The 57,671-nt window shown below is 37.2% G+C and carries 54 protein-coding genes (2 of these 54 cut by a window edge); 5 read left to right on the plus strand and 49 right to left on the minus strand.

What is annotated here, in order from left to right; genetic code table 11:
- The 8 genes from MHH98_RS18930 to MHH98_RS18965 all read right to left on the minus strand — a co-directional run.
- Nucleotides 1-1,719 carry the 5' portion of an S-layer homology domain-containing protein gene (locus MHH98_RS18930; RefSeq protein WP_340709326.1) on the minus strand. The gene continues 1,455 nt to the left of window position 1, outside the view, so the window shows 1,719 of its 3,174 coding nt (coding positions 1-1,719); it begins with the start codon at nucleotides 1,717-1,719; its stop codon lies beyond the left edge, outside the window.
- A gap of 605 nt (nucleotides 1,720-2,324) precedes the next feature.
- Nucleotides 2,325-3,149: a hypothetical protein gene (locus tag MHH98_RS18935; RefSeq protein ID WP_038179932.1), complete on the minus strand. Its 825-nt coding sequence runs from the start codon at nucleotides 3,147-3,149 to the stop codon at nucleotides 2,325-2,327.
- Between the two features lie 536 nt (nucleotides 3,150-3,685).
- On the minus strand, nucleotides 3,686-6,247 hold the full coding sequence (locus MHH98_RS18940; RefSeq protein WP_340713397.1) for a GW dipeptide domain-containing protein: 2,562 nt from the start codon (nucleotides 6,245-6,247) through the stop codon (nucleotides 3,686-3,688).
- A gap of 529 nt (nucleotides 6,248-6,776) precedes the next feature.
- The gene (locus MHH98_RS18945) at nucleotides 6,777-8,330 is read right to left on the minus strand and encodes a glycosyltransferase (protein ID WP_340713399.1); all 1,554 of its coding nucleotides are present in this window, start codon (nucleotides 8,328-8,330) and stop codon (nucleotides 6,777-6,779) included.
- Between the two features lie 31 nt (nucleotides 8,331-8,361).
- Nucleotides 8,362-9,168 carry a teichoic acids export ABC transporter ATP-binding subunit TagH gene (tagH, locus tag MHH98_RS18950; protein WP_038179937.1) on the minus strand — a complete coding sequence of 269 codons (807 nt, stop codon included), beginning with the start codon at nucleotides 9,166-9,168 and terminating at the stop codon, nucleotides 8,362-8,364.
- 23 nt (nucleotides 9,169-9,191) lie between these two features.
- The gene (locus MHH98_RS18955; RefSeq protein WP_038179939.1) at nucleotides 9,192-10,001 is read right to left on the minus strand and encodes an ABC transporter permease; all 810 of its coding nucleotides are present in this window, start codon (nucleotides 9,999-10,001) and stop codon (nucleotides 9,192-9,194) included.
- Between the two features lie 854 nt (nucleotides 10,002-10,855).
- Nucleotides 10,856-12,034: a CDP-glycerol glycerophosphotransferase family protein gene (locus MHH98_RS18960; protein ID WP_038179947.1), complete on the minus strand. Its 1,179-nt coding sequence runs from the start codon at nucleotides 12,032-12,034 to the stop codon at nucleotides 10,856-10,858.
- A 176-nt stretch (nucleotides 12,035-12,210) separates the two neighbouring features.
- Complete coding sequence (locus MHH98_RS18965) at nucleotides 12,211-14,343, minus strand: bifunctional glycosyltransferase/CDP-glycerol:glycerophosphate glycerophosphotransferase (protein WP_038179950.1); 2,133 nt, start codon at nucleotides 14,341-14,343, stop codon at nucleotides 12,211-12,213.
- Nucleotides 14,344-14,694: 351 nt separating this feature from the next.
- Here MHH98_RS18965 and MHH98_RS18970 point away from each other — a divergent pair, with 351 nt between their 5' ends.
- Together MHH98_RS18970 and tagD are read left to right on the plus strand one after the other, a co-directional pair.
- A complete protein-coding gene (locus MHH98_RS18970; RefSeq protein WP_340713401.1) occupies nucleotides 14,695-15,852 on the plus strand; it encodes a CDP-glycerol glycerophosphotransferase family protein in 1,158 nt (385 codons plus the stop codon).
- A 157-nt stretch (nucleotides 15,853-16,009) separates the two neighbouring features.
- On the plus strand, nucleotides 16,010-16,408 hold the full coding sequence (gene tagD / locus MHH98_RS18975; protein ID WP_340713402.1) for a glycerol-3-phosphate cytidylyltransferase: 399 nt from the start codon (nucleotides 16,010-16,012) through the stop codon (nucleotides 16,406-16,408).
- A 97-nt stretch (nucleotides 16,409-16,505) separates the two neighbouring features.
- On the opposite strand, the gene MHH98_RS18980 is transcribed toward tagD, so the two are convergent.
- The 9 genes from MHH98_RS18980 to MHH98_RS19020 all read right to left on the minus strand — a co-directional run bounded on the left by MHH98_RS18980 (nucleotide 16,506) and on the right by MHH98_RS19020 (nucleotide 25,909).
- A complete protein-coding gene (locus MHH98_RS18980; protein ID WP_340713404.1) occupies nucleotides 16,506-18,035 on the minus strand; it encodes a glycosyltransferase in 1,530 nt (509 codons plus the stop codon).
- Nucleotides 18,036-18,195: 160 nt separating this feature from the next.
- A complete protein-coding gene (locus tag MHH98_RS18985; RefSeq protein WP_076035510.1) occupies nucleotides 18,196-19,350 on the minus strand; it encodes an aminotransferase class I/II-fold pyridoxal phosphate-dependent enzyme in 1,155 nt (384 codons plus the stop codon).
- A 616-nt stretch (nucleotides 19,351-19,966) separates the two neighbouring features.
- Nucleotides 19,967-20,857, minus strand: a complete 891-nt coding sequence (locus MHH98_RS18990) for a nuclease-related domain-containing protein (protein ID WP_340713407.1) — start codon at nucleotides 20,855-20,857, stop codon at nucleotides 19,967-19,969.
- Nucleotides 20,858-21,060: 203 nt separating this feature from the next.
- A complete protein-coding gene (locus MHH98_RS18995) occupies nucleotides 21,061-21,789 on the minus strand; it encodes an amino acid ABC transporter ATP-binding protein (protein ID WP_038179967.1) in 729 nt (242 codons plus the stop codon).
- Between the two features lie 17 nt (nucleotides 21,790-21,806).
- Nucleotides 21,807-22,469 (minus strand): amino acid ABC transporter permease, encoded by a 663-nt coding sequence (locus tag MHH98_RS19000; RefSeq protein ID WP_038179971.1) that lies wholly within the window; start codon nucleotides 22,467-22,469, stop codon nucleotides 21,807-21,809.
- A 140-nt stretch (nucleotides 22,470-22,609) separates the two neighbouring features.
- On the minus strand, nucleotides 22,610-23,440 hold the full coding sequence (locus tag MHH98_RS19005) for a transporter substrate-binding domain-containing protein (RefSeq protein ID WP_038179975.1): 831 nt from the start codon (nucleotides 23,438-23,440) through the stop codon (nucleotides 22,610-22,612).
- 373 nt (nucleotides 23,441-23,813) lie between these two features.
- A complete protein-coding gene (locus MHH98_RS19010; RefSeq protein WP_038179977.1) occupies nucleotides 23,814-24,653 on the minus strand; it encodes a flagellin N-terminal helical domain-containing protein in 840 nt (279 codons plus the stop codon).
- Between the two features lie 355 nt (nucleotides 24,654-25,008).
- Nucleotides 25,009-25,461 carry an IDEAL domain-containing protein gene (locus MHH98_RS19015; RefSeq protein WP_038179980.1) on the minus strand — a complete coding sequence of 151 codons (453 nt, stop codon included), beginning with the start codon at nucleotides 25,459-25,461 and terminating at the stop codon, nucleotides 25,009-25,011.
- Nucleotides 25,462-25,570: 109 nt separating this feature from the next.
- On the minus strand, nucleotides 25,571-25,909 hold the full coding sequence (locus MHH98_RS19020) for a hypothetical protein (protein WP_038179982.1): 339 nt from the start codon (nucleotides 25,907-25,909) through the stop codon (nucleotides 25,571-25,573).
- A 328-nt stretch (nucleotides 25,910-26,237) separates the two neighbouring features.
- Between MHH98_RS19020 and MHH98_RS19025 the strand changes: the two genes are divergently transcribed.
- Both MHH98_RS19025 and MHH98_RS19030 read left to right on the plus strand, forming a co-directional pair.
- Entirely contained in the window at nucleotides 26,238-27,809 is a 1,572-nt protein-coding gene (locus tag MHH98_RS19025) for a hypothetical protein (protein ID WP_038179983.1), read from the plus strand.
- Nucleotides 27,806-30,583, plus strand: a complete 2,778-nt coding sequence (locus MHH98_RS19030) for a DEAD/DEAH box helicase (protein ID WP_179078264.1) — start codon at nucleotides 27,806-27,808, stop codon at nucleotides 30,581-30,583. Before MHH98_RS19025 ends, MHH98_RS19030 begins: the two co-directional genes overlap by 4 nt.
- Before the next feature lie 298 nt (nucleotides 30,584-30,881).
- Here MHH98_RS19030 and MHH98_RS19035 read toward each other — a convergent pair whose 3' ends face one another.
- Nucleotides 30,882-31,328, minus strand: coding sequence for a single-stranded DNA-binding protein (locus MHH98_RS19035; protein ID WP_076034294.1), 447 nt, complete (start codon nucleotides 31,326-31,328; stop codon nucleotides 30,882-30,884).
- A gap of 261 nt (nucleotides 31,329-31,589) precedes the next feature.
- Between MHH98_RS19035 and MHH98_RS19040 the strand changes: the two genes are divergently transcribed.
- Complete coding sequence (locus MHH98_RS19040) at nucleotides 31,590-32,012, plus strand: YwpF family protein (protein ID WP_038179985.1); 423 nt, start codon at nucleotides 31,590-31,592, stop codon at nucleotides 32,010-32,012.
- 55 nt (nucleotides 32,013-32,067) lie between these two features.
- On the opposite strand, the gene MHH98_RS19045 is transcribed toward MHH98_RS19040, so the two are convergent.
- From MHH98_RS19045 to prmC, 31 genes are all read right to left on the minus strand, one after another.
- Nucleotides 32,068-32,376 (minus strand): hypothetical protein, encoded by a 309-nt coding sequence (locus MHH98_RS19045; protein WP_038179987.1) that lies wholly within the window; start codon nucleotides 32,374-32,376, stop codon nucleotides 32,068-32,070.
- A 110-nt stretch (nucleotides 32,377-32,486) separates the two neighbouring features.
- Nucleotides 32,487-32,924, minus strand: a complete 438-nt coding sequence (fabZ, locus tag MHH98_RS19050; protein ID WP_038179989.1) for a 3-hydroxyacyl-ACP dehydratase FabZ — start codon at nucleotides 32,922-32,924, stop codon at nucleotides 32,487-32,489.
- A gap of 40 nt (nucleotides 32,925-32,964) precedes the next feature.
- Nucleotides 32,965-33,264 carry a DNA-directed RNA polymerase subunit beta gene (locus MHH98_RS19055; protein ID WP_038179992.1) on the minus strand — a complete coding sequence of 100 codons (300 nt, stop codon included), beginning with the start codon at nucleotides 33,262-33,264 and terminating at the stop codon, nucleotides 32,965-32,967.
- 30 nt (nucleotides 33,265-33,294) lie between these two features.
- Nucleotides 33,295-34,134, minus strand: coding sequence for a flagellar hook-basal body protein (locus MHH98_RS19060; protein ID WP_038179993.1), 840 nt, complete (start codon nucleotides 34,132-34,134; stop codon nucleotides 33,295-33,297).
- A gap of 39 nt (nucleotides 34,135-34,173) precedes the next feature.
- Nucleotides 34,174-35,013, minus strand: a complete 840-nt coding sequence (locus MHH98_RS19065; protein WP_076034292.1) for a flagellar hook-basal body protein — start codon at nucleotides 35,011-35,013, stop codon at nucleotides 34,174-34,176.
- A gap of 69 nt (nucleotides 35,014-35,082) precedes the next feature.
- Nucleotides 35,083-36,078: a rod shape-determining protein gene (locus tag MHH98_RS19070; protein ID WP_038180007.1), complete on the minus strand. Its 996-nt coding sequence runs from the start codon at nucleotides 36,076-36,078 to the stop codon at nucleotides 35,083-35,085.
- 207 nt (nucleotides 36,079-36,285) lie between these two features.
- Nucleotides 36,286-36,561, minus strand: coding sequence for a sporulation transcriptional regulator SpoIIID (locus tag MHH98_RS19075; protein ID WP_038180010.1), 276 nt, complete (start codon nucleotides 36,559-36,561; stop codon nucleotides 36,286-36,288).
- A gap of 111 nt (nucleotides 36,562-36,672) precedes the next feature.
- Nucleotides 36,673-37,329, minus strand: coding sequence for a M23 family metallopeptidase (locus MHH98_RS19080; RefSeq protein ID WP_038180012.1), 657 nt, complete (start codon nucleotides 37,327-37,329; stop codon nucleotides 36,673-36,675).
- Nucleotides 37,330-37,365: 36 nt separating this feature from the next.
- Nucleotides 37,366-38,349, minus strand: coding sequence for a stage II sporulation protein D (gene spoIID, locus MHH98_RS19085; RefSeq protein ID WP_038180022.1), 984 nt, complete (start codon nucleotides 38,347-38,349; stop codon nucleotides 37,366-37,368).
- Nucleotides 38,350-38,437: 88 nt separating this feature from the next.
- On the minus strand, nucleotides 38,438-39,736 hold the full coding sequence (murA, locus tag MHH98_RS19090; RefSeq protein ID WP_038180867.1) for a UDP-N-acetylglucosamine 1-carboxyvinyltransferase: 1,299 nt from the start codon (nucleotides 39,734-39,736) through the stop codon (nucleotides 38,438-38,440).
- A gap of 467 nt (nucleotides 39,737-40,203) precedes the next feature.
- Nucleotides 40,204-40,440 carry a DUF1146 family protein gene (locus MHH98_RS19095; protein WP_412104676.1) on the minus strand — a complete coding sequence of 79 codons (237 nt, stop codon included), beginning with the start codon at nucleotides 40,438-40,440 and terminating at the stop codon, nucleotides 40,204-40,206.
- Nucleotides 40,441-40,520: 80 nt separating this feature from the next.
- Complete coding sequence (locus tag MHH98_RS19100; protein WP_038180026.1) at nucleotides 40,521-40,925, minus strand: F0F1 ATP synthase subunit epsilon; 405 nt, start codon at nucleotides 40,923-40,925, stop codon at nucleotides 40,521-40,523.
- Between the two features lie 24 nt (nucleotides 40,926-40,949).
- Complete coding sequence (gene atpD, locus MHH98_RS19105; RefSeq protein ID WP_038180029.1) at nucleotides 40,950-42,365, minus strand: F0F1 ATP synthase subunit beta; 1,416 nt, start codon at nucleotides 42,363-42,365, stop codon at nucleotides 40,950-40,952.
- A gap of 46 nt (nucleotides 42,366-42,411) precedes the next feature.
- Nucleotides 42,412-43,269, minus strand: coding sequence for an ATP synthase F1 subunit gamma (atpG, locus tag MHH98_RS19110; RefSeq protein ID WP_038180030.1), 858 nt, complete (start codon nucleotides 43,267-43,269; stop codon nucleotides 42,412-42,414).
- Between the two features lie 53 nt (nucleotides 43,270-43,322).
- A complete protein-coding gene (atpA, locus tag MHH98_RS19115; RefSeq protein WP_038180032.1) occupies nucleotides 43,323-44,840 on the minus strand; it encodes a F0F1 ATP synthase subunit alpha in 1,518 nt (505 codons plus the stop codon).
- Between the two features lie 27 nt (nucleotides 44,841-44,867).
- Nucleotides 44,868-45,404, minus strand: coding sequence for a F0F1 ATP synthase subunit delta (locus MHH98_RS19120; protein ID WP_038180033.1), 537 nt, complete (start codon nucleotides 45,402-45,404; stop codon nucleotides 44,868-44,870).
- Nucleotides 45,401-45,922 (minus strand): F0F1 ATP synthase subunit B, encoded by a 522-nt coding sequence (gene atpF, locus MHH98_RS19125; RefSeq protein ID WP_038180034.1) that lies wholly within the window; start codon nucleotides 45,920-45,922, stop codon nucleotides 45,401-45,403. Before atpF ends, MHH98_RS19120 begins: the two co-directional genes overlap by 4 nt.
- A gap of 168 nt (nucleotides 45,923-46,090) precedes the next feature.
- Nucleotides 46,091-46,315, minus strand: coding sequence for a F0F1 ATP synthase subunit C (gene atpE / locus MHH98_RS19130; protein ID WP_038180035.1), 225 nt, complete (start codon nucleotides 46,313-46,315; stop codon nucleotides 46,091-46,093).
- 76 nt (nucleotides 46,316-46,391) lie between these two features.
- Nucleotides 46,392-47,105, minus strand: a complete 714-nt coding sequence (gene atpB / locus MHH98_RS19135; protein WP_076034291.1) for a F0F1 ATP synthase subunit A — start codon at nucleotides 47,103-47,105, stop codon at nucleotides 46,392-46,394.
- Between the two features lie 28 nt (nucleotides 47,106-47,133).
- Nucleotides 47,134-47,505 carry an ATP synthase subunit I gene (locus tag MHH98_RS19140; RefSeq protein WP_038180038.1) on the minus strand — a complete coding sequence of 124 codons (372 nt, stop codon included), beginning with the start codon at nucleotides 47,503-47,505 and terminating at the stop codon, nucleotides 47,134-47,136.
- Between the two features lie 527 nt (nucleotides 47,506-48,032).
- Nucleotides 48,033-49,148 carry a non-hydrolyzing UDP-N-acetylglucosamine 2-epimerase gene (gene wecB / locus MHH98_RS19145; protein WP_340709338.1) on the minus strand — a complete coding sequence of 372 codons (1,116 nt, stop codon included), beginning with the start codon at nucleotides 49,146-49,148 and terminating at the stop codon, nucleotides 48,033-48,035.
- Between the two features lie 21 nt (nucleotides 49,149-49,169).
- Complete coding sequence (gene upp / locus MHH98_RS19150; RefSeq protein ID WP_038180043.1) at nucleotides 49,170-49,799, minus strand: uracil phosphoribosyltransferase; 630 nt, start codon at nucleotides 49,797-49,799, stop codon at nucleotides 49,170-49,172.
- A 553-nt stretch (nucleotides 49,800-50,352) separates the two neighbouring features.
- Nucleotides 50,353-51,588 carry a serine hydroxymethyltransferase gene (glyA, locus tag MHH98_RS19155; RefSeq protein WP_038180046.1) on the minus strand — a complete coding sequence of 412 codons (1,236 nt, stop codon included), beginning with the start codon at nucleotides 51,586-51,588 and terminating at the stop codon, nucleotides 50,353-50,355.
- Nucleotides 51,589-51,609: 21 nt separating this feature from the next.
- Nucleotides 51,610-52,158: a TIGR01440 family protein gene (locus tag MHH98_RS19160; RefSeq protein ID WP_038180048.1), complete on the minus strand. Its 549-nt coding sequence runs from the start codon at nucleotides 52,156-52,158 to the stop codon at nucleotides 51,610-51,612.
- 14 nt (nucleotides 52,159-52,172) lie between these two features.
- The gene (gene rpiB / locus MHH98_RS19165; RefSeq protein WP_038180051.1) at nucleotides 52,173-52,613 is read right to left on the minus strand and encodes a ribose 5-phosphate isomerase B; all 441 of its coding nucleotides are present in this window, start codon (nucleotides 52,611-52,613) and stop codon (nucleotides 52,173-52,175) included.
- Nucleotides 52,614-52,991: 378 nt separating this feature from the next.
- On the minus strand, nucleotides 52,992-54,287 hold the full coding sequence (locus MHH98_RS19170; RefSeq protein WP_038180054.1) for a methyl-accepting chemotaxis protein: 1,296 nt from the start codon (nucleotides 54,285-54,287) through the stop codon (nucleotides 52,992-52,994).
- 2 nt (nucleotides 54,288-54,289) lie between these two features.
- Nucleotides 54,290-54,730 (minus strand): low molecular weight protein arginine phosphatase, encoded by a 441-nt coding sequence (locus MHH98_RS19175; RefSeq protein WP_038180057.1) that lies wholly within the window; start codon nucleotides 54,728-54,730, stop codon nucleotides 54,290-54,292.
- A 56-nt stretch (nucleotides 54,731-54,786) separates the two neighbouring features.
- On the minus strand, nucleotides 54,787-55,281 hold the full coding sequence (locus MHH98_RS19180) for a manganese efflux pump (protein WP_038180060.1): 495 nt from the start codon (nucleotides 55,279-55,281) through the stop codon (nucleotides 54,787-54,789).
- Between the two features lie 238 nt (nucleotides 55,282-55,519).
- Nucleotides 55,520-56,566, minus strand: coding sequence for an L-threonylcarbamoyladenylate synthase (locus MHH98_RS19185; RefSeq protein ID WP_038180062.1), 1,047 nt, complete (start codon nucleotides 56,564-56,566; stop codon nucleotides 55,520-55,522).
- A 103-nt stretch (nucleotides 56,567-56,669) separates the two neighbouring features.
- On the minus strand, nucleotides 56,670-57,278 hold the full coding sequence (locus MHH98_RS19190) for a stage II sporulation protein R (RefSeq protein ID WP_038180064.1): 609 nt from the start codon (nucleotides 57,276-57,278) through the stop codon (nucleotides 56,670-56,672).
- A 43-nt stretch (nucleotides 57,279-57,321) separates the two neighbouring features.
- Nucleotides 57,322-57,671, minus strand: partial view of a peptide chain release factor N(5)-glutamine methyltransferase gene (gene prmC, locus MHH98_RS19195; RefSeq protein WP_038180065.1) — the end only. 508 nt of this gene lie beyond the right edge of the window; only the last 350 of its 858 coding nucleotides appear in the window; its start codon lies off the right edge, out of view; its stop codon occupies nucleotides 57,322-57,324.

Genomic DNA, 57,671 nt, shown 5'->3' on the forward strand with positions numbered 1-57,671 from the left:
TTCTGTTACTTTTGTTGGGTTTTCACCTTTTACATTTGAAATATAAACATTTTTATCTGAGCTGAAGCTTCCTTTTGCAAATGTTACGTAAGCTACAGTACCTGCTGGTGCTAATTTTCCGTCTTTACCAGTAACAGTTACAGTATAATTACGTCCACCTTGACCTGTACCGTTTGCATTAATACCAGCAGCATTAGCTGATTCAACACCTACTACATCAAGTGCTTGAGTATGATTAAGAGCGAATGTTACAGGAGCTGCAGCTGCTTGTAATTCTGTAGCACCTAATTTGTTATCGCCTGACCAGTCAGTTTCACTAGTAGTAACACTATCTTTAAATTTGCCATCTGCAAATGCGATAGGTGTAACAGTACCACTTGTACCTGTTAAAGTAAATGTTGCTTCACCTTTAGAATCAAGTTTTACTTTTACGAATTGTACGCCACCAGTTGTTACTTGTGATGGATACTTAGCACCATTGTTACGGATATTAGCGTCAGTAACATCTACTGTACGAACTAATTTATCTGGAGCTACATTAACGTTTTCTTTGTATGCAATGTTGATATATCCATTTGCATTTTCAGCAGAAACGATTTTGTAAACTTTTTTAGCACCGTTAGCTAATGAGTTTCCTTCAGTTACTTCTGAAAGAGTTAAACGTGCAGTATTACCCCAGTAAACTTTAGCTTGAGTAGTTTTTACTGAAGCATTACCAGTTGGATATGCTTCAACAACATCATCTGTACCAGCTACATATTGAGTGTAAGAGTAAGAAGCTACACCGTTTGCATCAGTGAATACTTCAGCAGTAATTTTCTTACCGAAGTTACTGTTAGAAGTATCAGCAGAGTTAGTGATATTGAACGTTACAGCAATACCCTCTTTAGAAGATCCAGCTGGAACTTCAACTTGAGTTTTAACAGTTACTTCTTTACCGATAACACCTTGTAATGAAGGAGATACGTGAGAAATAGCAGTTGCTTGTACATTAGAAACACCTTTGAATGTACGTGATTTCACGCCATCAAGTGCTACAGTGTAAGTTTTACCGCCAGTTTGAGCAGCAGTTGTTAAAACGATAACTTTATCGTCAGTTTGTTTAACTGCAGCGTTAGTAACTTCTAAGCCTTCGATTTTGAAACGTCCAGCTGAGATATCGCTAGCTTTTTGAGCTTCTGCGAATGTTACTTCAACAGTTGTGTTGTTAATAGCTTTAGCTGCATCAACTACAGTTTTAACTACAACACCGTTTTTGTATAGTTTTTCTACGCCTTTGTAAGTTTGGATTCCGTTAGCGTATTTACCTTTGATAAATAGTTTACCAGAGTTTTTACCAAGACCTGTTAGTAATTTACCATCTTGGTACCATTTTTTAGAAGAACCGCTTCCTACCCAGCCACTACCTTTTTTACCAGCTTTGTAGTATACGTTTTTGTAAAGGCCAGTGCCTTTTTTACCTGATTTGTAATAAGTATTTTTGTAAAGACCAGTGAATTTCTTACCGTTCTTGTAAAGAACACCTTTGTAAGATTTGTAACCTTTCACCGCTTTACCTGATTTTGCAGATACCAATTTACCTTTAGATACTTTTACAGTTGCTGCTTTTGCGAAAGCTGTATCAGCAGCACCAGATACTGCGAATGATCCTGTTAATACTGCTGCACCGATTGCTAGTGATGCGACAGGTTTTACAAATTTTAGATTGAATTTACCCATTTTTAAAAAATCCTCCCTTATTGGATATGATTAGCATTTCGCTGTTTTTGTTTTTCATCAGCTAATCATGCTTAAGCCTAATTATCGTTTATAAATAGGAGAATTTCCACCCTTTTTTCTTCCATAGATTTGTAGTTATTCGTTACTTTAATACTATAATGCTATGTTTATCAAAATTATTAGTAAAACTGAGAGAATTTAGCAATTTATTACAAAACCTGTGGGATTATTACGATAACGACTGTAAAGTTAGTAATATAATACCAATTGAGGTATATTTTTAACAAAATACATAAAATTATACCACAACCTATACTGCTAGTTACTTTTTTGTAACATAAGACACATACTCAAATAGAAGATGTCTGCCCTACTCTTCTTCTTTAACGATCCGCTTGCTAATATTTGCATCGAGTTTCTTCCTATTATATAGCAATATTTTCACTATTTAATTGCATAATTGAAAGCGCTATCATTTTATTGTTAGTGATTTATATGATTCTACTTTTAATAGCATACCTATTATCACATTACAAATATTACAGCCTGCATGTTAAATGTTACAGGCTGTAATATTTCTTCTACGCCACTAGTGACGTCTTTTTCTACTTAGTAGTATTCACTTTAATCGTATAAGGTGCTTTATCATAATCAGATGAGGTTCCGAAATATACTCCACTTGATACATTGACATAGTAGGTGCCTTTATCTACGGTTACCGTACCTGTGTGTGTTAATGTATTGTTTAATGTTTTCATCTTCAGCTGTTTGATTGTTTGCTTCTTGCTGTTTTGTAGTGCAATTTTAAATGGCGCTTTTAATTGTTTCTTTACTGTAATTTGGAGCTTCGTTTTTTTAGGCACTGTGATTTTGTAATAATCTTTCATATCATACATCTTAATATCGGCTTTATATGTGCTACCAAGCTTAATCGGTGTCGCAGTTTTTATCGTGTTGTTATTTTCCTTTTCGTAGTTGGATGCTGCTTTGAAGGATACTTTGAATTTGACCTTCTCAACATTCCCTTCTGTGAAGGCGAATACATAGTAAGTTCCCTTTTTTACACCGACTGAATCGGTCATGATTGATTTGTTGTAATAGGCTTCTTTTGAACTGATAGCATAACTAATAATTGGTGAATTCACTTTCGGATCAAGTATGCCTACGTTTTCTAAGCTGTTCATAAGGAATAACGTGAATTCCTTGTTTTTTGGGGACTCGATTTGAAGCTTTGCAACCCCATCCTTTGGTATTTTCACTTGATACATATTCCCTGCTTCTTTGTTTTCATCCATGAGTAATGTTTTTGATAGCGTTTTGTTTAGTGGAATGGTTTCATAAACTTCCTCAGCATGACTTATGGTGCTGTTTAGACATACGGATATCATGACCATCACCGCCATCATTACTATGTACTTCATCATTTTCATTTCTTTCATCTCCAATCTATTTTGTTCCTTTTTAGTATACTAGGAAATTGGGTTTAAACCAATATTATCCATATATTTAGTTTTGTGATGGGGGTGGATTGTTGCGCTATCTGTGAGGTTTGTTGCGCGAAGTCTGGGGATTGTTGCACTATCTTGGATGTTTGTTGCGTTAAGTCCATTGTTTGTTGCGCTAACTTGATTGTTTGTTATTTAGCAGAACATTCACGTCCTATTAGATGATAATTTTTAGCTTTTTTGAGCAACATGTATAGTTGGAATCTATTTTAGCCGCTTTTTTAGTATTAGAAAGTTTGAATTCGCTCGATAGGATATTTAGATTGTTACGCTAGCTTCCAGTGTTTTTGCGTGATTTACTTAAATTGTAGTACTCACTCAAATAATTCTTATTTAGAGTAAATTCGTGTCCTTTGCGTTATTTGGTGTATTGTGTGGAGTTTTGGCGGGAGAGGTCTAGTTGATAATATTTTTATCTTTAGACAAAAAAAGACCCCCTGCGTTTGCAGGGGGCACTCTTATTAGAATGTTGTTAATAGGCTGCCACTGATCCATAGTTTTTTGCCTGATTTAGGGGCGTATACTTGGTACCATGTGTCTTTTCCTACTTTTTCTTTTTTCTTGTTACCGAAAATAGTGTAGACATGTTTTAGTGGTGCGTTGTTTGGTACTACTTCTTTAATCGTATCACTAGTAGTCGCTCCTGCACTTGAGCGTAGGTTCGATTCGTCTTTTGTGAATGATAGATTATCTAGTGTAATTTCGTCCGTGCGTACCCAGCCTTGTGTGCCATTGTATGCAATACGTAACCAGCGTGTGTTTTTGCCACTCGTATTTTTAAAGTCACGTACATCTGTATGGTACGCCTTTAATGTAATTACTTTTTCTTTGCCGTAAGTGCCAATCTTTTTCGAATACGCATATGGCATGTAATAGATGTTCAAGTTACTCGCTGAAACTGTTGCTGTTACATCAGTTGGTAATTTTACGAATTGAGCTGGTTGTGCTTTAGACTCTGGCAGAATATGATCGTATTCTTTTGGTGCTGTCATAACTTTTGTACTCGCTGTTTTGCCGCTGTAGTCTGATGAGCTATAGGCTTTCATCTGTGCCATTAGGTTGGCAATTTTACGACTCCACTCTTTGTCTGTCGCATATTTTACATTCATACCTAATAATGTCGGACCGTTGTAATAAGCACCTGTAGTAGTTAGGTAATCACGATAGATTTTAAATGCATAGGCATTCAAGCCATCTTTTCCTGTTGGGAAGTATTTCGCACATGTGAAAGCACATGTGTCATATGCTTGGAAGCCAAAATAGTTGTTTTTATACTGTGAAATGGCTGAACTGCCCCAACCTGTTTCTAAAATTGCATGAGCTAGCATGAACTGTGCGTTAATACCTGCTTCATTTTGAACTTCTAAGAATGATGGTACTAACTTATATAGTACATTGTCTGTTGTTTTTCCTTTACTAATAAGGAATGAGCGCATTTGTGTCGCTGTTAGGTCTGTCGATTTTCTTAAGTTAAGTGCAATATATGGATTTGTTTCTACGTAAGCTGAATTGATCCATACTGTTTTGCTTGATAATGTACCTTGATACCAAATACTTGAGCCGACTTTTTCTGTGCGAGTAACTTTGAACGTTTTCGCTCGGTATTTGCTTAAGTCGTAGACGATGTTATTTGTTGTACCGTATGGGATGTTATAAGCACTGCTTGTCCCTGCAATGTAAGTTGTAAATTTAGTTGTGTCTACAAGTGAATTGGTGTAAGTAGTTACATCACTTGCTTCTACCCACCCGACTACGGTTGTTGATGTTCCATTTGTGCGGCTAATTTGGTAGTAATCTTCATCTTCGTATAAAGCTTCTTTTTTAATATAAAAGGTTTCGTTAGTGTATGTGCTATTTGCTAAGATGTAGTCTTCTAGTTTTGTGATATCTTTGTAGATTTTCACTGTTTTACTAGAAAGGCGACCAAGGTAGCTAACGTCAGTTTCTTCTGGTTCTGCTGCTACTTCCACATATGCCTTTGTATATTTTGATGAAATCCAAATTGTTTTTGTACCGATTTTACCTTTGTACCAATCGGTGTTACCAATTCTTTCTGTTTTTGTTACGACAAATTTTGCGTTTTTATATTTTGTAAGGGTTTTGATGGCAACATCATTTGTGCCTCCCCAAATTTTCGTATAGGCTGAGCCGGTTCCTGTTAACGAAAGGGTTTTAGATTTTGTGCTGATGGCTTTATGGTTATAGGCTTTCGCATCTGTTGATTTGATCCAGCCGATGACTCCTGATGTTGCACTTTCTTTAGTGCTTAGTAGGTAGTATTTGCTCCCTTTATATGTAGCTTTCTTTTTGACATATAAAACAGTGTTGATATTGCTAGTTCCTGCTTTTGTATATGTTGATTTTGTGATATCTTTGAAAATTTTAGCTGAACTGCTATTAACTTTAGCTACGAAACTAACGCTCGTTTCTACAGGCTTTTCTGTTGGGACTGCTGAAGTATCAGCAGTTGGCTTTGTTGATAGATGGCTGTTGTGAATCCATACTGTTTTGCCATTAAGCTTACCTTGGTACCATTTGCTTGTTGATGTAATTGTTGTTGTAGCTGAGAATTTAACGTTTTTGTATGATTTTAATGATGTGTAGATAGCATCTGTACTTCCCCACGGACTAACATATCCTCTACCCGAGCCTTTTAGATAGAATGTTTGGACTTTTGTCGAAGTTAGGCTGTAGTTTCGGATTTTAAGGTCTGTAGATTTTACCCAGCCTAATTGTGTTTTTTTCGTATCTCCGAATTTGTAGATGGCATAGTATGTCACTCCGCCTGTTGTGGCTTTTTTATTGCTCATCATTACTTGCTTTGTTTGAGCTGTTGTTGCGACTTTACTTGTAGACTTTGCGTCTGGTTGTTGATAGATTTTCGCTTTTGTAGATTTAATGACTGTGATCTTGCTAATTGCTGTTGTTTTGTAACTTGCCGCAGCTTGAGTGCCGTTAGCTCCAATGATGAAAATCGCTAGTAGTAATGTACAGATGATTGTCCATGCGTGTTTTTTTATCATTTTCTACTTCCTTTCTTTTTCACTTTAATAGGTTCATATACGCGTCAGAAATGTTGGTTACTGATGGCTATTTGAGCTTTTTTATATTGCTTCAACAAAGTAGGTGGTCATTAGATATTGGCAATAATATAGTTTGTGTTTTCGTACGATGGTTAAATTGATGCAGAACTATAGACTTTTGCCTTACAAAAATTAGATTACTAGATTACACACATTCCATTATATAGTAAATTATATTAAAATTGTGTTGTAATACTTAAATTAGTTCTTTATTATCACATCTTATGACTTATGTAATTGTTGATATATTTTAAAAAAGCAGAGAATTTGTAATATAATGCATCATTTTATCTGATGTGTATATCGACCTATCACTATTCTCGTTAAGTATAGCTTATTAATAGTAGAGTTTGTCGTTACGATTATGTTACAAAATTGAGGAGAGGTATTTGATGTTCACTGTTTTTTATTATTTTTGGGGGTTAATAAGGTTTTGAGAAGTAAAAAAAAGAGCTGCCCTAGGCAACTCTTAGATTTCTTGAGTATATAGATTGTGATTTTCGTTTACGACGTCTTGTAGTAATTTTGACCACTTTTCATAGTAACGCTCTGGTGAGTAATCTTTTTGCACAGTGTTACGTGCTTCGTTCCCCATCTTCACTACTAAATCATGGTTATTTAATAGATGAATGATTTTCTCCGCTAGTTGTTCACTGTCACCATTCGGGACAAGATAGCCATTTACACCATCTTCAATTACTTGAGATGGACCATAGTTAATGTCATAGCTAATTACTGGTGTCTTATTTGCTAGTGATTCAAGCATCGCTAGGCTGAAACCTTCGTATGCTGAAGTAACGAGCGAAACAGATGATGCCGCAAGTACTTCATGTACTTTGTTTGTGTAACCTTTAAGCTCGACACTATTTTCTAGCTTAAGCTCTTGAATCAGCTTATTCAGCGACTCTTCTTCATTGCCATTACCGTAAATGTCCAACTTCGCTTCCGGTACTTGTTCTACAACTAGTGAGAAGGCTTTGATCGCTTCGTCTAATCGTTTTTCTGGACTATAACGGGCAATCATCGACACAAGATTCGGATTCTTTTCGATGTTAAAATCATTTACTTCTACACAGTTTGGGATGACATGGATATTACCACGGTTACCAATTTCTTTGTGTAGATCAAGTCGTTGTTGTTCTGTTAGCACTACGACCGGATACCCCTTTGGAATGACATCGAGTTTCGCTTGATACACTGTTCTATATGGGCTACCCAATTCGTATGGTGCAGCGAAATGATTTGAGTGTAACATATAAATTTTGTAGACAAGTTCATCGTCAATTGATGTCACTCGTGTAGTTGGTGCAGAACCATCACAAATGATGACAGGCTTAACTACTTCTACACGACATATTTCATTTAGCCAAAAATCATGGAATTCTTTGCTCGACGGGAAGTATTCGACCTTATCATAATCTGGACTGAATAAGTATACTTTTTGAAGCTTACCACTCTTGTTGTTATACCAAAGTGATAAGAAGCAAAAACCATCTTCCGTATAGAAACGCTCTTGGTTCTTTTTGTTGTTACTTGGATGATAAAGAACTTCCCGCTGAAGGAAACCAGTGTGGTGGAATTCTTCACGGCGTGTACGTACTCGGTTGTCGTCGAAGTAATCTATAAAGTTAATCGTGCCATCTTCATGCCACTTTTTATACTTTATATAAGTACCATTTTGGAAGTACCGAGCGAATTCACCACCATCTTCTACCCAGTAGCCTTCTTCGAATTTCTTTATTTGTTGCTCGAATTTAGCTTGAGCTGCAGATGATATCGTATTTTTTGTAAATTTTCTTCTATAGTAATCATAGACGTTTGTTATTTTTGCGCTTTTTGGAAGTTGCCCTGATAGCTTCAGTTCTTTTTCAATGATGTCATAGTTAAATTTGAAATCCATTGTTAGGAGTTCAATATCGTATTCATCATTAGCAAAAAGGCTGGCGCGCTTGAGCATAACTTTGTTGATGCCGCCTTTTTCGATGTCCATATCCCATGCTGTCATGAAGATTTTTCTTTTCATTAGGGGTTCACATCCTTTCTAGTGCAGTTATTTATTTCTTCTTTTTGGATCCATATTTTCGACGATCTGCAAGTTTCTTTTGGAAAGCTTTTTGATCTTCATATGAAAGTTTGTTGTATTGTTTGATGAAATCATTGTAGTTTTTCATAACGACATTTGTCGGGCCAAATTCTCTAAGTTGACCGCCTTCAATCCAAGCTATTTTGTTACAGAAGCTCGTTACTTGTCTTAAGTTATGGCTGACGAAGAAGATCGTTTTACCGCGTTTTTTGTATTCATTCATCTTGGCTAGTGATTTGTCTGCAAAGGTTTGATCCCCTACAGATAACGCTTCATCGATGACAATAATATCAGGGTCTGCTGTAACACTGATGGCGAAGCCTAGTTTAGACTTCATACCACTAGAGTATTTCTTTACAGGCTGATAGATGAAATCGCCTAGTTCTGAGAATTCGACAATTTGCGGTGTCACTTCATCAATCTTTTCTTTGCTATAGCCCATTAATAGACATTTAAATTCGATATTTTCGATACCTGTTAGTTGGTTGTTTAAACCTGCATTTATGGCGATAACATTGACCTCACCCTTGGCAATTATTTCACCTGAAGAGGGAGGAATAATTCCGCCAATGATGTTGCTAAGGGTAGATTTACCAGAGCCATTTATACCTACTAGCCCAACTACATCTCCTTCTTCAACGGCAAATGATATGCCATCGATAGCATTGAAGTCAGAGCCCATTTTACCAGGGAAAAGTAGATCGCCTATTTGTTCTTTTTTTGATCTATACATACGATATTTTTTAGTTACATTTTTTATAATGACTGATTCTGTCATGTTTTATGTCCTCCATGTTACTTTTAGATAAAGTCAGAGAAACGGTTTCTGAATTTAAAGTGTGCTGATGAACCAATTATCAATAGTACGAGAATAAGTCCCCAGTTATATAGCGTTAGTTGCCAGTGTGTAACTACAAACCATTCGTTATACAGTAGTGATGCGCGATATCCATTTGCTAAATAATAGAATGGATTTAGTGTCAATAAACCTTGTACCCATTCAGGGAAATTCTGACTTCGGTCCCATAGGATTGGTGATAAGAAGAACATCCCTTGTAAAACGGATTGAATCAGCATCTGTACATCACGTACTACGACTGTCAATGTTGAAGTTAATAGTGTAATACTAAACGCAAAAATATAACTCATCGCTAGGAAATAAATAAGCTGTATATAATAAATACTCGGGGCGTAACCCTTTATCCAAAAGACGACCATAATGCCGCCCACTAATGCTAGATGACCGTAAAACTTCCCAGTAATAATGTAGCTTGGTAGTACGGATAACGGGAAGTTCATCTTGGCGACCATGGAATACTTTTGATATATCGCTTTTGAACCATTTAATATAGCTTTGTTGATAAAGAACCACATTGAGATCCCCGCAAGCATCCAGTAGACATAGGGTACCCCATCCAATTCTGATTTCCCACGGAGTCCAACTCCGAAGACAACATAGTACATAGCCATTTGAATTGCCGGGTTAAGTACTTCCCATATGAATCCTAGATAGTTGTTCTGATTATCAATTTTTAGTTGGAATTTTGCTAGTCTTTGTACCATATAAAAAGACGATATTTGTTCTTTAATGATATTAATAAATGCTTTCATATTGTTTTTTCCTCAATTCCTCGAATTTCATTAAGGGATGATTTTGTCGCATTGTTTCGTATAAATGATAGCTTAATTGTAGAATGATTGGTTATCATGACGCTATTGTTTTCGAAAAGATGCATTTTCGCATTTTGGCGATATTATCTTCCATCATTTTGTAGCTCTGTTAAAAGTCTTGAAAGTGTATGATGACGGCATTTTATCACGCCAAATATTATATATATTACCATAAAAACATACACCATAGTATATCATATAATATCCTTTAATTCTGTTTTCAAAACGTAAAGATATGTGAGAAATTAACAGTTGTGTTGATGGGGTGTAAAGATTTTGGTTTTTGGGGTGGATTTGGGGTTGATTGCGGGGGGGTTGGCGCTGCTCGAGTGGGGGTTGGCGCTGCTCGGGTGGGCTTTGGCGCTGCTCGCGCAGGATTTAGCGCTACTCACTCGGTCTTTGGCGCTGCTCGGGCGGGCTTTGGCGCTGCTCACTCGGGCTTTGGCGCTGCTCGCGCAGAATTTAGCGCTACTCGCTCGGACTTTGGCGCTGCTCACGGGCTTTGGCGCTACTCACGCAGAATTTAGCGCTACTCGGGCGGGCTTTGGCGCTACTCACGGTCTTTGGCGCTGCTCGGGCGGGCTTTGGCGCTGCTCACTCGGGCTTTGGCGCTACTCACGCAGAATTTAGCGCTACTCGCGGGCTTTGGCGCTACTCGCTCGGGTTTTGGCTCTACTCGCGCAGGATTTAGCGCTACTCGCGGCGGCTTTGGCGCTGCTCAGGTTCTTTTTTGCCAAATGAAAAAAGCGAGGAGAAAATATTGTATTTTCTCCTCGCTTTTTATTTGTTTGGTGTTATTTTTTGAATACTTCTTTGACTACGCGTTCTGAGGCTTTGCCGTCTTCCCATTCGCAGAAGCGTTCTGCGAAGCGGTCGAATTGTTCTTTTGAGTGGTGGCCTTCGGTTAGGGCACGACCGATTTCAGTAAATAGCTCGTCCTGTTCTTTGACGATTAGTCCTGGTGCATCTGCTTCGATGTCGATGTAGAAGCCACGTAAGCGGTCGCGGTAATCTTCAAGATCGTACATGTAGAAGATAATTGGGCGATCTAGGATAGCATAGTCAAAGAATACAGATGAGTAGTCAGTGATTAAAAGGTCGCTCACTAAGTATAAGTCTGCAATGTCATAGTAGTTGGAAACATCTTTGATGAAATCGCCGTACTGTGCAAAATCAAAGCTTTCTGATACTAAGTAGTGCATGCGAGCAAGTAGGACGAAATCGTCTCCGTATTGCTCTTTTAGTTTTTGAATGTCGAATTGGAATTCAAATTTGTATTTCCCTTTTTTGAAGAATTGGTCATCACGCCATGTTGGTGCGTATAGGACGATTTTCTTACCTTCAGGGATGTTTAATGACTTACGGATTTTCTCAATCTTGTTTGGATCTGTGTTTTGTAATGCATCATTTCGTGGATATCCTGACTCAATTACTTTGCCTTTAAAGTGGAATGCACGTGCTAAAATTTCTCCTGAGTATGCATTTGGAGCTATTAAGTAGTTCCAATTTTTTGACTCAGCAATAATGTTTTTACGATATTTGTTTGTTTTTGTGCCCGGCATATATACTTCTTCAATGTCCGTACCTAGTTTTTTCAGCGGTGTACCATGCCAAGTTTGTAGATACGCCGTTTCTTTCGGTCTTGGCATCCACTTTGGTAAGCGAACGTTATTGACCCAGTATTCGGCGCGCGGGAAATTCAGTAACCATCTTAATGAAAAGCGTCTCATGTACGGAACGCCCATTTCTTCAAATAGAGGTATGCTTTCCTTAGCTACACTCCAGATCAGTGTGTATTCTGGATTATTTTCTTTCATGTATTCATAAATGGCACGCGGATTATCGCTATAACGTTTTCCGTGGAAACTTTCAAATACGACTAAATTTTTCTTTCTAGGTGTTCTAGATAATAACCTGAATGTTTTTGTAATGAGCTTTTTAGTGTATTTACTTTTCTTTATCTTCTTTAACAACTGAATCCACTCTTTCTATTCAAATTTATATTCGTGTTTTTTAAGTTCATTTGGCCCATTTTATATTTTAGCATTAAGCATTACAAGAAAAAAACATTAAAGTTTTTATTTTTTGCTATAAAAAAAAAAGCGTTCTTCCCGCACATTGTACATCGGTAGAAACGCTTTTCATCAATTTAATGGTTCTTGAATACTTTTTTTACGATTTTCTCTGTTGCTTTTCCGGATTCCCAGCTACAAATTTTATCATAGAAAACGTCGTATTTTTCTTTATATTCAATTGTTACTTTATCAATATTAAGTACGGCATCAATGATTTCATCAGTTGTTTTGACTAGTGGCCCTGGTACTTCGTTTTCGATATCGATATAGAAGCCTCTCAGTTGATCACGATACTTTTCGAGATCATAAGTGTAGAACAGAATCGGTCTTCGTAAGTTCGAGTAATCAAAGAATACAGATGAGTAATCTGTAATAAGAATGTCTGAGATCAGATATAGTTCCGCGATGTCGTCATATTTGGACATATTATAGACAAAACCTTCGTAACCATTAATATTGAGATCATCTGCTATGAAGTAGTGCATTCTTAGTAAGATGACATATTCTTCACCAAATTTTTCTTGCATTTTTTGCAAATCGAATTTTAGATTAAACTTGTATTTTCCAGGTTCATAAAATTCGTCATCACGCCATGTAGGAGCGTAAAGAATGACTTTTTTATCTAACGGGATGTTTAATTTAGTTTTCATCTTCGTAATGTAATCTGAATTGTTGTTAATGTACAACGTATCATTACGTGGGTAGCCATCTTCCAGCATGACTTTATCAAATTTAAATGCGCTTTTGAAAATATCCGATGAGTACGAATTTGCTGCAATTAAATAATCCCATAATCGTGATTGCTCATAAAATTGTTGTTTGTATTTAGGATTGGCTGAATAGACTTCATCCATATCGAATACTAGTTTTTTCAGCGGTGTACCATGCCAAGTTTGTAAAAATACATTCCCTTCACGTTTTTGAAGGTGAAGTGGTTGACGCATGTTACTTACCCAATACTTTGCCGTTGCCATGTGATAGTAATACGCAAGGCTTAGACGCTTCACTTGCTTCGCATTTCCTGGAATATCATGGTTTGTTTCATTAAACGACCAGACAAATTCGTACTCTGGGTAGTGTTTAACCATATATTCATAAATATACTTCGGACTATCCGCGTAGTTTTTTCCAAGGAAACTTTCGAAAACTATTTTTTTCTCATTAAGAGGTCGTTTTTGGAGTATATCTTTATAAATTTGTCGAGTCAGTTTTGTTTTGCTTGTAAAATTTTGTTTTGATTCTCTTCCAAAATGGTGAATGCTAACTGCTCTTTTGTAACTTTTCAATTTGTGATTACGTAGTGCTTTCAGTTCACCACGAACTAATAAGTTTTGATTTTTATATTGCGCTGGAGAAACTTTTTCCATTGCAGTTGCTAGTTGTTCAAAGTTTCGATCGATTTGAGTTGCATCTCTCATTATTAGGATAAATTTTGAGCGATAAAAATGAATAAGTAATTTATCTAGGAGTTTTTGTTCTTTGTTATTTCCCTTTAGCTCTGCTTTAAGCTGATTATAAACTGTTAAGAAATCCTTTAATATCTTCTCTCTATCTTGCTGCATTAGCGATGGGTTAGTAATCGGATCATTTCGAAGGCGACGGAAATATACGCTTTCTTTTACTTGATAAATTACTGAACGATTTTTATATAAAGGCAGTAAGAATGCTATTTCGGTGTAACAATCTGTTTCTTCTGAGAAACGAAGATTGTATTTACGAATGATTTCCATAGAAAACAAACTATTGAGCACACTTAAATTTTGTAGCACTTTAAATACCTTGTTACGTTTTCTTATTGTCACTTCATGTTCATCAATATCGATATTGCTATCTTCTTTATTCGTTAGTTTCTTAGTGCGGCCCATAATATAAGTTTTGTTACCAAGACCTTGTACTAATTTATCAAGCGCATGTTCATTGATAAAATCGTCACTATCTACAAAATATACAAAATCCCCAGAAGCTTGTTCGATTCCAAGATTTCTTGCAAAACCTACACCTTTATTTTCAGTTAAATTGATACTATGGCAACGAGAATCTGCAGTTGTATACTGCTCAATAATCTCTGATGAATTATCTGTCGAGCCGTCGTTTACTATAATTATTTCTATATTTTTGTATACTTGGTTCGTTATAGATGTTAAACATTCTTCTAAAAATTCAGCTGTATTATATACAGTTACGATAATTGTTACTAATTTATCCATTCTTACACCTCTTTATTAAGTTCATGCATTATCATAAAATCATTAATTGTTATGTATTCTATATTCCTCTTAATGATGATTTTTGTAAATATTCCATCTTATTTTATTATTTTTTTGATTTATATGCCTCATCGATAATACCACAAGACAATATTAATCAGTATAATTATTCTTAAAATTTTCTTTGTTATATAACTATTATTTCAGTTATACTAATAGCAGTTATTGTATGTAATTCCTAAATTACAATACCTCTCACAATGTGGTAATTAAACATAAAATTGAATTTTTTTCGAATATTTCGATTTTTTTAGCGATTATCCAACGAAATGTAGAAAAATAGGTGAATGAATGTTAAAGGAATTTATAATATATATTTATTTGTCGGTAAATAGGTTGGTATTTGGGCTTTTTAAGTTTTTACCACAAAAGAGTAAAATCGTTTTTTTATGTGACTTTGGGGATAATGCGAAGTTTGTTATACGAGAGTTGCAATCACGCGGGTTTGAAGAGATTTATGTTCTGAAGACTAGCAAATGCAAAGATGATTTTTCCGATTTAGGCTTAAATGCTAAACATATAGTGGATTTTCGCGCATCCAATATTGGTGGCTATTTGAAAGGTTTATATCATTTGGCAACGGGTAGTAAGGTATTGATCGACAATTATTTTGCCATTTTAAGTGCAACGTCGTTTCGCGAAGGTGTCGAGTGTATACAGTTATGGCATGCAGCTGGCGCGATTAAGAAGTTTGCATTGCAAGATCCAAGTATCATGTTCCGTTCCCCTTCTGCTGTTAAGCGATTTGAGAAGGTTTATGGGCGAATGACGAAAGTAATCATTGGCTCTGATGAGATGGTACCGATTTTCATGTCAGCATTTGGCATGCGCAAAGATCAATTTTTGCGTTTTGGGATTCCACGTACTGACTTTTACTTTCGACAAAAAGAAGAAGTTAATGCTCGTAGTGAAATTCTCGAGTTGTATCCTCAATTAGCTGGGAAAAAGGTAATTTTATATGCACCAACTTTCCGCGATCAGCAACTGTTAGAACAGAAGATTCCTTTGAATTTTGTAGAAATCATGGATTCACTTGGAGAAGATTTTGCAATGGTGATCAAGTTACACCCTGCTGTGGCTCATAATGCTGAGTTGATTGCTCATCCTGCAATTGTTTCCGTTGCAAATGATGTACCTGTTTCCAAATTACTGTTTGTTACGAATTATTTAATCAGTGATTATTCTTCGATCCCATTTGAATTTGCTCTACTTGGGAAACCGCAGATTTTTTATCCTTATGATTTAGAAGCATATGAGATGGAGCGAGGTTTTTGGAAGGATTATGAACAGTTAGTTCCCGGTCCGGTTGTTTCAAATGATGAAGAACTAGTTTATGTTCTGTTGCATCATGAATTTAATCAGGAGCAAATGGAGACTTTTTCTAAAGATTGGAATACCTATTCTGATGGGCATGCTAGTGAAAGATTGGCAGCGTATTTGATGGATTAGATAAATGGTCCAAAGCTTGATCTTGGGAACCTTGCATGAGTTCTCGGCGTTCCTTATTCTATTAAGACTTTTTATAGAGATTATCTACAGAAATGAATTTGGCATTTCTAGTTAAATATAATATAATACCATTTAGTATTATGTATGGAGGCACACTATGAAAAAAGTAATTACGTATGGTACATTTGATTTACTTCATGTGGGACATGTTAATATTCTTCGACGTGCAAAAGCTTTAGGCGATTACCTTGTTGTTGCTATTTCCTCTGATGAATTTAATGCTTTAAAAGGGAAAAAAGCTTACTATAGTTTTGAAGACCGTAAGACAATTCTTGAAGCAATCAAGTATGTAGACGAAGTAATACCGGAAGATAATTGGGAACAAAAAGTTCTAGACGTGAAAGATCATAATATCGACACATTTGTTATGGGCCACGACTGGGAAGGTAAATTCGATTTCCTAAAAGATCATTGCGAAGTAATTTACTTACCTCGTACTGAAGGTATTTCTACAACTAAGATTAAAAAAGATTTAAATACCCAAGTATCTAAATAAGCATTTCGCTTTAACTAACCACCTGCTCCTATATTGGAGAGGTGGTTTTTTATTTTGTTTAGAAATGACAAACAAAAAAGGTCGCCTAAGCGACCTTTTAATCTTGTGATGTGACTTTATTCAAAAGGCTGTTCCATAATTCGTATTGAAGTTCAGGAGAGTATTTCTTTTGTGCGGTACGGTATGCATTTTCTCCCATTCTTTTTGCCTCGTCTTCATTTTCTAGCATGTAGATGATCTTTTCTGCTAATTGCTCACGATCCTTATTTGGAACAGCATAACCATTCTGTCCAGCTGGTTCAAATTCGTCTATATAGTAGTTGTTGTCGTATAAAATGACCGGTGTTTTATTAGCAAATGATTCTAACGCTATTAAGCTAAAGCCTTCGTATTTTGATGTTAGGACTGTTACGGTAGCTTTTGCTAATACTTCGTCTACTTTGTTTGTGTAGCCTTTTAATTCGACATTTTTTCTCAATTTTAATTTCCGAATAAGCGATGTTAGCGCACGTTTTCTAGGCCCTGCACCGTAAATGTGAAGTTTAGCATCAGGAACGTCTTGAATAACTTTAGCAAATGCACGAACAGCTTCACCAATTGCTTTACCTTCATCTAATCTTGCTACAACTGTAACAAGAAGTGGATCTTTTTTAGTCATATCCACATTATTCACTTCGATTGTATTTGGAATGACATAAATGTTGTCGTGATCACCAAATTGCTTGATGATATCCTCTTTTTGCTTTTCTGTTAGGACAATAATAGGGTCGCCATTCTCTAAATTTTCTAGCATGCCTCTGTGATGTTCTTTGAGCTCACTACCGTAAGTGTAAGGTGCTTCAAAATGATTTGTATGAATAGTATAGATACGGTGTGCCAAGCCGGATTCCATACTCCGAACTTTACTTGCTGTACCTGCTCCGTCGCAGATGATAATTGGCTTTTCCGGCTCGTTTTTGCATAATTCGTTAAACCAATTGACATGAAATTCTTTGTTATTAGCAAAACTTAAGACTTTTTTTGACTCGGGATGAAATAGATAAATTTTCTGTTGCTTCCCCGTTTTATGGTTGTACCATTTCGAAAGATAACAAAAGCCGTCTGGTGTATAGTGTAGCTCTTGGTTTAGCTCATTGTTAGACAAATGATAATAAAGCGTACGATTAATATAACCATCGCTATGGAATTCTTCACGTTTAATGAGAATTTGTTCGGGTGTGTAATAGTCGATATATCTCAATTTTTGATGCTTGTCCCAAGCTTTGCATTTTACATATGTACCATTTTGGAAGTAGTGCGTTTGTTCTCCGCTTTCTTCTACTTGATATTCGGGTTCAAATTTTTCGCTGGCTAATCGGTAGCTTTCAATACTTTCAGCTGTTGGTTCACTTTTTGTGTAGCTTTTTTTATAGTAGTCATAAATGTTCGTGATTTTGACGTTTTCGGAAAGTCTACCTTCTTTTTTTAACTTTAATTCTATTTCAGAATAATTATCTTTATAGTCTAGTGTGATTAGTTCAGTGCAATAATTAGCGTTATTTAATAAGCCTGCCCTCTTATACATGACACTATTAACGCCATATTTATCTACGTCAATGTCCCAAACGACCATGAATATTTTTTTCATTATTTCACTACTTTCTTTTTGGGTGTGTTTGTTAAGGTCTACTATACTCTGTTTTCAACTCTGAATTCAATTATTTTCAAGTTAGCCGTATATTTTGCATGACTCATGATAAATGCCAAGTGAGATAGTTTCACTTGGCATTTTGGGTATATTTTTTAATTTATAGTGTTTGAATAAAGGCTTCAAGACGATCAAGGCCTTCTTTTAATGTTGCTGGTGCATACGCGTAAGTAATGCGAATATAGCCTTCACCATATGGAGTGAAAACAGATCCTGGGATAGCACCAACGCCTCCCTCTTTCATAAGACGGATTGCAAATTCTTGAGATGATAATCCAAACTTTTTGATAGATGGGAAAATGTAAAATGCACCATTTGGTCTTTGAACTTCAATACCCATTGCAACAAGGCGATCGAAAACATAATCACGACGGACAATATATTGTTTGTTCATCTCAGATGGAATGTCTTTACAGTTTGTAAGTGCTTCGATAGCAGCATATTGGCTAGGAAGTGCAGCACATATTGCATTGTACGCGTGAATTTTCACGACTTCTGCCAAAAGCTTAGCAGATGACATAAGAAACCCTATACGCCAGCCTGTCATTGAGTGTGATTTTGATAAACCGTGAATTAAGAACAATTTATCTTTTAGCTCAGGATACGCACCGAATGAGCGATGTTCACCTTCGAATGTGTTTTCACTATAGATTTCGTCTGAAATGATATAGACATCTTGTTTTGTTAGTACTTTTGCTAACGCGTCCATTTGTTCATGGGAGATTGTAGCTCCTGTTGGATTAGATGGGAAGTTAAATAGTACGGCTTTCGTTTTAGGTGTGATTAGTTGTTCTAGACGTTCCGCTGAAGGTTGGAAGTTTGTATCTGTCGTATCTAAGTAAACTACTTTTGCACCGCAAAATTGGATAATTGGTTCGTATCCTGAGTAAATTGGTGCTGGGAGGATGATTTCATCCCCTTCTTCGAAGATTGTACGGAATACAGAATCAATAGCCTGACTTGCTCCGTTTGTGACGATAATTTCGTCTACAGCATTATAATGGCAATCATATTTTTCTTTAAAGAACGCTACAGCCGCTTCTCGAAGTTCGATGAGACCAGCGTTATGAGAGTATGTTGTAAGGTTTTGTTCGATTGAACGGATACCTGCTTGTTTGATTGATTCAGGAGTTGGGAAGTCTGGTTGGCCAATCGTTAAGTTGATGGCATCAGGGTAGTTGATCAGTTGATTTGCGAATTGGCGTATACCAGGTAAACCACCCTTTAGAGCTTTCGGGTTAAGGGATAAAGACATTTGGTGTTCCTTCTTTCATTTGATTAGCATTTTTGTTTCTTGCTATTTATTATACCCTCATATTCTGAAAACTTAAATATTTTATTTCATATTTTGGAGATTTTTTGATTTTATGGTGAGTTTGCTCGGGTGGGGCTTGGCGATGCTCCCTTCGGCTTTTGCGCTTTTTGCTGGGTTTAGCGTTGCTCGCTCTGGCTTTGGCTCTACTCGCTCAAGGTTTAGCGCTTCTCACTCTGGCTTTGGCGCTACTCACTTCAGCTTTGGCTCTACTCGGCCAGGCTTTGGCTCTACTCGCTTCAGCTTTGGCGCTGCTCGCTCCGGCTTTGGCTCTACTCGCTGGCTTTGGCGCTACTCACTTCGGCTTTGGCTCTACTCGCTCAGCATTTAGCGCTTCTCACTCTGGCTTTGGCTCTACTCGCTGGCTTTAGCGCTTCTCACTTCGGCTTTGGCTCTACTCGTTCAGCATTTAGCGCTTCTCACTCTGGCTTTGGCGCTACTCGCTGGCTTTAGCGCTTCTCATTTCGGGTTTGGCTCTACTTGCTCAACATTTGGCGCTTCTCACTCCGGCTTTGGCTTTACTCAAAATCTATCTTTATTTAAAAACTATTCTTGATTGTTACTTAGGCAGATTTTCTTTAAACAATGGCTTTCTATAATCATAGTGGTATGTTCGTGATCTAGTATGGCCGGTGGGGGTTAGGGTCATTTGTTTTAGTAGTTTTGTTATTCGGTTTTTGTTGTTAATTTGTAGGTATTGACTACATTCTTTATGGGTTATGTTGGATTTAAAGAGCCAGAACCAGTCTAGCATTGCTAGTTTGATTGCGTTGTCGATATTTTTCCCACAGGTTTGGCATGTCCATGTACGTTGGGAGTAACGTCTGCCTTGTCCCCCACAGCAACAGATGATGCCAGTTTTAAGTTGTTCTAAAGGAATACTGTGTTTTTTTGTTAATGGAAAGACGTTGTATGGTTTGTTGTTATTTTTTATTTTATTAATAATATGTTGAAATTGATTTGTTGTGATAATGGCTGGGTATTTATTTAATTCTTGTAGATATAGTGGTACTTCTTTTGATCCTAGTAATTTAATTTGTGTTGGTGGGATCTCGATGTGTGTGCGTTTGTTTGGCAATACGATTGCTTTGAAAATTGGTAATTGCATGCCGACTTCGTGTTGCAACCAGTATTCTAAACTGTCGACTGTTCGTAAAATTTGTTGTTGAGGACATACGTATGTTGTGTTGGTGCCATCAATTGATTGGATTAGTTGGTAGGGGTTTTCTAAGAATTTTAATGTTCCTCTTAGATGTTTTACTTCAAGAATGCAAATATAGCTTGGTGTGATTATTAATGAATCGATTTGAATGAGTCTGTTTGGGGATGCTTGAATTTCAACATTTGGGAGAGTTTGAAATGGGAGAGTAAAATGCGTTTCTTGAATTAATTGATCGACTCTACATTCTCCATTGTATCCTGCTTGAATGTTGATCAATTCTTTTTGCAATTCAATGTTTTTTGAGAATGTTGGGGAGAGCCTCATTAGTAGTCTTGGATATGCTGACAATATTATTGGTTTTGGTCTTGGTTCGAAAATTATTATTACTCCTTTCCATCATAATTTTACATACTATTATATCTTTTTTTGTAATTTATTACAATTATATAATGAGCACAAAAAAGCCAGCTGCTTATGCGGCTGGCTTTTTTTTAGTGATTTAAGACAACAGATAGGAAGTCTTGTGCACGTTTTGAGTCTGGATTTGTGAAGAATTTTTCTGGTGGTGCGACTTCGACGATTTTACCATCGGCCATGAAGACAATTTGGTCGCAGATTTCTTTAGCGAAGCCCATTTCATGGGTAACGACTACCATTGTCATGCCGTCGTTCGCAAGCTTACGGATGGCGTCGAGTACTTCTTTAACCATTTCTGGGTCTAGAGCTGATGTTGGTTCGTCAAAAAGCATGACTTGAGGATCCATTGCAAGCGCGCGTGCGATCGCTACACGTTGTTGTTGACCACCCGATAGGCGCCCTGGATATGCATCGAATTTGTCACCTAAACCTAGAGATGTCAGTAGTTCTTTGCCTCGTTTTTCTGCCTCAGCTTTCGATAGACCTTTTACTTTAATTGGGGCGATTGTGACATTTTCAAGTGCTGATAAGAACGGATATAGGTTAAAGCTTTGGAATACGAAGCCGATGTTCGTGCGAGCTTTGTTAATATCCGTTTTTTTGTCATGAATAGAAATACCGTCCACGACTATTTCACCCTTGTCGATTTCTTCTAGTGCATTTATGGTACGGATTAGAGTTGATTTACCTGCTCCACTCGGTCCGATTAGTGCGACAACATTTGATTTTGGTACTTCTAGGTCTATGTCAGTTAATACATGATGATTACCGAAACTTTTATTAACATTTTTGATAGAAATCATAATTCGCATTCCCCTTCTTATTGTTCATTTTTCAGCATACGTTTTTCGATTTGACGAATGATTAAAGATAAGCTGAATGTCATGATGAAATAAACGAGCGCAACGAATGTCCAAATTTCTATATAACGGAATGATGTTGCTGCTAAATTTTTTGCTTTTAACGTTAAATCTACACCTGCGATAACTGAAATTAACGATGAATCTTTGATAAGAATGATAAATTGTGATGCCATTGGCGGTAAGATTCTTCTGAATGCTTGAGGTAATATGATGTAGCGCATTGCTTGGAAATTTGACATACCTGCTGAACGCGCTGCTTCCATTTGACCTTTAGGAACAGCTTGGATACCAGAGCGAACAATTTCTGCAAGGAATGCCCCTGAGAATGTTGCTAGACCAACGATTGAACCCCAATAAGATCCTAATGAGAAAAATTGACCTAATCCGAAGTAAATCCACATTAACAATACTAGTAATGGTACGCCACGCATGATTTCTACGTAAGCACTTGATATAAATCGAATAATAGGGTTACCTGAAATACGCCCGATTCCGAAAATGACTCCTAATGGAATACTTAATAATAGTGAGATCGCTGAAATTTCTAATGTTAGTAAGGCGCCTTGGATAAAGACGTCCATATTATTTGGAATGACGCTCCAGTCTAGTTGAATGTCCATGTAAATGTCCTCCTCGATCATTTCTGTGATCGGTTTTTATTCGATGAAAGACTACAAAGACGTCAGCAAACATAGTGGAGTAGTCCTCCCTTTATGTTTAGCTACGCCGTTTGTAATGTTTCAAAGTACAGCTTGTTCTATTATTCTTTAACTGTTTTTAACCAATCGCTATTTTCGAACCATTTTGCACGTGATTGTAATTCAGCCGGGCTATCGATATATGAGTGTAAAAATGAGTTTAACCATTGTACTGATTCGAAATCATTCTTCTGTACTGCAAGACCTAAGTTATCTGCAGAGATGACGCCTTCAAGTTTCTTCACTTTTCCTACATGTTGTAGGTTGTAAACTTGGATAGCTGGTTCGTCATAGATTACTGCATCAACTTGTCCAGATTGTAGTGCTAATGCTGCTGCTGGGAAGTCTTCATAATCTTTAATTTCTGCATTTTTGAACATGTCTTTTGAAATTAATGAACCTGTTGTTGCAATTTGAGCTGCAATTTTAGTGCCTTTTTTATCTAGGTCTTCATATGATTTTATAGTGTTGTTTTTTGATTGAAGCATGATACCTTGTCCTGTTTTGTAGTAAGGATTTGCAAAACTGACTGCTAATGCACGTTCACCTGTGATAGACATACCTGCGAAGATCATGTCGATTTCACCCGTTTGTAGAGCCGGAACCAGTCCGTCAAATCCGTATTGTTTTACTTCTAATTTAACACCTAAGTTATCTGCAATTGCTTGTGCAACATCGATATCATAACCGATGAATTTTCCTTTTGAATCTACCATTTCAAACGGGAAGTAACCAGGATTTGTACCAATTACTAGTTTTTTTGCTTTGATTACTTTTTGGATAGTTGAGTTACTATTGCTCTTTCCTGCAGATGAATTTGAATCTCCACCATTGCCGCATCCAGCAACTACTAGCATGGTAATCATTAATAATGCCGCTAACCATTTCTTCATAATATATACCTCACTTCATTTAATTTTTAGAATAAGTTGATAAATTGAAGTATAGTTTATTTTTATTCATATGTCTACATAAAAATTAATATATTATAAGTTTTTCAGAGATTTTATACATATATTAAGAGGTTTTTAGTGTTTTTATTCATTTTTATGCAAAGTGTATGTATATTCATTTATACAGTAATTACTGGGGGGTTGTGATAACTTTGACATTGCTGGAGGTGTTTTAGCGCTACTCAGGATTTCTTTGGCGCTACTCGACTCCCTTTGGCTCTACTCACGACTCCTTTTGCGCTACTCAAGACTCCTCTATCACTACTCACCGCCATTCTCCCTAAAATAAAAAAGCCCGCTGTTTTGGCGGGCTTTAGCGTTTTGGATTTGGTGGGCGTAGAAGCTCTAAGATGGATTGGGCTCGTTGGTTGTGTAGGCTTAAGGCATATTGGGCTGCTTGTTGAAGTATGTTAGCTTTGACAAAGTTCATCATTTCTTTGGCCATGTCTGTATCACGGATGCGGGATTCGGCAGCGGTTAAGTTCTCTGCCATGTTGACTGAGTTGTTGTAGGCATGTTCGAGACGATTTTGGTAAGCTCCTAGGCGCGAGCGTTCGCTGGAGACTTTATTGATAGCTGCGTCAAGTTTTGAGAGGGCTGATTCGGCATTCTCTCTGGTATCAATAGATAGTCCGTCGATGTCGAGGCTTGCGCCGCTCATATCATTAATGGATACGTCGATCGTCTGACCTGCGTTTGCACCTGCTTGAATTTTCAAAGGATCTTTTGATGCACTGCCGTTGAGAAGTTTTTTTGTATTGAATTCGGTGTCTGTTGATGTTCTTGTAATTTCTTTTTTTAGTTCTTGGAATTCTAGGTTTAGTTGACGACGATCTTCGTCAGTTAATGTATCATTTGATGCTTGAGTCGAGAGTTCTCGCATACGCTGAAGCATGGCATGTGTTTCATTGAGTGCCCCTTCAGCTGTTTGGATCATTCCGATACCGTCTTGAATATTCTTGCTGGCCATATTGAGTCCCCGAATTTGTGCACGCATTTTCTCTGAAATGGCTAGCCCTGCAGGATCGTCACCAGCTCGGTTAATACGATAGCCCGTTGAGAGGCGTTCTAGTGCTTTACTCGCCATATTCCAGTTGTTATTCATACTTTTTAATATAGAGAGTCCTTGTGAATACCAATCTCCTATCCTCATACCCCTCAGTCCTTTTGTGTTTTTCATTTATATCGGCCTTTACATTAATTCCTTTATTAGGAAAATCATATTCTAGTTCATGTGTTTAAAGTTTAAGTGATTTGTCAAAGCTTTATATAAATATTCTCGGTATTCATCGAAAGGGGCTATATTGAAATGGAATCGAAAAAAAATGTAAAATTGGATTTCTATGATTTTGTAATTAATGCATTTGGAGTTTTTATAGCACTTTTAATTATTTTTGTATATGTGTTAACACATTGAGGGCATGTTAAAAGCACCTATCGTTTTATAAATGATAGGTGCTTTCTATGTGGTTTGGTTATTCAATTGAAAATCCTCCGTTAGTACGATGCTATAGTTTGTTTGTTAGTGTGAAAAATAGATGCTCATCTCGAACCGCGAGTGCTTGATCGATAAGGCGAAGTTTGTTGTTCTTTTCAAGTTGAGTGATTAGGTCTACTACTTCCTTGTTTGTACTAATGAATTGCACTGTTTTGCCTTTTTCCTTCCCCAGCTCTAAGGAGTCATAAATTAGTTGCAGATGATCATGGATGTTAGATATAGTTAGCAATTGATACAACGGTAAGCGTATGAAACGACTACCTTTTTGGAAAACAAATACTTCAGATAAGTTTTCAATTTGTAGATTATTGAGATTGATAATGATTTCCTTGCCCTCTACTGGGACAAAATGATATAGCTCATCTTCTTTTGTAATGGAAAAATATTGATAAGCAAATACTAGCTTTAGTCGATTACCCTCTTTCTTAGTATAAAAAGGTTCCATTCTTCGTACATGTAACATGCAAGTCACTCCTTTTTATAGAATTTTCAGATTATTTATATGGTACCATTATATGCTCATTTAGTGCAGATAAAAAGCAAAAGAACAAATTTCTTTTGCTTTCTAGAATTTATCTCTTTTTCTTCCTTCCATATGTAAAAAAATAAAAAGTATTCGGCTCAGCGATTACATAAATAGTGGTTAATAAAGCTTTTAAATTTTCCTCGCTTTGCTCGTATGGCATTCTTCGTTGATGTAAAAAAATATGATTCCGGGTTAAGTCTACACTGACTGTATCGAAAAAGTGATTATCAATATAAACGTCGTGGCGTTCTTCATAACTTCCCTCAGAAGAAATGATGACCTTTTTGGAACGGTTTTTAGGCGCATAAACTAAATACCATTTAAAGGATTTAACTGAATGTATGGATGATCTAAAATCAGGAATTCGAATCATATAGCGTGCCAATCAATCACCACCCTAATATTATTATTTATTCCAATATTTAGTTATATACATTCTCACATTATTCTCTTAAGAATTCAATAACATAATGAAAAAGTACCCTGTTTTATTGATTTTCTTCATGTTTTAGATGTGCTTTTGTAATAAAATCAGACTTTCTTCACTATTTATCAATTCATACTGTATGCTTATAGCCGCTTATTTTCAGTAAAAATAATATTATTCTTGTTTGATTGCAAATATAATAAAATAAAGACTGTCCTTATGCATTTACGGATGACCTGAAATAGCCGTATAATGAAAGGAACGACTTTTTTCAGGAGCGGAATGTATGAATACAAATATTTCAGAAATTGCCAAAAAGTATGAAGATGCTATTCGCAATAATATGGCTGCAATTGAATTAGAGCTGAATTCATCAGTTCCCGAGGATGAAGAGCTTGTCAGAAGAGCAGCTTTTTTAGCACGCCATAACTATGTGAAAATTTCTTCATATAGTGAAGTACTTAATATACTTCATTTTGTTGTGCAGGATGCTACTCCTGCTACGGCAACGTTATATATAAACGATGATTTATTTACATGTGATTGTCGTAATAAAAAATGGTGCCGCCATAAATTAGCGGCGATGTTCGTGTTATATCAATATGTTGATTCACTGTCTGGTTGGCTCGAGAATTTCCGTTCTCAGAAGTTAAATCAGCTTTCTTTATTTAAAGATGAGCGTACGCCTGAAAGTTGGCTAAAGCTTGTGGAGAATATTTATAAAGTAAATTTATATAATCAACAATCATTAAACCCTTATTTAATAGAGAGCATTTTCGCTGATATGCAGTCTCAGATTGCAAAACATACGCCTTTAGAACGTGAATGGCGCAGTTTATATCAATTATTTACGCATATGGCACTTCTATCTCATACTTGGAAGCACCTCCATCCAGCTAATGAGTCGGCGCGCTCCTATATGATCAATTTTATCGAGCAAGAGAGCCAGGCATTAAAAGATTATATTCGATTAACAGCTAGTAAATCTCGTCTTTTTGCGACGGATCCGTTTTATGATACATTGCAACAAATGACGCATTATTTCCTTGTAAAACAGGAAGGTTATTTTGAAGAGCGATTGTACATTTATACATTGTTTTGGGAGTCTATGTTTAATGAGAAAAAACGACGTGAGCTTGAACTTGATATGCTTCGTGCAGAAAAAGACTTTTCGAGTGATGTAAATATAGAAAGCATCCGAGCTATGTTCTTCCTTATGCTTAAAAAGTATGATGATTTACAACAATCATTGACACAGATTAAAGTCGATGAGTTATTAGTATGGCTCGATCTAGCTCATTTTGCGGACCGTAACGAAGATTCAGAAGCGCTACAAATGATTTTGCGTTCTATGCTTCCACTGTTAGATGAATTCATCAATAGTTGGTTAGCAACGAGGTATCGTTCAAATTTCGTCAATACTTTCAATCGTCTTTGTTCAAAAATAGATTTAACTGATGAAGAGGCAGAGTTACTCTTTACAGCTTCCGGTATGTATGGCATGCAACCTTTTTCACATTATTTAATTGAAAAGGAACGTTATTTGGAATGGGCTGCTCTGCATCATCGCTTCCCTTCTTCACTAGCTTATTTGGAGTTATGTGGTGTGAAGGATGTGTTGGAGTATAAACCTGAAGTTCTACTTCCTCTGTATCATGCACTTGCATTAGAAGAAGTTTCTCAAAAATCGAGACAGCATTATAAACAAGCAGTCCGAGTTTGGAAAAAAATGAAAGCTGCAGCGAAGAAAAGTGCAAAAAACGAATATTGGAATCAATATGTCGAAACACTTCGCCAACAATATAAACGATTACGAGCTTTACAAGAAGAAATCGAGAAAGGAAACCTGAAGCTATGACAACTATTTCAAACGTGCCATCTACTTTCATGAAATCCATCACGCTTGGCATTCAAACCGAGTCCAATCAATCGTTCACGTTGCAAGCTTTTAAATCCGATGGACAACCAATGTATACACATGAATGGCTTCCTTTTCTCTTCTTCCACTACGAGGCTACTTTTTATGGTTTAACGGCTAATCATTCGGAGGAATTTGTTACGTTAACTCCCCTTGAAATGGTTGAATTATTTTCTCAAAAAGAGCAACATCCTTTTGTTCAATACGAAGGTATCGACATGGCATCAGCCAAGTGGCTGACTGCGGCAAATGAAGCCTCTAGCTTCTGGTATTCTCCTCGTCTATGGGATTCTATTTCACTTGACGAAGAACAACAAAAGTTGGATCTAAAGGTTCCATTAGATGAAACAGCTGCAAATTTACTAGAAAATGCATTAATGCAAAAAATGGTGGAGGCTGGTTTGCTTTTTTCAGATTTACCGCCATTATTACCATTCTTCCGAAATGGTGGATGGCCAATTACAACCAAAAATGTTCATGATGAAATTTTCGTTGCATTGAGGTTGCGTGAACCAGAGGAATTGTCTGAGGATTGGTTATTAGAGACCGTTATTCGTGGGAAAAAAAGTGCGACTTATTGGGCTCCACCTATGCGCAAGCGCGCTTTGAAAATCGAAAACGCGCTGCCTGATAAGTGGAAGCAACATGCTGACGGAATAGAAAAGCTACAAGGTCAAATGTCTAATTTATTGCATATGCATGATTACATGGATAATGCTGATACCAGTTTATTCTTGTCATTAACTTTATCGGATGCAGATGTTAGACAGTTTTTACGTGCAGATTTTATCCGTCTACAAGCACTAGGATTTGAAATTATTTTACCAGCTTGGTTAAAAGACATAAAAGATTCTCGTGTGAAAGTACGAGCTAGTGCTAGCACTGCTTCAAATTATAAATCAGCTGCTGGTTTACAAGAGATTCTAACGTTTAATTGGAAATTATCCTTAAACGGTCAAGAACTAACCATGGAGCAATTTCAACAAATGGTCAATGATAATCGTGAATTTATACGTGCTGGTACAGAATGGGTACGGGTGGATGCGGCTTGGATGCAAGAGATCCGTAAACTAATGGATAAAGCTGAAAATGAAAATTGGACCGTTCGTGATCTGCTATTCCAGGAGTTGCCTGAAGAACTTGTTGTACCAGTGGAAGAGGATGAGGATGATTCTGCGGATGATCCATTCTTCCAATTTGAAATTCAGAAGTCATTGAAGGACTATGTGAAAAAGCTACAAGATAAAAAAGGTTTGCCATCTGTACCTGTATCAGACAAGCTACAGGCTTCTTTACGTCCTTATCAGCAGGAAGGTTATGAATGGCTGACATTCATGCGTGACCAGCAGTTTGGAGCTTGTTTGGCTGATGATATGGGACTTGGCAAAACAGTTCAGCTTATCTCTTATTTATGTCATGTCTATGAAGAAGAAAAGCCACCGACTCTAATTATTTGCCCAACTTCTGTTTTAGGCAACTGGCAAAAAGAACTTGAACGATTTGCCCCTTCTTTAGAGGTTTACTTACATTATGGCGCAGGTCGTTTGAAAGAAGAATCTTTAGTTAGTTACTTAAAAGAGCAATCCCCTCAAGTTGTGTTGACAACGTACGGAACTGTTACACAAGATGCAGATAGCCTTGAAAAGTTAAATTGGGCTTGTATTGCGCTTGATGAAGCTCAAAATATTAAAAATATGCAAACAAAGCAATCTAGAGCGATTCGTAAGTTGCATGGCGAGCATCATATTGCATTAACAGGGACACCTGTTGAAAACCGCTTGTCCGAACTATGGGCTATTTTCGACTTTATATACAAAGGTTACTTAGGAAGCATTCGTCGCTTCCAAGAAGATTATATCGCTCCGATTGAGCGTGATGATTCTGAAGCTCATAAGCAAAAATTACGAAAAAAAATTCAACCATTCCTATTACGTAGAACGAAGCAGGATCCTGCACTTATGCTGAACTTACCTGATAAACTTGAACAGCTTGAATACTGTCCATTAACACAAGAACAAGCTGTACTTTACGAGAGCTTTATCCAAGAAACTATGCATAAGCTCGAAACATTAACTGGCTTTGAACGTAAAGGTTTGATTTTGAAAATGCTTAGTAAGTTAAAGCAACTATGTAATCACCCCGCTCTGTATTTAAAAGAACCCTTTGATAATGCAGCCGATATGCTACCGCGTTCAGAAAAGTTAGATCGCCTTGTAACACTTGGATCTGAAATTGCCAGTAATAATGAACAATGCTTAATTTTCACTCAGTATATTGGTATGGGCCACTTACTACAACATTGTTTCTCCGAACTTTATGATATCGATGTGCCGTTTTTAACAGGTAGTATGCCTAAGCAACAACGTGATCATTTCGTTGAATCTTTCCAAAAAGGTGATTTCCCTATTTTCATCTTGTCTTTAAAAGCAGGTGGAACCGGACTAAACTTAACAGCAGCCAATCACGTTCTACATGCTGACCGCTGGTGGAATCCTGCGGTGGAAAACCAAGCGACAGACCGTGCATACCGTATTGGTCAAACTCAATTTGTACATGTTCATAAGTTCATCACGACAGGAACTATTGAAGAGAAAATCGATACACTATTAACTGAAAAACAAGCATTATCAGAGGATCTCATCCAATCAAGTCAGTGGATTACTGAACTAAAAGACGAAGAAATCCTTGATCTATTATCTTTCAATTTTAACTAAATGATTATCGATAAAATCCGGCTATCATGATAGCCGGATTTTTTTGATCTCTCCCGTTAGATCTTATTCACATACAATCGTTATTTCTACTTCTTACTTCCCCTACTCAGATAGACAAAATTTCAAGAAATGATTTATCATTACTTTTACTGCTTCATCCATGTTTGAGTCTAATTGCTTGGTCCGATGTTAATACCATAATCTATGAAACATTCTCCATGTAAAGTGGTAGATTATTTGGTAATTCTTTAAAGGAAATTATGTGCCTATTGGTGCGGTCTTCCAATAGCGATATGGATTAAACAATCGGTAATTTTTCTTTTTCAGTATTTGGCAGATGGAATTCTTTTGTGAATTCTGCTGCTACAGATGCTTGTTGTTTCGTTAGTCTTGCATCTGTAGCGACTTTTTCATGTATACCTTCCCTGTCTTTCAAAACGAGAAAACGGACGTCCTCTCCAATGACTTCCGTTATATAGATTCGTTTGCCATCCTCCTTTTGATAAGAGCGTGATTGTAAGCGGCCACTAACCCCTATTAGTGATCCTTTGCCACAATACTTCACAACATTATCAGCCAGCCTTCCCCATGCTGTACAGAAGACGAAATCAGCTTCTATTTCTCCGTTTTGATTTTTATAGTTTCGATTTACAGCTAGTATAAAGTTAGTTTGAACCCTCCCTTCTTGTAACTTTCGTAGTTCAGGATCCTTTGTAATCCTTCCTACTAAAGAAACTTGATTCAATGTATCACCTCCTTTTGCTTGAATGTAAGTCCATCATATTCGGGAAAGAATATTTGTGCAAAGTCTTAAAAATAGATTTTGGTCTATTTCTGATATGTATAATTAGCTTTTTTAACGTGTCAATTTAAGTTCTTTCCTGTAAACTGTTGTCTTATATAGGTTTTCTTTTTTAGATTGACTGTCCAAATGTTAAATTTGGAACATTTAGGAATATGTTATAATGGACATAATACATTACATAAAGGATGGTGGTTGGTTTTAGTGAAAACGTTTAAAATGCTCTCTTTGGAATTGTTACAGGATAATCAGTTAAAATCTTACCCTTTAATAGATGGCATCATTATCAATCAAGAGAATAGCCATAAATCATGGGTTTTGGAAATGTATATGGATCACCAATATAAAACTGTATTTGAACCTTATTTAGGAACCGACGAAATTTTAGAAGTGCGAGCAGTTATTTCTTATCCAGACAATGAACCAGCAGCCTTTAGGGTTGTAGTAAATGCTGTGAAGGAAATAGACAATCAAGTTTCCGTATTGCTGAAGGGAACACTTAAAACGATACGTCGGCAATATGCAGAGCAATTACTGTCTAAGTTAATTGAAGAAGGTCTTGAAGGTGAAGATCTTTTAACTCAATTTAAAACAGATATGAAAAATAGACCTCGATTAAGTCCTTAGTAAACGATAAAAACTCGGCATATTAATCTTATGCCGAGTTTTTTGATAATCATTTTTATTTATTGTCTTTATTATCTTTATTAAGGTTATCCTCGACGACATCATCATTTGTTGTTGTGTTTTCGTCTATGATTTCCTTCTCTGTTGTTGTGTTTTCATCTATGACTTCATTGTCACCAGGTACTGTTTGATCCACCTTTTCATCATGCACGTCTGGTGTCATATCATCCACCCCTTCACGCACATCATCCTCAACACGTTCCATCGGTGTTTCATCTTTTGCTGGCTCGTTTGCTTTATCATTATTACAGCCTACGAGTAGAAGTGATCCTAGCATAAGTACTGCGGCAGGTTTAATCCACATAAAAAAGTTCCCTCCTTTCTGCAATGTCATATCCATCACACACTATCCGTGCGATATAACATATCTTGCCCCGAAAGAAGGAAACTATCCTTAAAAACTCTTTGTTTTATTTATGCATTTTGTACTGGTCCAATTGCAAATAAAATGTCTGCTTCGCAAACTAGCTCACCATCAACTGTTGCTTTGGCATGTCCCTTACCCATTACACCACGTAATTTAGTAAACTCTACTTCTAGACGAAGTTGATCGCCAGGAATTACTTGACGTTTGAAACGCGCATTATCAATTCCTGTTAAGAAAGCTAATCTTCCTTTAAACTCTTCAGATTTCAATAGTGCTACTCCACCAACTTGTGCAAGTGCTTCAATAATTAAAACACCTGGCATCACAGGATATCCTGGGAAATGCCCATTGAAAAATTGTTCATTAATTGAAACGTTTTTTAAACCTACCGCTCTTTTTCCTTCTTCAAGTTCAAGAATACGGTCTACAAGTAAAAATGGATAACGATGAGGTAAAATCGCTTGAATTTGATCTGCAGTTAACATTTTAGTCCTCCTAATATGAAAGGTTCTGTAGAAATAATGATTATTTGTCCACTACGCCGTTCATAATATCAAATATATGGCGCCATGTAGAGACTTTCAGTGTATCTAATGCATCGCCTTCACCAATAACACTATAACCAATCATTGCACCTGACACAGCCGCTATGACAAGCAAAATGAGTACGACAAGGATTCGCATCCCGATTGGGAGGAGTCGTAAATTTGACCACCATTTCATATTAACTTCTTCTTTAACCTCTCTCTCGATTTTTGCTTCTTTACGAGTCATTGGCTTTGAAGTATTAGGCACAGTCACGTTTTTTTTCAAATTGTTTGTCATAACTTGTTTTTCTCCTCTGTTCAGATTGCTTTATCGAATGCCGTTAACAAGACCTAACATTTGATCTGATAAAGTAATCGTTCTAGCATTAAATTGATAAGATCTTTGCGTATTAATAAGCTCAGTCATCTCTTTAGACGTATCTACGTTCGACATTTCTAAAGAACCGTTTTGCAAACCTATCTCAGCTCGGTCTGCACCTTGTAAATTACGAAGGACATCAGCTTCTGTCACACCTAATTCATTTAAGTTTGTAGGAAGACCGATGTATGTACCCGAAATATGTTCCATTAGTTGGGGACGTTGAAGCTCCGTAACAGCAAGTTCTACTGTACGTTGTGAACCGTCATCAAAAGTAATATTCAGCTCACCATTGTCTTTCATACCAAATTCCTTTACGTTTTCAGGGAAAATAATTGGATTTCCATCAGCTCCAGCAACTGGATAACCATCTGCATTTACGAGCATGGCATTGTTATAATCATCGGTTGATATATATAAATCCCCTTGGCGTGTATAGACTGTACGGTCGCCATTTTCACCATCTGGCATGATGATATTCAAGTATTGCTTCGGCTTTGTGAATGAAAAGTCGAGAGAACGTTCTGTCGTTTGAATATTCCCCTGCTTCCAAACCGTTTGTGCTTGGGCCAGTTGTGCCCCAACACCAATACGAATTCCTATTGGAGATTGGCGCTCTGTCTTATCAGACTTGTCATTGTTAAATTGTTGATATAATAATTCGCCAAACTTTGCTTCCTTAGCTTTGAAACCATGCGTATTACTATTCGCTAAGTTATTTCCAATCGTATCAAGCTGTTGTTGCAATTGAGTCATCGTGTTGGAAGCGGAAATCATTGTACGTAGCATATCATAGCCCTCCTATGTATTTCAAAAATACTGTTTCTGTTACACTTTTCCAATTTCGTTAACGGCTTTATCCATACTACGGTCATAGGCTTGTAATACCTTTTGATTTGCTTCGAATGCACGGTAAGCTGTCAGCATTTCTGTCATCGTTTTACTAGCATCAACATTTGAGCGTTCAATATAACCTTGTTTTAAATTAAAGCTGACACCATTTACAGTGTATGCAGATGGTAAATCTTCACCGTTGTATGTACGATATAGTCCGTTATCTTGCTTTTGAAGTGTATCTGGCTGTGCTGCGTATGATACGCCGATACGTGCTACTTCTTGCTCTCCAGCGCCGATAATACGACCGTCATCCATAATTTGATAATCATCATTTTGTAACTGTATACGTTGACCACTATCTGATAACACATAAAGACCTTGTGCGTTTGTTAAGTAACCTTGTGGATCTAAAGTGAAATTACCGTTACGTGTATACGTTTCGCCTTCTGTAGGATGTTCTAAACGGAAGAATATTGCACCTTTAGCGCCAGTTTCTGCATCCGTCGGTAATTGGTTATCAACTAAAGCAACATCAGTTGTTAAATCAGTAGCTGTAATTTGACCTTGTGAGTAGTCTGGTAATGTTTCTTGCATGTATACACCTGCATTTAATGCACCAATCTGATTGTTGGCTGTTGTGTTTAATCCACTCTCTAAATTCGTACCTGACTTCGTCATACGCGACATAAGCATATCTGGGAATGAACGAATTGTAGATTGGTCTGCTTTATAACCTGGTGTGTTGGCATTGGTAATATTATTTGACAGTAATTCAGTACGTCGCTGTTGTGCAATCATACCTGTAGCTACTGTATAAAACCCACGAAACATTGCAATCACCCTTTCATCAATAAATTAAAGTATATGCGATTTCTATACTTTCCTTATTTCGGCTACAAATCAAATATGTTTTGATACTTTGTCCATATTGTTGAGCATAATGCCTGTTCCTTCAGCAACGCAGTTCATCGGATTCTCTGCAGAGATTACTGGTACTTTTAACTCGTCCGTTAATAATTGGTCAAGTCCATGCAATAATGCCCCACCACCAGTAATTATAATACCGCGGTCAATAATATCTGCTGATAGTTCAGGAGGTGTTTTTTCTAATACATTTTTAGCTGCTTGTACAATCATTGAAATGGATTCTCGTAAAGACTTTTCAATTTCAGCAGAACCAATTGTAATTGTTCTTGGTAAGCCTGTCACCATGTCTCGTCCTCGAATGTCCATCTCATCTTCTCGGCTACCAGCATACACAGTACCGATTGTCATTTTGATTGATTCGGCTGTACGTTCCCCAATTAGTAATTTATATTCTTTTTTAATATATTGTAAGATATCATTATCGAATACATCTCCTGCAACCTTAATGGATTCAGAAGTAACGATATCTCCCATTGATAGTACGGCAACATCTGTAGTGCCTCCACCAATATCAACAACCATATTCCCACTTGGTTGGAAAATATCCATTCCTGCTCCAATAGCAGCTACTTTTGGTTCTTCTTCTAAGTAGACATTACGACCACCAGATTTCTCTGCTGCTTCACGAATAGCCTTTTGTTCTACACTTGTAATATTTGTTGGACAACAAACTAAAATACGAGGCTTTGAGAGAAACCCTTTAACGTCTAATTTACTTATAAAGTGTCTTAACATCGCTTCTGTTATATCAAAATCAGCAATTACACCGTCTTTTAATGGTCGAATCGCAATAATATTGCCTGGTGTTCTTCCTACCATCTTACGTGCTTCTTCTCCAACAGCAAGCACTCTATTTGTATTTTTATCTATCGCAACAACGGATGGTTCATTTAAAACGATTCCTTTACCTTTAACATGGATTAATACATTAGCAGTTCCTAAATCAATCCCAATATCCTTAGAAAACATGGAACTTTCCCCTTCCTTCACATAACAGCATTTATCGTACGTTTTATATATGTAATTATCTAGAATATTTTATCATATCAAGGTGGAAATTACATCTACATATTTTATGGAGATAGCTTATATGAACGGCTTGTTAAAGGTTTTCTTTCAATCTATATCCGCGTTTTCATTTTCCTAATAACGTAAAAAGACATCGAAGCAGATTGCCTACTTCGATGCCTTCTCCATAGTCGATTGTCGGGCTAACCATTTTTTCCTTGTAGCCTCTCCACCTCGTATGTGACGTACCGATTTATGGTACGCAAGAATTTCACTAACTTCCTTGGCCAACTCTTCATTTACTTCATTGAGACGTTCTGTTAAGTCTTTATGAATAGTGCTTTTTGAATAGCCTGTAATTTGTGCCATCGCTCTTACGGTTTGCCTCGTTTCTTTCAACATAAACCCAAGTTTCAAACAGCGGTTGCGAATATGTTCGTGCACATTCTCTTCCTTTCCACAATGTACGAACGTTTCTTCAACTTATGTTTGCTTGGAGCTTTTAAGAACTAAGCATTCCTTATTTCGTTGATAAATGACATTATTCAGCTAAATTTAAAAAGCTAAGAGTTTTTTAGGGTTAACATTAACCCCTTCTTCCATAACTTCGAAGTATAAGTGATTACCCGCTGTTGGATTCCACTCGTTTTCGATTGTTTTACCAAGTACTTGTCCTTGTGAAACTTTGTCACCTTTTTTAACTTTGATATCGCCTACTGAGCTATATTTCGTCGTTGTACCGTTTGGATGTGCAATAACGATTTCGTTACCGATGAATGGATCCATCTTCACTTCCTCAACATTACCGCTCATCACTGACAATACTTCAAATGGTTTCCCATCAACTGAAAGTGAGATACCGTTGCTCGTTGTGAAAGTTTGATTGAACACAAGCAATGCGCCTTCTCTCGTTTTTTCATCTGCTTCGACATCGTAAAAGTCTTGTACGATTGCTACTTCATCTAAAAGATCCTGTTGGAATGGGTATTTCATAGACTCTGCCTTAGCATTTGTTTCAACTGATGCGCCTGTCTCGCCTTTACTTGCTAAATTCGTAGCGTTGTTATTGTCTGAGTTTGTATAAGCACTATATCCCCAAACAAGTCCTACTAACAGAATTGAAAAGCTTGCATAAATAGTAGGCCAAAACCAACGCTTTGTTGTGACACTACCTTTTTTCGGAGAAGGGTTTGGTCTGTTTTCTTCCCTCATTGTCATCACCTCAACGTCATTCTAGACAATAACGCTTCAGTTTAAACATATGTTTTTATTATTTTTTATGGAGGTAATAGAAGCTTTCTTATAAAAGTGCTTTAAGATGTCCTTTGCATGGACCCCCTCCCTCGCCAAAGCCTCCGCACCGTATTGGCTCATGCCTACTCCGTGGCCGTACCCTACTGTTGTGACAGTGACTTTATTTTGAGCTGGTTTCCAATTGATTGTGAAGTCCGTAGAAGGGATATTAAGCTTTTCTCGGATTTCCCTGCCTGTCCAACTATAACTCCCCACTTGCATCGTTTGAACACGATTAGAGCTGTTTCTAGTTAGGTTAATAGCGTTTAGTTGTTCTGCTGACCATTGGAAATTGAAGATGGTATTCCACTGTGTTAATGCGAAATCTGTGTTTTGAATATAATTTGGAGACAATTCCTTTTCGCCTTCTACAGTAACTGTTTGTAAATATGGAATATCTTGTCCACTGTATTCTTCTGCGCTTTCTGTTTTTCCATTGCTTGTAGAAAAGAACATTGCCGTGATTAATTCACCGTTATAAGTGAGAATTTCACCTGCTGTAGTAGCTACAGCTTTTTGTAATTTTTTCTCGTTCTTATTGAAATTCGCTCCCCATTTTTTCTTTCTTTGTTGTTTTGACTCAAAGACTTGATGGAGGACACTCGGTTTTATCGCTTTCTGGCCATTCTCCGTGACTTTAAGGGCAAATGTGCGTGAAGCTACAGCTTGTGCTTTAAGCGCCTCTACATGAAAGCTAGAGGGCATTTCAGCTGCAATTACTCCAGCGATATATTGTTCTAGAGGTAGGGGGTCTTTAATTCCTTCCACAGTAATGTAAACTTCACAAGGTGGCTCAGTTTCTTGTTGTTTCTTCTGAGTCTGTTGCGTAGTAGATACGTTTGTGAAATTTTTAGGATAAAAATGCATACTAACAATTGGTAGCACAAACAAAAGGATGACGATAAAAAGGCTGATGGGTATTAGTAGAATTTTTTTCATATGCCATACTATGCTGGAGCATTCGTCGTTATACGAAAAAAACGTTCAAGAGCAACAAAGCTCTTAAACGTTTTAGTATTATGCTAGATTAATTTGTTTGAAATTCTACAGATGCTTTTTCAATCGTCGATACTCTTTCAATATCAGCGCCTAAAGCAGCTAGTTTTTTATGGAAGTTAACATATCCACGATCTAAGTGATGCAATTCAGAAACACGCGTAATTCCTTCAGCTACTAATCCTGCAAGAATTAGTGCTGCTGCTGCTCGCAAATCTGTCGCTGCAACTTCAGCACCTTGTAAATCACATGGGCCATCAATAATAACAGAACGACCATCAATTTTCGCAGAAGCATTCATACGTCTGAACTCTTCAACGTGCATAAAGCGATTTTCAAATACTGTTTCAGTAATAACACCAGTACCAGTTGTTTTCAACATTAAAGCCATCAATTGAGATTGCATATCTGTTGGGAACCCTGGATGTGGCATTGTTTTAATATCTACAGCTTTTAAAGATCCGTTTGAACGAATACGTAAACCTTCGCCTTCTTCTGTAATTTCAACACCCATTTCACGCATTTTCGCGACAAGTGCTGTCATATGTTCAGCAATGGCATTTTCAATTAGTACATCTCCACCTGTAATCGCCGCTGCTACCATAAATGTACCAGCTTCAATACGATCAGGAATAATATAATGAGTTGTACCATATAGTTCTTTAACGCCCTCTACACGGATTGTGTCAGTACCAGCGCCAACAACTTTACCACCCATCTCATTAATAAAGTTAGCTAAGTCTACTATTTCTGGCTCTTTAGCAGCATTTTCGATAAATGTAGTACCATCTGCTAAAGCTGCAGCAGTTAAGATATTCTCAGTTGCACCTACACTTGGGAAGTCTAAGTAAATTTTAGCTCCGTGTAAGCGTCCTTCAGTTGTTGCTTCGACATAGCCGTGTCCCATTGAAATCTTCGCACCCATTAGTTCAAAGCCTTTTAGATGTTGATCAATTGGACGTGATCCGATTGCACAACCACCCGGCATAGCTACGCGTGCAAAACCATTACGTGCTAATAATGGTCCCATTACTAATATTGAAGCTCTCATTTTACGTACATATTCAAATTGTGCTTCAGATGATAATTGTTTAGTTGCATCAATTTCTACTGTATTTGTTTCAGGTGAAAATGATAATTCCACATTTAAACTTTTTAATACTTCATCAATTGTATACACATCGGCCAAATTTGGCACATTTTTAATAATATTTTTTCCTTTTGACGCAAGTAATGTAGCCGCCAATATAGGTAATACGGCATTTTTTGCCCCTTCAACTCTAACGTTACCAGTTAAGGTATTACCGCCTTTAACAATGATTTTCTCCACCATTTGTCCCTCCGAACCCATGTATCCATTTATTATATATTTCAGTCGATAAATTTCTATTGTATGATGTCAATAATTAGTAAACAAAGCATTTAACATGTTACCTTTTTTTTTGCCTAATGGCAAGTATCCAACAAACTATTTAATTAAGTGATAACAATTAACTATAGACATTATACTTTACGCAAAGTTTGCGCAAATGGTGTCTGATTTTAGAAAACTGGACGCCCATTTTATATACCCAATTACTATTAAAATAAAACAAATTTCCACAAAATATTTCCTGGGTAATTATTATTCTATATGGAAAAATAATAATATGCTCTCACAAATTCAACCATAACAAATATCTAGCAATAATGAAAGCGTTCCCTCTGTAAGAGTTCAAAAATTTTAGCTAATCTTGTCAAAATGACGGATAAACTAAAAAATATTATATTATAATTGGTTTTTACATATAAAACAAGTTACTCAAAGAGATATGGAAGCTGACTTGACCATCCAGAAAATGTTAGGAAAAAATTCGAAACAGTTGACCCAATTGCGATACTTAATAAAATAAATAGCAACTGTATTTGAAAAACATGATTTTTTTTAAATACTTTTTCAAACATAATTGCTTGTAAAGCATAGAATGAGATCCCTATAAAAAATATATGTGAAATAATGCTAATTAGTGCATTTTGACCAATTGATGCTGTTATATCCACATTTCTCATCTCCTTTTAAATAAATCTTAAAAAAGCGGGCAGAAAAATTCTGCCCGCAATTCTATTTATAAAGCTTAGATGTTACCCTCTTTAACGTTGATACGGTTCATAGCGCGTTTAAGTGCAAGTTCAGCGCGCTTGAAATCAATGCCGTCTTGTTTACTTTGTAGTCGCTGTTCAGCACGATTTAACGCTTCTTTTGCACGAGCAAGATCGATTGAGCTTGCTGTTTCAGCTGAAGGAGTTAAAATCGTTACTTTATCAGGACGAATTTCAACAAAACCGCCGCTAACTGCTACTAATTCAGTATGCTTGTCTGAGTCCAGACGTACAGCACCTACTACTAGTGGCGCAACTGTAGGGATGTGACCAGGCAAAATACCCATCTCACCCGTTACAGTTTTAGCAATCACCATGTTGACTTCTGAATCGTATACTGGGCCGTCGGGAGTGACAATGTTGACTGTTATGGTCTTCATATTTTTTCCTCCTCGTCCCTAGTATTAAAGTTCAATACCCATACTTTTCGCTTTTTCGATAACTTCTTCAATACGACCAACTAGACGGAATGCATCTTCTGGTAATTTGTCATATTTACCTTCAAGAATTTCACGGAAACCTTTAACAGTTTCTTTAACAGGTACATAAGAACCTTTTTGACCAGTGAATTGTTCCGCTACGTGGAAGTTTTGAGATAAGAAGAATTGAATACGACGAGCGCGGTCAACTGTTAATTTATCTTCATCAGATAATTCATCCATACCTAGGATAGCGATGATATCTTGTAATTCGTTGTAACGTTGTAAAGTTTGTTGAACTTGACGAGCAACTTCATAGTGTTCAACACCTACGATATCTGGTGATAGTGCACGAGAAGTTGAAGCCAATGGATCAACCGCTGGGTAGATACCCATTTCAGAAAGTTTACGCTCAAGGTTAGTAGTTGCATCTAAGTGGGCGAAAGTTGTAGCCGGAGCCGGGTCAGTATAGTCATCGGCTGGTACATAGATCGCTTGGATAGAAGTTACAGAACCTTTGTTTGTTGACGTAATACGTTCTTGTAAACGACCCATTTCAGTAGCAAGAGTTGGTTGGTAACCTACGGCAGAAGGCATACGACCTAATAGCGCAGAAACCTCAGAACCTGCTTGAGTGAAACGGAAAATGTTATCGATGAATAGAAGTACGTCTTGACCTTGTTCATCACGGAAATATTCAGCCATAGTAAGACCAGATAAAGCTACACGCATACGTGCGCCTGGTGGCTCGTTCATTTGACCGAATACCATTGCTGTTTTCTTAATAACGCCTGAGTCGCTCATTTCGAAGAATAAATCGTTACCCTCACGAGTACGTTCACCTACACCGGCGAATACAGAGATACCACCGTGTCCTTGAGCGATGTTGTTAATAAGTTCTTGGATTAGTACCGTTTTACCTACACCGGCACCACCGAATAGACCGATTTTACCACCTTTAATATATGGTGCTAATAAGTCTACTACTTTGATACCTGTCTCAAGGATTTCAACTTGAGTTGAAAGGTTTTCAAATGTTGGTGCTTCGCGGTGAATTGGGTCACGGCGTTCAGTTGTTGGAATTTCTTCCGCTAAATCGATTGTTTCACCAAGTACGTTGAATACACGTCCAAGAGTGATGTCACCAACTGGAACTGAGATTGGAGCACCAAGGTCTGTTACTACTGCGCCACGTTGTAAGCCATCTGAAGATGACATAGCAATCGTGCGGACAGCATTGTCTCCTAGGTGAAGTGCTACTTCAAGAGTAAGTGTTTGAGGCTCTTCACCAGGGCGTTTAATTTCTACAGTAAGCGCGTTGTAAATTTCTGGTAATGATGAGTTGTCGAATTGAACGTCAACAACGGCACCCATTACTTGAAGAACGTGTCCTGTTTTCATACTTTTCCCCTCCTATCGTACTTGCATTACAGAAGCTGGAGAGCGCCTATTCTAAGGCTGCAGCTCCACCAACGATTTCTGTAATTTCTTGTGTAATTGCCGCTTGTCGTGCACGGTTATATACAAGTGTTAATGAACTAATAAGTTCGTTTGCATTATCGGTTGCGCTCTTCATTGCTGTCATACGTGAAGCATGTTCACTAGCTTTACCGTCGAGCAACGCACCATAAATTAAGCTCTCTGCGTATTGTGGTAACAATACTTCAAGAATTGCTTCACCAGATGGATCGAATTCATAAGATGCAGTTGTGCTTGATGCTGCGATGTCTGTAATTGGCAGTACCTTTTTCTCAGTTGGTTCATGTTGAATGGCACTGACAAAGTGGCTGTAGTACATATAAAGTTCATCATATGTACCATCAGTGAACATACCAACAGCCTTACGAGCGATTTGTTTAATGTCAGCAAATAAAGGTTGGTCAGGTAGACCAATTTCTTCATCTACTACGTTATATCCACGTTTCGCAAAGAATTCACTTGCCATACGGCCGATAGCGATGATAACAAACTCATCTTTAGAGTTGTGTCGTTCATCCATAGCGTTTTTAGCAGTACGAATTACGTTACTGTTATAACCACCTGCAAGACCACGGTCAGAAGTAATAACTAAATAAGCCGTTTTCTTAACTGGACGAGATACTAACATCGGGTGTGACCCGTCTGGAGTACCTGCTGCAATTGCAGCTACAACATCCTGAATTTTCTCCATATATGGAACGTAAGCTTTAGCGTTTGCTTCAGCACGTGTCATTTTAGAAGAAGAAACCATCTGCATCGCTTTCGTGATTTGACTTGTGCTTTTAGTCGATGTGATACGTTTTTTTATGTCGCGTAATGATGCCACTGGTATTTCACCACCTTACCGTTTATTTTATATTGACGTAAAACTATCAGATCTTATTCTGATTTAGCAAAAGTTTTTTTGAAAGCATTTAAAGTTTCTGCCATGTCTTCATCAGATGGAAGTCCTTGAGTAGTACGGATATGATTTAAAACGTTTTTGTGGCTTTCGTCATTTGCATCTAACCAAGCGTATAATTCGTTTTCGAAACGAACGATATCTTGTACAGGAATATCATCTAAGAATCCTTTTGTTAGTGCATATAGAATTGTAACTTGTTTTTCAACTTTAATAGGTTTGTGAAGATCTTGTTTTAGAACTTCTACAGTACGTTTACCACGTTCTAATTTAGCTGAAGTAGCTTTATCTAGGTCAGAACCAAATTGAGCGAATGATTCAAGCTCACGGAATGCAGCTAAGTCAAGACGTAGTGTACCCGCAACTTTTTTCATTGCTTTAATTTGAGCTGAACCACCTACACGTGATACAGAAAGACCTGCGTTAATCGCTGGACGTACACCTGAGTGGAATAGGTCAGATTGTAAGAAAATTTGTCCATCCGTAATAGAAATTACGTTTGTTGGAATATAAGCTGAGATATCCCCTGCTTGTGTTTCAACGAATGGAAGTGCTGTGATTGAACCACAGTCATATTTTTCGTTCAACTTAGCAGCACGTTCTAATAAGCGACTGTGTAAGTAGAATACATCCCCTGGATATGCTTCACGACCTGGCGGACGGCGAAGAAGTAATGAAAGTTCACGATAAGCAGATGCTTGCTTAGATAAATCATCATATACGATTAATACATGTTTACCTTGTAACATGAACTCTTCTGCCATTGAGATACCAGCATAAGGAGCTAGGTATAATAATGGTGATGGTTGAGATGCAGATGCAGTTACAACGATTGAGTAATCTAGTGCACCGTGTTGACGAAGTGTTTCAACTACGCCACGTACAGTAGATTCTTTTTGACCGATAGCAACATAGATACAAATCATATCTTGGTCTGCTTGGTTTAAAATTGTATCGATTGCAACAGCAGTTTTACCAGTTTGACGGTCACCGATGATTAACTCACGTTGACCACGACCGATTGGAACTAATGCGTCAATCGCTTTAATACCTGTTTGTAATGGTTCATGTACTGATTTACGATCCATTACTCCGAAAGCAGGGCTTTCGATTGGACGAGATTTTGTAGTGTTGATTGGTCCTAAACCATCAACAGGAAGACCTAGTGAATTGACAACACGACCGATCAATTCTTCACCAACTGGTACTTCCATAATACGGCCAGTACGACGCACTTCATCGCCTTCATTGATGCCTTTAGTTGGTCCAAGGATAACGATACCTACGTTGTTCGCTTCCAAGTTTTGTGCCATACCAAGTACACCAGTAGAGAACTCAAGCAATTCTCCAGCCATGACGTTGTCGAGGCCATGAGCACGAGCGATACCGTCACCAACTGTGATAACTGTACCTACCTCGCTAACTTCCATTGCAGATTGGTAATTCTCCATCTGCTGCTTAATAAGTCCACTGATTTCTTCAGCTTTGATGCCCATGTTTCTCACCTCTCAAATTCTTTATAATTAACCGATTAACGCACGTTTTAAGCCAGCTAGTTTGTGTGAAATACTACTGTCAAAAATTTGGTTACCGATTTGAAGTCGAACCCCACCAATTAAAGATGGATCGATTTCGTTTGTAATATTAAGTGTATTTTTACCCACTTTACGAGCGAATGCCGTAGAAATGCGTTGTGTTTCATCTTCTGTAAGAGGCTGAGTAGTGTATACGATTGCATCTGCTACGCCTTGCGTATCATTAGCAAAACGGATAAACTCTTCAATCACACTTACTACTTCATGAATACGTTTTTTATCAATTAAGACTTTAATTGCATTCACAATGATTGGTTGAACAGAAGCAAATACTTTAGAAACAAGTTCTTTCTTTTCTTTGTCTTCTAATTTTGGAGAATCTAAAAGTTGGAATAACTCTTTGTTCTCCTCGAAAACAACTTTCACTTCACGTAAGTCAGAACTTACTTCAGTTAGTAATTGTTTTTCTTGTGCCAATTGGAACAATGCTTTGGCATAGCGACTCGCTGCAGTCGATTGACTCATAGAGTTTCCCCTGCCTTCGCAATCGTTTCTTCAATTAGAGCACGATTCTCTTCTACTGAGACTTGTTTTTCAAGAACTTTAGATGCAGCAAGTACAGATAGTGAAACCACTTCTCCACGAACAGCAGCAATAGCTTTCTCTTTTTCAGTCTCGATATCACGCACAGCTGATTCTTTCAAACGCAATGCTTCAGCGCGAGCAGCAGAAATAATTTCTTCTTTTTGCAAGTCGCCTTGTTTCTTCGCGTTTTCAACAATCGTTTGTGCTTCTACACGCGCTTCTTTAAGAAGGCTACGTTGATCTTCTAAAAGTTGTTGTGATTCTTGACGGCTCTTTTCAGCTGACTCGATTTCACTAGCAACTAATTCTTCACGTTGTTGCATGATTCCCATCAATGGACCCCACGCCACTTTTTTCAAAGCGAACATTAGGATAATGAAAACTGCTAACGTTACAAGGATATCTCCACCATTAATAAATTCAGCAGAATTTCCTAGTACTAGATAGTCTAAAAACACGATTGTTTCACTCCCTTCAAGAGCTTAGAGTTCAAATCTTATATGATTGAATCTTAGTAAGATGTATTGTCTAAAGGAATATTATGCCTTAAAGACATAAAGGAATGGCGAAGTTTTCCTTTATCGAAAAGTCTCTTCGCCATTTTTTTATAAAACAATTAAAGACGATTATTTGTTCATTACGATGAAAGCTACTACTACAGCGATGATCGGTAGGGCCTCAACTAATGCTACCCCGATGAACATTGTTGTTTGAAGAACGCCACGTGCTTCTGGTTGGCGAGCGATACCTTCTACTGTTTTTGAAACGATCATACCATTACCAATACCTGCACCAAGTGCACCTAAACCGATTGCGATTGCTGCTGCTAATAAACCAACTGAACCTACCATTGAAATTTTTCCTCCTTGGAAATATAAAGTTTTTTGTGTGTCAGCTACTTAACTTATTAAATTAAGTATTTTATACTTAATGGTCTTCACTCACTTTGTGATTCATGTAAACCATTGTTAACATAACGAAAATAAATGATTGGATTGCACCGATAAAGATCGAGAAACCTTGCCAAATCATTGTTGGAACTACTGCTGCGAAGAAACCTAATCCTCCCCAAAGCGTCCCCATACTTGCAAGTAATCCTAAAAGGATCTCACCTGCGTAGATGTTACCGTAAAGACGTAGACCAAGAGTTAACGTATTTGCGAACTCTTCAATAATCTTCAATGGGAATAAGAAAGCCATCGGTTGAGCGAAACTTCCAAGATACCCTTTGAATCCTTTCGCTTTAACACCATAGTAGTTAGATAATACAATTATCATAACGGCAAGTGTCATAGTAACGATTGGATCTGCTGTTGGTGATTTCCACCATAATTCTCCATGAATTATGACTGAGAACGGAAGACCAAGCATATTCGCAACGAAGATGAACATAATCAGCGTGATTCCAAGTATATGGAACTTACCACCTGTTTTCCAGTCCATGTTGCTGCCAATAATATTCTTTACGAAGTCCATAACCCACTCCATAAAGTTTTGCATGCCTGTTGGTTTCAATTTTAAGTTTCGTGTCGAAATGAAAGCTATTAAGAAAACTATTAACGCTGCTACCACTAACATTAAAATATTACCTGGGTTAAATCCTAGTCCCCACAATTCAAAATGTGGATTTTCATGTTGCACTTTGCATTCACCTCTCTTTCAAATGCGCTTATTGGTATTTTACATGAAATACGATCCTGTCTACTAAAAGCAGAACGTACGGAATCATTAGCCCAATGACCGTGCTAATTAAATGAAAATACTTTGGCAACATGGTAGCAACCGCTACTGCAGCAATACCTGATGCAAAGCGAAAAGCCGAACCTAGTGATGCCACTTTCTTTCCTTCGCTAATAGAGCGATCAAATCGTTCCATTCTTCGGACTAGAATCCAAAAGTTATAATGACCAAAAAGCGCACCTAATGCGAGACCAGCGAATACTGTTTGATATGGCGTAAAAGCCCATCCTAACGCACAAAATGCGAGCAAAAAAAATAGCATTCTTTTCTGCTTAGCAAAAATCTGATGCAATTCTAGCATTGGTCTTTGATCTCCTGAATCTTATTTTCGAATGACGGAAGTAATAGCTGACCACCGGTTGGATGCCGGATAAGTAGTCATTTAAAACTACTTGCGGGGCGGAAGCCGTAATCTACTCTCATAAAGAGATGAATCGGAATCCATATTAAATGTGAGAGATAAGCTTTTAATGGAGAACCACCGCATATAAGGACACCAAAATTGATGCACAATACCGTACAAATTTACAATTTATGCCCAAACTGTAAATCTAGTAGAAACTTGATAACTCAAGTAATTGTAGATTGTTTACAGTTAAGGAACCCTTATCATTCTTACCCTTAGTTAGCATACAATAGTGAATATTTCATGTCAATTGGTTAGAGTGAAAAACTTCACAAAGGTGGTAACCTTGTCAAATTGTCGACAAATTTACAACAATATTGCCTTAAGTTAGTTTTTCATCTATTTATAGACAGAAATAGAACTACCTTACAAATTACTTATAACAAATCATAAGGTAGTTTCTATTCATTAAATTATTGATTTCACTTTTCCAAATAGGTCAGTAAAGCTTCGACAATTCTTTTTGAGGCAAATCCGTCACCATATGGATTTGAAGCTTGAGCCATAGCATTATACGTATTCTCTTCTATTAAAAGCTCTTTTGCTAAGCTATAAATAGTTTCCTCTTCCGTACCTGCTAATTTCAAAGTACCTGCTTCAATTCCTTCGGGACGTTCTGTCGTATTACGAAGAACCAGAACTGGCTTCCCTAGAGAAGGCGCTTCTTCTTGTACGCCACCTGAGTCTGTTAAAATCATGTATGATTTAGCAGCAAAATTATGGAAATCAAAAACCTCAAGTGGTTCGATCAAATGAACTTTCGCTTCGTCTCCAAGTATTTCATTGGCAATTTCGCGTACAGCTGGGTTCATATGAACGGGGTAAACAACCTGTATATCACTATGCTCTACTAAAAGTCTTTTTATAGCCTTAAACATATGGCGCATTGGTTCGCCTAAATTTTCTCTGCGATGTGCAGTTAGTAAAATTATACGATCTTGTCCAATTTGTTCAAGCACTGGATGACTGTAAGATGTGTTAACAGTTGTTTTTAATGCATCAATTGCAGTATTACCTGTAACTACAATCGTGCTATTCGCTTTATTTTCTTTCAATAGGTTTTGTTTAGACTGCTCTGTTGGTGCAAAATGAATATCTGCCATAATACCAGTAAGCTGACGATTCATTTCTTCTGGATATGGGGAATATTTGTCACCTGTTCGTAGTCCAGCTTCAACGTGACCTATTGCAATCTGGTTATAAAAGGCTGCGAGGCTTGCGATAAATGTTGTGGTCGTATCCCCATGAACTAATACGATGTCCGGTTTAGCTTGTTTCATCACTCGGTCTAAACCTTCTAACCCTCTAGTTGTGACATCGACAAGTGTCTGGCGATCTTTCATGATGTTCAAATCATAATCTGGCGTAATTTTGAATGTATCCAGCACTTGATCGAGCATTTGTCGATGTTGAGCTGTCACTGTCACAATTGTTTCGATTTGATCTGAATGTTTTTGTAATTCTAAAACTAGGGGAGCCATTTTAATGGCCTCTGGTCTTGTTCCAAAAATAGTCATCACTTTCCATTTTTTACGCAATGACCTTGCACCACCTTCGCATTATTTTGTACCGAATAAACGGTCTCCAGCATCACCTAAACCAGGAATAATATAACCATGGTCATTTAACTTTTCGTCAAGTGCAGCGATATAAATATCGATTTCTGGATGCTCATCATGAATCGCTTTCACACCTTCTGGAGCTGCGATTAGGCACATGAATTTAATACTTTTAGCACCACGTTTTTTCAAAGAGTTAATTGCTTCAATTGCAGAACCACCTGTTGCTAACATCGGATCTACGATGATGAAGTCCCGTTCTTCTACATCAGCAGGAAGTTTCGCATAATACTCGACTGGCTTTAAAGTTTGTGGATCACGATATAATCCGATATGACCTACTTTTGCAGCAGGGATTAGTTTTAATACTCCGTCTACCATACCGATACCAGCACGTAAGATTGGAACAATAGCTATCTTCTTACCTGATAATACTTTTGTTTTAGCTGTTGTTACTGGTGTATCAATTTCAATTTCTTCTAATGGTAAATCACGAGTGATTTCAAATGCCATAAGAGTTGCCACTTCGTCTACAAGCTCACGGAATTCTTTCGTTCCTGTATTTTTGTCGCGAATGTATGTTAGCTTATGTTGAATTAATGGATGGTCAAATACGTATACTTTACCCAAAGTGTTCCTCTCCCTACTTTTATTTATCTTGACTATTATACCAGAAAAACGCAGTTTGACTATGAGTCCGTTGCGTTTTTTTAATTTGTTATATTTTGCCGAGTAATTCGTCAACTTGTTCTAGTGTTAATGGCTTATTAAAATAGTAACCCTGTCCAATTATACAACCTAAACTAATAAAACCACTATTCTTTGAAATGTTTCAACCCCTTCTGATACCGATAACATGAGGAGATTATTAGCTAATTAAATAATCATACGGATAATTGCAAAAGTACTAGGTACATATATTATCAATAATGCTTCAACATATTTCACTTTTCGTGAATGGCGAATTCTTTAAATAGTTTCATGATCAAAAGCCAACTAAATAATCATCAAGGATGTTTCAAAGCTGTATGATTTTAGCTCTATCATAATTGCTTAAACTATTTTAAAATCTTCTCATCTTAAAAAAGTGATTTCTACTTTTTTAAGATCGAATATTAAAAAAGCTACTTTTGAATGAACAAAAGTAGCTTCGACTATTATTATAGTTTATTAAACTATTAAATTATGCGTATAGTGGGTGTTTAGTAGTTAATGCCGCAACACGCTTTTGTGCTTCTGCTTTAATCGCTACATCTTCTGGGTTTTTAAGAACAGATGCAATGATTGAAGCAACTTCTTTCATATCATCTTCTTTGAAACCACGAGAAGTAACTGCAGCTGTACCAACACGAACTCCTGAAGTTACGAATGGGCTTTCTGTTTCGAAAGGAATTGTATTTTTGTTTGCTGTAATTTGTACTTCATCAAGTAATGCTTCTGCAACTTTACCAGTTAACCCCATAGAACGAACATCTAATAATAGTAAATGGTTATCTGTTCCACCTGATACTAAATTAATGCCTTCAGCTTGAAGTGCTTCACCGAATACTTTTGCGTTTTTCACAACTTGTCCAATGTATTCTTTGAATTCTGGTTGTTGTGCTTCACCGAACGCTACCGCTTTACCAGCGATGACATGCATTAATGGACCACCTTGGATTCCTGGGAAGATCGATTTGTCGATTTTTTTGCCAAACTCTTCTTTACAAAGAATAAGTCCCCCACGAGGTCCACGCAAAGTTTTGTGTGTTGTAGACGTTACGAAATCAGCATATGGTACTGGGTTTGGATGTTCACCAGCAGCAACTAGACCTGCGATGTGCGCCATGTCTACCATGAAGTATGCACCTACTTCGTCAGCGATTTCACGGAATTTAGCAAAGTCTATTTGACGAGGGTATGCAGATGCACCTGCAACGATTAATTTTGGTTTATGCTCAAGCGCTTTTTGACGAACATCTTCATAGTCAATTACATTTGTATCTTCTGTTACGCCATACTCTACGAAGTTGTATTGTACGCCTGAGAAGTTTACAGGGCTACCATGAGTTAAATGACCACCATGAGATAAGTTCATACCTAATACAGTATCGCCTTGTTCAAGGATTGTGAAATATACGGCCATGTTCGCTTGTGCACCTGAGTGTGGTTGAACGTTAGCATATTCTGCGCCAAAAATTTCTTTTAGACGGTCACGTGCGATGTTTTCAACAACATCCACGTGTTCACATCCACCGTAATAACGTTTGCCAGGATAGCCTTCAGCGTATTTGTTTGTTAATACTGAACCTTGTGCTTCCATCACTGCTTCTGAAACGATGTTTTCTGATGCAATCAATTCAATATTGGCTTGTTGACGTGCTTTTTCCGCTTCCATTGCTTCAAATACCGCTGTGTCTAGTGCTGCAAGTTTGATCATTATACATATTCCCCCTGTAATCTAGTCTTTTTTATAAACTGCTCTTTCGCCACCAATTAATTTGGGGCGTGTTATCGCAACTGTCACAACTGCCTCACCTATATGGGTTATGGAAGTACGAACAGGAACTGCCACTCTTTTTAAATGCATGCCAATTAATGTTTGACCGATATCTATACCAGCATGTGCTTGTATCTCTTCTACAACGACAGGATCTGTAAGCTGATTATATACGTAAGTCGACATAGAGCCCCCTGCTGTTTGGGCAGGAATAACTGAAACCGGCTCAAGTCGGTAGTCTTCCGCTACTTTACGTTCTAAAGTTAAAGCACGGTTGAGGTGCTCGCAACCTTGGAATGCTAAAGATAATTCGTGATTTTCTGCAAATGCATGTAATGGTTTGTACAGTGCTTCTGCTATTTCTAAACCACCAGATGTACCGATTTTTTGTCCTTTGACTTCTGAAGTTGAACAACCAACAACAAAGAGTTGCCCTTTACGGAACGTTGCTTGTTGCTCTAACTCAGTTAGAAGCTGTTGTAGTTGATCTGTTATTTGTTGTAAGTTCATATTTTATGACCTTCTTAGTCGTTTTCAATCTCTGCAAGTTTTTCAACGCGTCGTTCGTGACGTCCGCCTTCAAATTCTGTAGATAACCAAGTTCTCACAATTTCAAGTGCAAGTCCTGGGCCAATTACACGTTCTCCCATTGCTAACACGTTTGAATTGTTATGGCATCTAGTTGCTTTTGCACTGAATAAATCATGAACTAATGCACATCGAATACCTTTCACTTTGTTAGCTGCGATAGACATACCTATGCCTGTTCCACAAATTAAAATACCTCGATCATACTTTCCACTTGCTACACCTTCTGCAACTGGTAGTGCATAGTCAGGATAATCAACTGAATCAGAGGATTGTGGTCCAAAATCGTCGTAGTTTATGCCTAGCTCTTCTAGCAGTGTCATAATCTCTTTTCGTAAATTGTTGCCACCATGGTCTGATGAAATCGCAATTTTCAATGGGTTCCCTCTTTTCGATAATTTTATTCAACAATAGTTTACCACTTCTAGCTATAGAAAGACATATTTTTCACAGTATTTAAATAAAAGTTTTAAATAAAAACACGAATGTTATTCTTTCTATAGTGTATATCACAGATTTTAATGTTCAATTACCGAATATAAATCATTATTTATAAGTATTTAATTCGGATTTCAATGAATTTGTCATTAAAATCATTTTGTTATACAATTATCTGCAAATTCGTGCAAGCTATTATTGAGCTTTAAGATAGTAAGTGTTATTTCTAACTAAAATATACCTTCTTTAAAAGTAAAAAAACTATCACAATAGCCACATCAGGGCTTTCATGATAGTCATTATGTACACATTATTGATTAGGAGCGGTCAAATTGCAGTATCATTTTATACAACTCTTCTGATTGCATTTTCAAATGCTTCGATAATTGATCAATTTCTTCGATTGACCTAGCTTGCTCCTCCGTTACACTTCGAACTTCTTGTGCACCAGCAGATGTTTGTTGAGCTATGGCAGCTACTTCTTGAGATTGATGAGCAGTTGTTTCAATATTATGCAATTGTTTTTCCACGAATTGAGATATTTCAACAACGGAATCTGCCATTTCATGAACGATTGAAGTCATTCCTTCTACTGCGTTTGTTGTTTCTGACACTCTCTCTACCTCTTTAACTGCAAAAGCTACTTGAGAAGTCATTTGCTCTACAACATTATGCACATCCGATTGCATCGTTTGGATTAATCCTGTAATACCTTGTACAGCTTCTGCACTTTGGTCTGCTAATTGCCGTACTTCTTCAGCAACAACCGCAAAGCCTTTACCATGCTCTCCAGCACGGGCAGCTTCAATTGACGCATTTAATGCTAATAAATTTGTTTGTGCAGCAATATCTCCAACCAATTGGATAATGCGTTCAACTTGTTTCGCATTACTTTCGAGTTGATGGATATTTCCAAGTGCATCTTTGTTGCCTGAGACAATTTGTTTTATGCCTGTTACAAGATCTTCAATTTTCTTTGTTGTAAATGTTAGTTCTCTCATCATGCGCTCAGAATGTTTCGAGGATAATTCTGCACGCCCGTTAACTTCCTTAGCTATCACTTGAATATCTTCAAGTGCCTCTGCTGTTTGCTGAATAGATACTGCTGAGCTTTCAGCGCCTTCAGAAATATGTGCAATTGTAAGAGAGACTGCCTCTGCTTGACTAGCTGCATTTTCAGTTTCCTTTGATAAACTTAACACCGTTTCGTTAGTCGATTGGAAATTTTGTTCAATACTATCTACCATTTTGCGGAGATTTTCGAGCATAGACTGAAATGCTACTGCCAGTGCTCTTATCTCGTCATTTGATCTTGGTAAATCTACATCTTCTCCTATGTAGCCTTCTGCTGCACGATTTGTAGCAGCCTCTAGATTTTGCAATGGCTTAATAATAAATGAGCTAAATGCTGCTGCTAAAATACCAGACCATATAATACCTAATGCATAAGTAATAATTTCAAATATTACTCGATTAATATTTGGGAAAAATTGTGGTTGAATATATTCGATAAAAATCAAACTGGTTGAATAAGTGATGATTGCTAAAATTGATACAAATAATACGAGTTGCTTTCTCAATCCAAAAGAATGCTTCACACTTCGTTTATTCATCGTTAGCCCTCCGATAATTTCGTTTCGAGTGCATCAATTAATTTATTTAACTCCTGGAACGTTTGACGATACAAATGGACATCTCCTCCAAATGGATCTGAAACATCATAAGAGCCATATGGCGCAATGTATTCCTTCAATGTAAATGTTTTATCAGAGATAGATGGGTAAGCCTGCAAAATCATTTCTTTATGAGCTGATGTCATCGTCAAAATAAGATTAGCCCACTGTAAATCCTCTGCTTCAATTTGTTTTGAAACATGTTCTGTAAAAATATTCGCCTCTGATAACACCACTTTAGCATTCTCTGAAATTTCACCACCAGGCATTGCGAAAATACCTGCTGAACGAACTTCCAAATCATCTAATTTCTTTGCTTTTAAAATAGCTTCTGCCATTGGACTTCTACAAGTGTTTCCAGTACATATAAAATAAATATTCATTACACACCCTCATTCCTCATTATATATCATAGTAGTAATAATGTTCCATATAATTATTAAATAATAGATAATATCCCCATTAAAAGTAATGCAACACCCGCTATCACCTGTAACATTATACCTAAATTAACTGGTGTTTTTCTTTTTATTGATAAAGCGATGTAAGAAAAGATAAAAGTTGTTATACCCGTACTCATAATAAATAAACTCTTCTGTAGTTGAAGCATACCAAAAGATACACTAACTGAAAAGGTATCAAGACTTGCAGTAACAGCTAATAATATAGGAGAGAGATTGGGTGGCTCTTTAACTCTAGCTGATAATAGGAGTTGTAGACCTATCAAACTGAGTAATGCACCGGAGAGCATCTTGGCAATTGTAATTAAATATTGGGCAGCCCATTCCCCTACATAAAAACCGATTAGTGGAAATATAACATGGAGACCGGCTGTCCAACAGGAAAGGGCAAATCGAAAACGAACTTTCGGTAAAATAAGAAATAGGGCGAGTACATCTAACGCTGTAATAACACCTGCTATTATTTCCTGCACGCTGTTCCCCCTTGCTTTTGGATATCTCTTTACGATATGCAAGGGATGTTCGGCTTTATGCTAGCTTTCTAATGTGTTGCTTCACGTTTAAAGTGTAATTATGTCCCAAGATGAAATTACGTATATCTCTTTTTCTCTTTAATCTATATACAAAAAAACTGTTCTCTCTTTTATATAGAAAGAACAGCTTAGTATCAGAAATTAATTAATGGCTTCCACTAGATAAATTCACCCTCAGTTAAAGCTGAATATCTGCTGAATACCATTTACCACCTGCGGACTTCTCGAGGCGATTCATAATTGCTGCACCGACACCTTCTGTTGAAGTAGTTGTAGCAAGAACAAGATCTGCTGTCGTTGCATTGCACGAACGTAAAGCATGATATAGATTAACTGCCATCTCTTCATTTGTATCCTTTTGACCAAAAGTAAAAAACCAATCAGCTTCTAGATGGCTTAAATTTTCTGGTGCTAGTAACGCCACTTTAAGCCCTTTTTCATGTAAAGTCTCAAGAGCATTAGCAATTGTTTTTTCTTCTTTTTCTATCAAATAAACGGGAGCATTTGGGGCGTAGTGAGTATACTTCATACCTGGTGCTTTTGGCGCCTGGCCACTATTTTGTTCTGTATGTGACGGTTGAGAAACAGGGCCAATAACAACTTCTAGCATTTCTTTTGTGACACCACCTGGACGTAAGATAACAGGTGTGTCCAATGTTAGATCTAGTACAGTGGACTCAACACCAATACCTGTAGTGCCTCCATCCAAAATCATGGGGATACTTCCATTTAAATCTTCTTCAACATGGATACCTTCTGTCGGACTAGGCTTACCACTTCTATTCGCGCTTGGAGCGGCTACTGGTTTCCCTAATTGTCGGAGTAAATGTAATGCAACTGCATGATTAGGCATACGAATCCCCACTGTATCCAAGTTAGCTGTAACACTAGTAGCAAGTACATTTGGTTTCGCTTTGAAAATCATTGTTAGAGGGCCTGGCCAAAACGCTTCCATACAAAGTTTTGCTTTTTGCGAAATATGGTCGACGTAATTTTCTAGTTCTTCGAAAGTACCTATATGAACGATAAGTGGATTGTCGGAAGGACGACCTTTTGCTGCAAAGATTTTCTTTACAGCTGCTTCATCCGTAGCAACTGCACCTAAACCATATACAGTTTCCGTGGGGAAAGCGACTACCTCTCCATTATTTAACAAATCCACAGCTTGTGCATAACTTTTTCCATTATCCACATTCATGTCCACATTTAGACGTTTAGTTTCCATCTCTGTATCTCCCTTCACTCAAGAGTTTTCAGAAAGTTATACACAATTTGTTGATAACTTTGTGTATATTGTGGACAATTTTACAAATATTGTGCATAACCTATTATGAGAAGATATCTTTTAACCATTCCCATATGAAAAACTTCTGTGTTTCCTCTTTTGTTTCTTCTGGTTTTTTTGGTTCTTCTTCGCGATAACATACTTTTGGGAATAACGCGCACCACCAATTATCCCCCTTACCACTACCAATTGTCACGACAAGTGCATCATAGTAGTTTTGTGGATATAAAAATCCTTCATACCTTTTAGCCGGGAATAATTCTTGTTTCCTAGAAACCTGTATCGATTGCTGACTGAATTTTGTGGATAATTTATTTTGAATTTCGTGTTCCACAACTGCTAGATTCTGTTCCATTCCCGTTCCATTTGTTTGGAAAGCTAGCTGTTTAATAATAGGTTCTATTTCTTTTAACATATCTTGTTTAATAAGCTGATCTTGTGTTGAGTTGCTATTTGCAACAATACGGAATCTCATTTGATCAGCATCTGCAATTGGTGAAGTATCCTGCGTAAACCACTGTGGTAGTAAAAATAAAAGTGTTTGTATAAAAAGCAGGGCTGCAATAAATTGTAGCACTGGCATCATTTTTGTTTTTGTTATTGTTTTTGTTTCTTGTTTTGGCATTTCGATATTCTTGTAATCTGGTATCATCTTAATCCCTCCCTGTCACAAGGATAGACAGGGTTCAGATGTTTTATTCACTAATCTCGCAAAAAATCATTCTATCTTTTTGATTAATATCTTTTACTATTTCTACTTTGGCCTGTGGAAATTTTTCTTTGAAAAACCCCGCTACTGCTTTCCCTTGTTTATAACCAATCTCTACGCCAATAAAACTTGGTGTTTTCATAAGAGGTGGCAAATCTTCAGCAAGCTTCCGATATAAAGCTAGTCCACTTTCTTCTGCAAATAATGCACTATGCGGCTCATGTTCTAAAACGATATCAGACATTTCCTTTGCTTCATCAAAAGCTATATAAGGGGGATTAGATAACACAACATCCCATTGTTCATGTACTAGAGGTGCTGTTAAATCTCCCTCTC

Origin of the sequence: Viridibacillus sp. FSL H8-0110, assembly GCF_038003565.1 — a bacterium.
GTDB lineage: Bacteria > Bacillota > Bacilli > Bacillales_A > Planococcaceae > Viridibacillus > Viridibacillus arenosi.

Coding starts and splice junctions, on each gene's coding strand:
- MHH98_RS18935 (WP_038179932.1), bottom strand. CDS start 3,149: ATGAAAATGATGAAGTACATAGTAATGATGGCGGTGATGGTCATGATA.
- MHH98_RS18940 (WP_340713397.1), bottom strand. CDS start 6,247: ATGATAAAAAAACACGCATGGACAATCATCTGTACATTACTACTAGCG.
- MHH98_RS18945 (WP_340713399.1), bottom strand. CDS start 8,330: ATGAAAAGAAAAATCTTCATGACAGCATGGGATATGGACATCGAAAAA.
- tagH (WP_038179937.1), bottom strand. CDS start 9,168: ATGACAGAATCAGTCATTATAAAAAATGTAACTAAAAAATATCGTATG.
- MHH98_RS18955 (WP_038179939.1), bottom strand. CDS start 10,001: ATGAAAGCATTTATTAATATCATTAAAGAACAAATATCGTCTTTTTAT.
- MHH98_RS18965 (WP_038179950.1), bottom strand. CDS start 14,343: ATGGATAAATTAGTAACAATTATCGTAACTGTATATAATACAGCTGAA.
- MHH98_RS18970 (WP_340713401.1), top strand. CDS start 14,695: ATGTTAAAGGAATTTATAATATATATTTATTTGTCGGTAAATAGGTTG.
- tagD (WP_340713402.1), top strand. CDS start 16,010: ATGAAAAAAGTAATTACGTATGGTACATTTGATTTACTTCATGTGGGA.
- MHH98_RS18980 (WP_340713404.1), bottom strand. CDS start 18,035: ATGAAAAAAATATTCATGGTCGTTTGGGACATTGACGTAGATAAATAT.
- MHH98_RS18985 (WP_076035510.1), bottom strand. CDS start 19,350: ATGTCTTTATCCCTTAACCCGAAAGCTCTAAAGGGTGGTTTACCTGGT.
- MHH98_RS18995 (WP_038179967.1), bottom strand. CDS start 21,789: ATGATTTCTATCAAAAATGTTAATAAAAGTTTCGGTAATCATCATGTA.
- MHH98_RS19000 (WP_038179971.1), bottom strand. CDS start 22,469: ATGGACATTCAACTAGACTGGAGCGTCATTCCAAATAATATGGACGTC.
- MHH98_RS19005 (WP_038179975.1), bottom strand. CDS start 23,440: ATGAAGAAATGGTTAGCGGCATTATTAATGATTACCATGCTAGTAGTT.
- MHH98_RS19010 (WP_038179977.1), bottom strand. CDS start 24,653: ATGAGGATAGGAGATTGGTATTCACAAGGACTCTCTATATTAAAAAGT.
- MHH98_RS19015 (WP_038179980.1), bottom strand. CDS start 25,461: ATGTTACATGTACGAAGAATGGAACCTTTTTATACTAAGAAAGAGGGT.
- MHH98_RS19025 (WP_038179983.1), top strand. CDS start 26,238: ATGAATACAAATATTTCAGAAATTGCCAAAAAGTATGAAGATGCTATT.
- MHH98_RS19030 (WP_179078264.1), top strand. CDS start 27,806: ATGACAACTATTTCAAACGTGCCATCTACTTTCATGAAATCCATCACG.
- MHH98_RS19045 (WP_038179987.1), bottom strand. CDS start 32,376: ATGTGGATTAAACCTGCCGCAGTACTTATGCTAGGATCACTTCTACTC.
- fabZ (WP_038179989.1), bottom strand. CDS start 32,924: ATGTTAACTGCAGATCAAATTCAAGCGATTTTACCTCATCGTTATCCA.
- MHH98_RS19055 (WP_038179992.1), bottom strand. CDS start 33,264: ATGACAAACAATTTGAAAAAAAACGTGACTGTGCCTAATACTTCAAAG.
- MHH98_RS19060 (WP_038179993.1), bottom strand. CDS start 34,134: ATGCTACGTACAATGATTTCCGCTTCCAACACGATGACTCAATTGCAA.
- MHH98_RS19065 (WP_076034292.1), bottom strand. CDS start 35,013: ATGTTTCGTGGGTTTTATACAGTAGCTACAGGTATGATTGCACAACAG.
- MHH98_RS19070 (WP_038180007.1), bottom strand. CDS start 36,078: ATGTTTTCTAAGGATATTGGGATTGATTTAGGAACTGCTAATGTATTA.
- MHH98_RS19080 (WP_038180012.1), bottom strand. CDS start 37,329: ATGAGGGAAGAAAACAGACCAAACCCTTCTCCGAAAAAAGGTAGTGTC.
- spoIID (WP_038180022.1), bottom strand. CDS start 38,349: ATGAAAAAAATTCTACTAATACCCATCAGCCTTTTTATCGTCATCCTT.
- MHH98_RS19100 (WP_038180026.1), bottom strand. CDS start 40,925: ATGAAGACCATAACAGTCAACATTGTCACTCCCGACGGCCCAGTATAC.
- atpD (WP_038180029.1), bottom strand. CDS start 42,365: ATGAAAACAGGACACGTTCTTCAAGTAATGGGTGCCGTTGTTGACGTT.
- atpA (WP_038180032.1), bottom strand. CDS start 44,840: ATGGGCATCAAAGCTGAAGAAATCAGTGGACTTATTAAGCAGCAGATG.
- MHH98_RS19120 (WP_038180033.1), bottom strand. CDS start 45,404: ATGAGTCAATCGACTGCAGCGAGTCGCTATGCCAAAGCATTGTTCCAA.
- atpE (WP_038180035.1), bottom strand. CDS start 46,315: ATGGTAGGTTCAGTTGGTTTATTAGCAGCAGCAATCGCAATCGGTTTA.
- MHH98_RS19140 (WP_038180038.1), bottom strand. CDS start 47,505: ATGCTAGAATTGCATCAGATTTTTGCTAAGCAGAAAAGAATGCTATTT.
- glyA (WP_038180046.1), bottom strand. CDS start 51,588: ATGATCAAACTTGCAGCACTAGACACAGCGGTATTTGAAGCAATGGAA.
- MHH98_RS19160 (WP_038180048.1), bottom strand. CDS start 52,158: ATGAACTTACAACAAATAACAGATCAACTACAACAGCTTCTAACTGAG.
- MHH98_RS19170 (WP_038180054.1), bottom strand. CDS start 54,287: ATGAATAAACGAAGTGTGAAGCATTCTTTTGGATTGAGAAAGCAACTC.
- MHH98_RS19175 (WP_038180057.1), bottom strand. CDS start 54,730: ATGAATATTTATTTTATATGTACTGGAAACACTTGTAGAAGTCCAATG.
- MHH98_RS19185 (WP_038180062.1), bottom strand. CDS start 56,566: ATGGAAACTAAACGTCTAAATGTGGACATGAATGTGGATAATGGAAAA.
- MHH98_RS19190 (WP_038180064.1), bottom strand. CDS start 57,278: ATGATACCAGATTACAAGAATATCGAAATGCCAAAACAAGAAACAAAA.